We start from the raw sequence: 54,810 nt of genomic DNA, 5'->3' as shown, positions 1-54,810 counted from the left end.
GCGCCGAGGACTGCATGACGGGCACCACGAGCGACACCGTCTTCGCCGACCTCGCGGCGAAGGGCATCACCGGGTTCGACCTCGCCGAGGCGTACCGGAGCGCAGTGCGGAACGCGACCGTCCCGCCACGTGACGAGCGCGTCGGACGCAAGGGGAGCCTCCCGGGAGCCTTCCGCGGCCACGTCGACACCGCGACGTCCGAGGGGATGTCCTGGACCCTGGACGCTGCCATCAACGACTGGGGACTCGCTGTCATGGCGGGGCTGCTCGCGTCGCGGGCGGGCACGCCCGCCGACCTGTCCCGGTACGAGGCCGAGGCGGAGTGGTTCGCCCGTCGATCGCTGCAGTACCGGCACGTGTTCGACTCCGAGCGGGGCTTCTTCATCGGCCGCGACCCCGACGGCTCGTGGCGGGTCGGCACCGAGTTCGACCCGCGCGACTGGGGCGACGACTACACCGAGACGAACGCGTGGGGCACGGCCTTCACCGCTCCCCACGACGGCGCCGGCATCGTCGACCTGCACGGCGGCCCGGCGCGGTTCGATGCAGCACTCGACGCCTTCTTCGCGACGCCCGAGACCGGCGCGACCGTCCGCTCCGGCGCGTACGGCTTCCCCATCCACGAGATGACCGAGGCCCGCGATGTCCGGATGGGCATGCTCGGCCTGTCCAACCAGCCGGCGCACCACATCCCGTTCTTCCCGATGTTCACCGGTCGGCACGACGACGCGCACCGCATCGTGCGCGAATCGCTGGAGCGGCTGTTCGTCGGCTCCGACCTCGGCCAGGGCTACCCCGGCGACGAGGACAACGGCGAGATGAGCGCCTGGTACGTCTTCGCGACGATCGGCCTGTACCCGCTGGCGCCGTCCACGGGCACCTACGTGCTCGTGCCGCCGTCGGTCCGCAGGACGGTGCTGCAGCAGCCGGGAGGAGCGGAGACCGTCATCGAGGTCGCCGACGGTTCCGCAGGTGCCTACGTCGCGTCGGTGACGGTCGACGGCTCGCCCTGGACCTCGGTCAGCATCCCGCACCACGTGGTGGTGTCGGCGTCGCGCATCGTCTTCACGCTGTCGTCCGGACCGCAGGGCTGGGCATCGGACACCCGCCCGGTCTCGGCCTCCGAGGTGCACGGCTACCGGGACGCCCCGGTCGACCTGCTGCCCGTCGGGATGTCCTCGGAGGGCTCGTCGCCGCTGGTCGACGACACCGGACGGACCGTCACGGCGCTCGCCGCGGGGGAGTCGGTGTCGTTCGACGTGGACTGCCCCGCTGCGTCGCTGTACACCGTGACGGTGGCGACCCCGGGTTCGTACTCGTGGCAGGTGTCCCTCGGCGAGACGGTCACGGCGGTCGACGGTGCCGAGTTCACGTGGGCCGGGCAGACCCGGGTGTTCCGGATCATCGGCGGCGGTTCGTCGTTCGGCTTCACCGCTGACACCGACGTCGCCCTGACGCAGCTCGAGCTGATCGCGGCGGACGGACAGCGTTGACGCGCTGTTCACCAGGCCGGAGCATGCTCGGCCCATGTCGATGAGCACACCGTTCGATCCGGAACAGCAGGGCGCCGCCAACCCCGTGGACGGCTCCGACGAGGCGGAACTCGAGATCGAGGAGGACCGTGGCGCCGACGTCGGCGAGGACTCCGCCGACCCGACCGCCTCGCCCGTTCGTCACGACGCCGAGGACGAGGCTGGCGGCGGTCCGGTGTTCCGGCGCCCGCAGCCCGGCGACCGACTGCACCCGGGCGACCTCGACGGCTGATCGGAGCTTCTGCGGCGGTTCAGAGGCGCCGCTCAAGGTCGACCGGCATGCTCGTCGGCATGTCGATTGCGAACTCGTTCGATCCGTCCGGTGGCCGTGCGATCCCCGAGGACCAGGTCCGCGAGGACGGACTCGAACTCGACGAGGACCCGGCGATGCTCGGTATCTCCTTCGATGTCGTGGGTGGAGCCTCCGCCGACCCCGCCGCGGTGTCCCCGGTCGACGTTGACGTGCCGTCCCCGAGGTCCGCTGACTGACTCCCGAGCCCCCGAGCCGGTTGAGTGACATTCTGGGGTATCGCGGTGCGGCGGGCCTGTTGTACCATCGGGGGGCGCGTTGCAGTAGCGGCGCGAAGTGAGCTCGGCAGCCTTCCGGACGGTCGGTGAGCCGAGCTTTGCGCTTTCTACGGTCTGGTTGCTGCAGACACGATCATGGGCTGAGCGCGCCGGCGCCAATCGCCACCCTTGGCCTGGCTCCAAGCGATCGCGTCGGCCGCCCACAGAAGCGGCTCGTGGTGCGCGGTCTCGTGTGCGTACGTGAGCGCATCCCGCACCCCGTGTGCATGAACGGCGTCGTAGAGGATCTTCTTGTCAGCGCGCTCGATCGACACGTCTCGCTCGAGTACGATCCGCTCGTGTCCGGCGCTCGCCGCGAGCGCAACGAGCTCACGCAGGCATGCTTCACGGTCGCTCGGCTCGTGCTTGAGGTCGGAGCGGACGATGTGTGCGCGCACTCCGATCTGCTCCAGGGTCGACAGGACGTGACGCCGTCGAGAATCGCTCTCGCTGGTGAAGTGGAGTCGTCGCTGACCGGGCAGTACGAGGGCTCGTATCTTGCGCCGGAGCGTCGTCAGCTCACCTGGGGCAACGATGACGGCGACCATGAGGTAGCCCTTCGTCTTCGACTCGTCGACGAAGAGCGACGTCATCGGCTCGGGTCGGTGGACCGGCCACCGAGAGAACTGGCGGGCTCCGGCATGGGACGAGTCTGCCACTGATGTTTCAGTGGGTCGGGCCGCCTCGCCGCTGCTGGGGAGACGCGCGGTTCACGCTTGCCGGTCTGCGCCGACGCCAGGGACGCGGTACTTGAAGCCGACGTGCGATCCGGTGAACCCGAGGCGCTCGTAGAACCGGTGCGCGTCCGTGCGGGCGGCGTCCGATGTGAGCTGCACGAGCGGGGTTCCGAGCTCCGGTGCTGCGACGTCTGTCACCCACCGCATCATCGCGCTGCCGATGCCGCCGGAGCGGAGCGCGCTGCTCACGCGCACGGCCTCGACGAGCAGCCGGGTTGCTCCTCGACGAGCCATGCCCGGGATCCGGGTGAGCTGCAGCGTGCCGACGAGTCGACCGCCCTCGTCCTCGGCGACCAGCAGCGCGTTCGCCGGGTCGTCGGTGATCGCTCGGAGGGCCGCGGCGTACTGCGGACGGTCCTCCGGGGCGGCGACGTCCCCGCGGGCCGCACTGATCGGGTCGTCGGACAGCAACGCCATCAGTGCGTCGAGGTCGTCGTCGGCCGCGTTCCGCACCACCACCGATCCGGCGTGGGCAGACAAGCGGACGGGCAGGGTGAGGTCGGGGAGCACGACCCCACCCTGCCCGATGGACTCACGGAACGGTGTGCCCCGCGGCGGTGAAGATCCGGTACCACTCCTCGCGGGACAGCTCGACGTCCGAGCCGGCCGCCGAGTCGCGCACGCGCTGCGGGTTCGTCGTGCCGAGGACGACCTGGAAGTGTGCGGGGTGGCGGGTGATCCAGGCGACGGCGATGCCCGTCGGGGTGACTCCGTGCGCGGAGGCGATCTCCTCGAGCACGTCGTTCAGCTCGGCGTACTGCTCGCGGTCGCCGAGGAAGACGCCGTCGAAGAAGCCCTTCTGGAACGGCGACCAGGCCTGCAGCGTGATGTCGTTGATCCGCGAGTAGTTGAGGATGTCGTTGTCGCGGGAGATCGACTGGTCGAGGCCACCCATGTTCGCCGTGAGGCCCTGCGAGATGACGTTGGCGTGCGTGATGCTCAGCTGTACCTGGTTGAAGGCGAGCGGCTGCTGGACGTGCTTCTCGAGCAGGTCCACCTGACCGGGGGTGTGGTTCGAGACCCCGAAGTGGTGCACCTTGCCGGCGGCGTGCAGCTCGTCGAAGGCCTTCGCGACCTCTTCCGGCTCCACCAGGGCGTCGGGGCGGTGCAGGAGCAGGACGTCGACGTAGTCGGTCTGCAGCGCGGTGAGCGATTCCTCGACCGACTCGAGGATGTGCTCGTACGAGAAGTCGAAGTACGCGCCGTTCGGGGTCGGACGGATGCCGACCTTGGTCTGCAGCACGATCTCGGCACGCTCCGTCGGCGACAGCGTCACGGCGGAACCGAACCGCTCCTCGCAGCCGTGCCACTCGCCGTACACCGCGGCGTGGTCGAACATGTTCACGCTCGCGTCACGCGAGGCGCTGTAGAGCGCGCGGATGTCCTCGTCGCTCATGTCGTTGATCCGCATCAGTCCGACGACGACGTCGGATGCGGTGAGGTCCGTCTGTGGCAACTCCAGTGTCTTCACACCGTCGATCCTGCCAGCCGGACCCCGGCGCAGGCAGGCCCTGCCAGTACCCCGGGTCGGCGCACAGAACACCCGATCAGTGGACGGAGAACCCGCCGTCGACCGCGATCGACTGCCCCGTGACGTACGCCGAACCAGGGCCGGCGAGGAACACGGCAGCGGCAGCGAAGTCCGACGCGAGTCCGTTCCGGCCGACCAGCGTCCGCGCGGCGAGCGCTGACACCGCGGCCGGGTCGGAGCCGAGCCGCTCGTTGAGCGGGGTGCGCACGAAACCGGGGATCAGGACGTTGGAGGTGACCCCCTGCGCCGACCAGGCCTCCGCCTGGGACCGGGCCAGTGCCTCTCCCCACCGGCACGGCCGGCCCGCCGCTGGCGCGACGGTCCGGAACCGGCGGCGGGGCCCCGACCGGCCTTGGAGACCCCGTACGCGCCGCTCGCGGCGAACGGACGGTGCGCCTGCTGCGAGCTGATGCTGATGATCCGGCCGTGGCCGCGCGCGGTCATGCCGGGCGCGAGGCGCTGCCCGAGCACGAAGGGTGCGTCGAGGTTCACGGCCATCGTGGCGTCCCAGGTGTCCTCGTGGAGGTCGGCCATCGGCGGCCGGAGGTTGATGCCGGCGGAGTTCACGAGGACGTCGACGTCGCCAGCCGCGTCGGCGAGTGCGTGTGCTCCGGCGCGCGAGGACAGGTCGGCGACGATGCCGTCGGCCGAGCCACCCGCCTGCCGGATCGTGGCGACGGTGGCGTCGATGGTCGCAGCCGTCCGTGCCGCTACCAGCACGTGCGATCCGGCGTCCGCCAGGGCGACCGCGATGGCCTGTCCGATGCCGGAACTGCCTCCCGTCACCAGGGCGGTGCGTCCGTCGAGACCGAAGAGCTGCTGCAGCGACATCCGGCCAGGCTAGCGAGGCCCCGTACGCTGGGCCGGTGCGTGACAACCTGCTGCCGATGCTCGCCTGCCCCGTGTGCGCCGAGCCGCTCGGCCGGGTCGACGGCGGCCAGGTCGGTTGCGCGACCGGGCACCGGTTCGACGAGGCGAAGCAGGGCCACCTGACGCTCCTGCCTGCGAAGCGCCGTGCGCTCACCGCGGACACCCCGGAGATGGTGGACGCGCGGCTGCGGTTCCTGGGGCGCGGGCACTACGCGCCCGTCGAGCGGGCGCTCGCCGCGATCGTCGCGGACGCCACCGCGCCCGGCATCGTGCTCGACGTCGGATCCGGTCCGGGGACCTACCTGGCGCATGCGCTGCGCGCGGCGGACGGGAGGCTCGGGGTCGCGTTGGACCTGTCGGCCGTCGCGATCCGGCGTGCGGCACGCGCCCACGAGCGTGCGGGGGCCGTCGTCGGGGACGTGACCGAGCGCCTCCCGGTCGTCGACGGCGCTGCCGCCGTCCTCCTCGACGTCTTCGCACCCCGCAACCAGACCGAGTACGCCCGCGTCCTGCACCCCGACGGCGTGCTCGCGGTGGTGACCCCGCGGACCGGCCACCTGGCAGAGCTGGCCGAGGCGACGATCTCCGTCGACCCGGAGAAGGAGCGGCGGCTGCACGACTCGCTCACGCCGTCGTTCGTGCTGCGGTCCTCCGACGACCTGACCTGGACGATGGACCTCTCCGCCGAGGACGTCCACGACGTCGTGCACATGGGGCCGAGCCACCACCACGTCTCGGCGGAGCAGGTGTTCGCGCCGACGAGCGTGACCGCGACCGTGACGGTCAGCACGTGGAGCCGCTCGGGCTGATCCTCCGACCGGGTCAGCGCTCGCCCACGTCCCGCGGACTGTCCTGTTCGGCCCGCCGACGGGCGGTGTGGGCTCGCCCGCGCACACGGTCGACGGCCATCCCGATCCGGGCGAGCAGGAGGACGACGCCCAGGCTCCCGGCTCCGATCGGCGTCACGAACAGCCTGAGGTCGATGCCGGGCATCCGCCACCAGTCGATCGACCACGCGGCGACGAGCGCGAACCCGAGCAGGAGCGCGCCCGTCCACCACCACCGCCCGGGGACCCGGACGGTGCCGAGCCCGGCGAGCACGAGGAGCGCCCAGCACCCCTCCGGCGCGAAGGACCGCGGGTCGTTCGTGCCGCAGGTGGACACGGCGCACTCCCACTCGACCTGGTCGGCCACGCTCGCGTACCAGTGGAACAGCAGCGCGGCAGCGACGACGGCGACGAGTGCGACCGGCGGCCCGATCCAGCGCCACACGCTGCCGAACCGGGAGCGGCGTCGGCGAGCGGCCACCCATCCGTGGCCGAGTTCGTAACCGGGCATCGGGCGGAACTCGGGCATGCCAGCACGCTAGCGGCGGCCGGATTCCGTGGGGAAGTGGTTCACAAACGTCCGAGCGTCGGTGCGGCGCGGGACAATCCGGGCCGCACCGCCGCGTCACTCGGTCGGCGCCGCGACGTCGAGCTGCCAGACCACACCGAAGCGGTCGCGGAGCTGCCCCGCGAGTGGCGCCCAGGCCGAAGGGGCGAGCGGCTGCCGGATCTCGGCGCCCTCGGACAGCACGGCCCAGTACCGCTCGATCTCGGCGGTGTCGTCCCCGTGCACGAACACGTAGAAGGCGTTCGATCCCTGGTCGTAGGGCTGCCCGGGCCAGACGTCGAACGCCATGACCCGGAACCCGGCGTCGGTGGAGACCTGGCCGAAGACGACCCGGTCCGCCCAGGCGGGATCGTCGAGGGCGCCCATCTGCCCGTAGGTGGCGGCGGTGACCTCGCCGCCGAAGACCGATGCGTAGAAGTCGAGGGCCTCGCGGGCGTTGCCGTCGAAGTTGAGGTGGGTTGTCGTTTCGATGCTCATGGAACGAGGATGACCGGCAATGCGGTCAGATCATGTCCGCTTCTTCGACGAGGATGATCGACATGGCCGGACCCTCCTCGCGCATGCTCGCGCTGCTGTCGTTGTTGCAGGTGCATCGCGACTGGCCGGGCGACGAGCTCGCCGGGCGGCTCGAGGTCAGCCCCCGCACGGTCCGCCGCGACGTCGACCGGCTCCGAGCGCTCGGGTACCGGGTCGAGGCACTGCGCGGGCCCGCCGGTGGGTACCGGCTCGCAGCGGGTTCGGACCTGCCGCCCCTGCTGTTCGACGACGAGCAGGCCGTGGCGATCGCCCTGGCGCTCGCCGTCGCGCCCGCGTCGGGCGCGGACATCGCCGAGTCGGCTGCCCGAGCACTGGCGACGGTCCGGCAGGTCATGCCCGCGCGGCTCCGGTCGCGGGTCGACGCGGTGCAGGCGGTCACGACGTCCGGGCGGACCCGCACCGACCCGGACGTGCTCGTCGCGGTGAGCGAGGCCGTGCACCTGCACGAGGTCCTGCGGTTCACGTACGCGGGCGACGACGACCTCCGCCCACCCCGCCGCGTCGAACCCCACGCCGTCGTCGCCCGGAACGGCCGCTGGTACCTGCTCGACTGGGACCTCGACCGCGACGACTGGCGCACCCACCGCATCGACCGGATCACCCCGCGGATGCGCACGCGGGTGCCGTTCACGCCCCGGCCGGTGCCCGGTGGTGACCCGCTGGCCTTCGTGTCGGCGCGGTTCAAGGGATCGGCGCAGGCCGACGCCTGGCCGTGCGTCGGTTCGGTCACCATGACGACTGCCGACGCGCGGACGATCACGCCGTACCTGCCCGAGGGCGCCGTCGTCGAACCCCTGTCCGACGAGCGGAGTCGTGTCACGCTCGGTTCGTGGTCCTGGCCCGGTCTCGCCGGAGCGTTCGCGGGCTTCGCGGTCGACTTCGTCGTCGAGGGTCCCGAGAATCTCCGCGACGCCGTCGGTGCGTTGACCACGCGCCTCCGGGCGGCGAGCGCGCGTTAGCGGGGCGCATGCGTCCGCCAGGGCGGCGTGAGGAAACCGTTAGGAGCGGCCTGGAGGCCCGGTGCAGGATCCAGCATCGGTCTCGGCACCACACGTGGTGCCGTCCGCGTCGCCCGGCGCGGACACCGCAGACCTTCTGGAGTCCCTCGTGTTCGACGTGTTCGTCGTCGCCGGTGTCCTCGCCGTGTTCGGCGTGGTGGCACTGATCGCCAAGGGGGTGGAACGGCTGTGATCGGCATCACCATCGCGGCCGCCGTCCTCGGCATCGCCGCAGTCGTGTACCTCGTCTGGGCGCTCGTGCGTCCGGAGCGGTTCTAGTGGGCGCCGTGGGCGCGTCGGGCGCCGCGGACGTCTGGGCGGGAATCGTCCAGGTCGCCACGCTCGTCCTGCTGCTCGTCGTCGCCTACCGGCCGCTCGGCGACTGGATGGCGAAGGTGTTCACACCCGTCCGGCACAACCGGGTCGAGCGCGGGGTCTACCGGCTGATCGGGGTCGACCCGGACGCCGAACAGTCGTGGCCCGTGTACCTGCGCGGCGTCCTGCTCTTCAGCGTCGTCGGGCTGCTGCTCGTCTACCTGCTGCAGCGCGTCCAGGTCGTGCTGCCCGGCGACCTCGGCCTGCCGGCCGTGGGCCCGTCGCTCGCGTTCAACACCGCGGCGTCGTTCGTCGCGAACACGAACTGGCAGTCGTACTCACCCGAGGTGACCGTCGGCTACACCGTGCAGATGGCCGGCCTCGCGGTGCAGAACTTCCTGTCCGCCGCCGTCGGCCTCGCCGTCGCCGTCGCCCTGGTGCGCGGGTTCGCCCGCCGCAAGTCCGGCACCCTCGGCAACGTGTGGGTGGACGTCGTCCGCGGTGTCGGTCGCCTGCTGCTGCCCGGTGCGTTCGTGTTCGCGATCGTGCTCGTCGCCGGCGGGGTCATCCAGTCGTGGGGGAGCGGCACCGACGTCACCACGCTCATCGGTGGCACGCAGCACATCCCCGACGGGTTCGTCGCGTCGCAGGAGGCGATCAAGGAACTCGGCACGAACGGCGGTGGCTACTTCAACGCCAACTCGGCACACCCGTTCGAGAACCCGCAGGCGTGGACGAACCTGGTCGAGGTCTTCCTGATGCTCGTCATCCCGTTCTCGCTGCCCCGCACGTTCGGGCGGCTCGTCGGTGACGACCGCCAGGGCTACGCGATCCTCGCCGTGATGGGCGCGATCTTCCTCGTGTCCCTGTCGGTGATGTCGATCGCCGAGCTCGGCGGTGGGGGGCTCGCGACGCACGCAGCCGGAGCGGCGATGGAGGGCAAGGAGACCCGGTTCGGGATCCTCGGCACCACCCTGTTCGGCACGACGTCGACCGCGACCTCGACCGGTGCGGTGAACGGCATGTTCGACAGCTTCACCCCGATCGGCGGGATGATGGCGATGCTCAACATGATGCTCGGCGAGGTCACCCCGGGCGGTGTCGGTTCCGGCCTGTACGGCATGCTCGTGCTCGCCGTCATCACGGTGTTCATCGGCGGCCTGCTCGTCGGCCGGACGCCGGAGTACCTCGGCAAGAAGATCCGCGCGAAGGAGATGACCTTCGCGGCGCTGTACATCCTGGTCACGCCGACCCTCGTGCTCCTCGCCACCGGACTGTCCCTGGTCATCCCCGGCGTCCGCGAACAGGTACTCGGCACGTCGATCTTCAACCCCGGCAACCACGGGCTGTCCGAGCTGCTCTACGCCTTCACCTCGGGCGCGAACAACAACGGCTCGGCCTTCGGCGGGCTCACCGCGAACACCACGTGGATGAACTCCGCGCTCGGCGTCGTGATGCTGCTCGGCCGCTTCGTGCCGATGGTGTTCGTCCTGGCGCTCGCCGGGTCGCTCGCCGCCCAGGACCGCGTGCCCGAGACCGCCGGCACCCTGCCCACCCACCGCCCGCTGTTCATCGGGCTGCTCGGCGGCGTCGCCGTCATCGTCACCGCACTCACCTACTTCCCGGTGCTCGCACTGGGCCCGCTCGCAGAAGGACTGTCATGACCGTGACCACCGAGCCGGAACCGCGCACCGCAGTGGAGCCGGCCACCCGCTCGTCCGCATTCGGGCCCCGCCAACTGGTGGCGGGCCTCCCGGGAGCCCTGCGGAAACTCGATCCGCGACTCATGTGGCGGAACCCCGTCATGTTCATCGTCGAGGTCGGCGCAGCCCTGACGACGGCAGCCGCCGTCGTCGAGCCCTCGGCGTTCACCATCGCCATCGCGGTGTGGCTCTGGCTCACCGTCGTCTTCGCGAACCTGGCGGAGTCGGTCGCCGAGGGCCGCGGCAAGGCGCAGGCCGACACCCTGCGGAAGACCCGCTCGACCACGAGCGCCCGCCGGGTGCTCGGGTACGCGGCGACCGACGCGGCCGCGACCGGCAACGAGACCGAGGAGGTCGCGTCCGTCGACCTGGCCAAGGGCGACGTCGTGGTCGTGGTCGCCGGCGAGGTGATCCCGGGCGACGGCGATGTCATCGACGGCATCGCGTCCGTCGACGAGTCGGCCGTCACGGGTGAGTCCGCGCCCGTCATCCGCGAGTCCGGCGGCGACCGCAGTGCCGTCACCGGCGGCACCCGGGTGCTGTCCGACCGGATCATCGTGCGCATCACCTCGACCCCTGGTGAGACCTTCATCGACCGGATGATCCGCCTCGTCGAGGGTGCAGCCCGGCAGAAGACGCCGAACGAGATCGCGCTGAACATCCTGCTCGCCTCGCTGTCGATCGTCTTCGTGATCGTCTGCCTGACGATGCAGCCCATCGCGGGACTCGTCGGAGCGACGGTCAGCGTCCCCGTCCTGATCGCCCTGCTCGTCTGCCTCATCCCGACCACCATCGGGGCCCTGCTCTCCGCGATCGGCATCGCCGGCATGGACCGGCTCGTGCAGCACAACGTGCTCGCGATGTCGGGCCGCGCGGTCGAGGCCGCCGGCGACATCACCACCCTGCTGCTCGACAAGACCGGCACGATCACGTACGGCAACCGTCGGGCGTCGCGTGTGGTGCCGGTACCGGGCGTGCGCGAGGCCTCGCTGATGGAAGCAGCAGCCCTGTCGAGCGCTGCGGACTCGACGCCCGAAGGCCGCTCGATCGTGTCGCTCGCTGCCGACGCCGGGGTCACACCGGCCCTGCCGGACGGGGCGGTCGAGGTGCCGTTCACGGCGCAGACCCGCATGTCCGGTCTCGACCTGCCGGACGGGTCGCAGATCCGCAAGGGTGCCGCTGCCGCAGTGCTCGCCTGGGCAGACACCCCCGATGCCGGTCTGGTCGCCGCGATCGATGCCACCGTCGCCGAGATCTCCGACCAGGGCGGGACCCCGCTCGTCGTCGGCCGCCGCTCCGCGGACGGCGCGGTCACCCTGCTCGGCGTCGTGCACCTGAAGGACGTCGTCAAGGACGGCATGGCGGCCCGGTTCGCCGAGCTCCGGTCGATGGGCATCCGCACGGTGATGATCACCGGCGACAACCCCCGCACCGCCGCTGCGATCGCGCACGAAGCCGGCGTGGACGACTTCCTCGCCGAGGCCACCCCGGAGGACAAGCTCGCGTACATCAAGCGCGAGCAGGAGGGCGGCAACCTCGTCGCGATGACCGGGGACGGCACCAACGACGCCCCGGCCCTGGCCCAGGCGGACGTCGGCGTCGCGATGAACACCGGCACGACGGCGGCGAAGGAGGCGGGCAACATGGTCGACCTCGACTCCGACCCGACCAAGCTCATCGACGTCGTCCGCATCGGCAAGCAGTTGCTCATCACGCGCGGCGCCCTGACCACCTTCTCCATCGCCAACGACGTCGCGAAGTACTTCGCGATCATCCCGGCGATGTTCCAGGCGGCGTTCCCCGGGCTCGCAGCACTCAACGTCATGGGGCTGCACAGTCCGTCGTCAGCGATCCTGTCGGCGGTCATCTTCAACGCGCTCGTCATCGTGGCGCTCATCCCGCTGTCCCTGCGTGGCGTCAAGTACCGCGCGGCCGCAGCGTCGTCGATCCTCGGCCGGAACCTGCTCGTCTACGGGCTCGGCGGCGTGATCGTCCCCTTCATCGGCATCAAACTGATCGACCTCGTGGTCGGTCTCATCCCGGGGTTCTAGTCATGGCATCTGCACGTTCCACCGTCCGATCCGCTGGTGTGGCCATCCGTCTCACCCTGCTCGCCACCGTCGTGCTCGGCGTCGGCTACCCGCTCGCCGTCTGGGGGGTCGGCCAGGGGGTGTTCCACGACCAGGCCAACGGCTCGGAGGTCACCGACTCGTCGGGCGCCGTCGTGGGGTCCTCGCTCATCGGGCAGTCGTTCTCCGGCAAGCAGGCTGATCGCTGGTTCCAGTCGCGGCCGTCAGCAGCTGGCGGGGACGGCTACGACGCGAACGCGTCCAGTGGCTCGAACCTCGGCCCGAACAACCCCGACCTGCTCAAGGCCGTCAAGGAGCGGCAGCAGGCGGTCGCGAAGGCCGACGGCGTGTCCGTGTCCGAGGTGCCGGCCGACGCCGTGACGGCCTCGGGCTCGGGTCTCGACCCGGACATCAGCCCGGCGTACGCGTCGCAGCAGGTGGCGCGTGTGGCTGCGGCGCGGGGGCTGTCCGAGGACCGCGTGCGTGCACTGGTGGTGCAGCACACCGAGTCGCGCCAGCTCGGGTTCCTCGGCGAGCCCGTCGTGAACGTGCTGGCCCTGAACCTCGCGCTGGCGAAGGCGTCCTCGTGATCGATCGCGCCCCGCGGTGGTCACCGCGCCCCGACTCACCGGGGCGCGATGACCACACGGGGGCGCGATCCCGCCCTGCGCCCGGCTTCGCGCCCGCTGCGGAACTCGACGCGAGAGGATGAGCACGTGAAGCGCGGCAAGCTACGGGTCCTGCTCGGTGCCGCACCGGGCGTCGGCAAGACGTTCACCATGCTCGAGGAGGGCCGCCGGCTGCTCGACGAGGGCCGGGACGTCGTGGTGGCCGTCGTCGAGACGCACGAACGCGCCGCCACCGCCGCGCTCGTCGACGGCCTCGAGGTCATCCCACGCCGCACCGTGGACCACCGCGGCGTGGAGCTCGACGACCTGGACCTCGACGCGGTGCTCCGGCGAGCGCCCGAGGTCGCCCTCGTCGACGAACTCGCGCACACGAACGCTCCCGGCAGCGCGAACGAGAAGCGCTGGCAGGACGTCGAAGCGCTGCGGGCCGCCGGCATCGACGTCATCTCGACGGTCAACGTGCAGCACATGCAGTCCCTCGGCGACGTGGTCCGCGAGATCACGGGCACCGTGCAGCGGGAGACCGTCCCCGACACCGTGGTGCGCGCCGCCGACCAGATCGAGGTCGTCGACCTCGCGCCGGCTGCCCTGCGCGAGCGGCTCTCCGACGGACTCGTGTACCCGGCCGCCCGGATCGATGCGGCCCTGTCGAACTACTTCCGGCTCGGGAACCTGACGGCGCTGCGCGAGATCGCGCTGCTCTGGCTGGCGGACGAGGTCGACGACGCGCTCAAGGCCTACCGCGCCGAGCACGGCATCGAGCACCGGTGGGAGACCCGGGAGCGCGTGCTGGTCGCCCTGACCGGCGGCCCCGAGGGCGAGACCCTGCTGCGCCGTGGTGCCCGCATCGCCGCCCGCAGTGCCGGGGGCGAACTCGCGGCCGTGCACGTGACGACGAACGACGGCCTGCGCGAGCGGCACCCCGGGGCGCTCGGTGCCCAACGCACCCTGCTCGAACAGCTCGGCGGGACGTACCACCAGGTGGTCGGCGACGACGTGCCGTCGACCCTCGTGCGGTTCGCGCGGTCGATCGACGCGACCCAGATCGTCATCGGCGTCAGCCGTCGCAGTCGGCTCGCCGCGGCCCTGACCGGCCCGGGCATCGGCAACACGGTGATCCGTGAGTCGGGCGACATCGACGTGCACGTCGTCACGCACGAGCGCGCCGGTGGCGGCTTCGCCCTGCCGAAGCTCGGCGGCAGTCTGTCCCGCGGACGGGTACTCGCCGCGTTCGTGCTCTCGGTCCTGGTCGGGCCCCTGCTCACCTGGGTCCTGTCGATCGGCAGCGACCCCGACGCCATCACCGTGGACGTCCTGGCGTACCAGTTGCTGGTGCTCGTCGTGGCGCTCGTCGGCGGGATGTGGCCGGCGGTGTTCACCGCGGTGCTGTCCGGACTGAGCCTCGACTTCTTCTTCGTGCAACCCCTGCACATGGTCACGGTGCAGCAGCCGTGGCACCTCTTCGCCCTCGTCATGTACGTCATCAGTGCCGTGCTCGTCAGCTTCGTGGTCGACCGGTCCGCCAGACGTTCCCGGGCCGCCCGTCGCGCCGCGGCGGAGTCGGGTCTGCTGATGGGGATCGCCGGCAGCGTCCTCCGCGGCGACGACGCCCTACAGGCCCTGCTCGACCGCACCCGCGAGGCCTTCGGGTTCGCCGGTGTCCGGATCCGGCAGGGGAACGAGGAGCCGGCCACGTCGGGGACGTTCGGTGAATCGCCGGACGCGTCCACGAGCCTCCCGTCCGGTGCCGTGCTCGAGTTCGCGGGCGCTCCGGACGACCCGACCCAGCGCCGGTTGCTGCGCGTCGTCGAGCAGCAGCTCGACGCCGCGGTCGAACACCGCTCGTTGACGCGCACCGCCCTGGACGCGGAGCGGATCGCGGCGGCGGACCGCGTCCGCAGCGCGATCCTTGCGGCCGTCGGCCACGACGTGCGTCGGCCGATCGCGGCCGCCTCGGCCGCCGTCCAGTCGTTGCGTGCGTTGGACGTCGACCTGTCCAAGGCCGACCGGGAGGCGCTGCTCGCGACCGCCGACGAGAGCCTCGGTCAGCTGGCGGTGCTGTTGGCGGACCTGTTGGACGTCAGTCGTGTGCAGGCGGGTGTGCTCGCGGTCGCGTCCGGGCCGCTGGCCCTCGACACGGTGGTCGCACCGGCGCTCGACGAGCTCGAGCTCGGGCCCGACGACGTCGACCTCGACCTGCCGGCGGACCTGCCGCCGGTCCTCGCCGACCCGGTCCTGCTGCAGCGGGTCGTCGTGAACCTGCTCGCGAACGCCGTCCGCTACGCACCCGACGGCACCCGCGTGCGCGTCGCGGCGAGCGCCTTCGGTGGCGGGGTCGAGCTCCGGATCGCCGACCACGGTCCGGGTATCCCGTCGGACCGGGTCGACGAGGTCTTCCAGCCGTTCCAACGGCTCGGCGACACCGACAACGAGACGGGCCTCGGACTCGGTCTCGCACTCGCCCGGGGGTTCACCGAGGGCATGGGCGGCACGATCGAGGTCGACGACACCCCGGGTGGTGGGCTCACCGTCGTGGTGCGGCTGCCGATCGCCGGACACGTGGGAGTGGAGCTCCGGTGAAGGTCCTGATCGCGGACGACGACGCGCAACTCGTCCGAGCGCTCTCCGTCACGCTCGCCGCTCGCGGGTACGAGGTCGTGACGGCGAAGGACGGCCGTGCGGCGATCGACGCCGTCATCACCGAACGCCCCGACCTGGTGCTGCTCGACCTGGGCATGCCCCGGCTCGACGGCATCGGGGTGCTCGAGGGCATCCGGGGGTGGTCGCAGGTCCCGGTGCTCGTGCTGTCCGGACGGACCGACTCGTCCGACAAGGTCGACGCACTCGACGCCGGCGCGGACGACTACGTGACGAAGCCGTTCCAGATGGACGAGCTGCTGGCGCGGTTGCGGGCTCTCGGGCGACGCCGTGCCCCGGCCGGTGTCGACAGCGCGCCGACGATCCGGATCGGCGACCTCGTCGTGGACCTCGTCGCGAAGCAGGTCACCCCGGCCAGCGGTCCCGCGATCCGACTGACCCCGACCGAGTGGCGCCTGCTCGAGGTGCTCGTCACGAACCCCGATCGGCTGATGACCCGCGAGATGCTCCTGACCGAGGTGTGGGGGCCCTCGCACGGCAACGACTCCGGGTACCTGCGGCTGTACATGGCGCAGCTGCGGCGGAAGCTCGAGCCCGACTCGGCGACCCCGCGGTACCTGGTCACCGAGTCCGGCATGGGCTACCGCTTCGCTCCGGGAGGGCAGTGACGAAGGCGGTCGGAGCGCTGTCGGGTGACTGGCGGGTCGCTGTCGTGCAGGTGTCGGGTCCGTGTCGTGGTGCGTCGTTCCGGGGATCCCTAGTGTTCAGGGCATGAACGAGATGCGGATCGGGGAGCTGCGGCGACTGCGCGGGTGGACCCAGGAACGACTGGCCGAGGCGAGCGGCCTCGCGGTGCGGACGGTGCAGCGGATGGAGAGCGGCAGCGACGCGAGCCTGGAGTCACTGTCGTCGGTCGCCGCGGCACTCGAGGTGCCCGTGCGGGACTTGTTCGTCACCGACGAGCGGGAGTCCCTCGAGCCCGGGGTGCGCGGACTCGACGAGCGTGCAGAGCAGCAGCAGGTGCAGCGCGACTCGGTGACTCGGGGGTGGCAGTACCTGTACTCGGGCGTGGGCATCGTCGTGACGCTCGGCACCATCGCCCTCATCGGCGCGGGGATCTGGACTGGGTTCGCGATCTTCGTTGTCCCGGTCTACTGGGCCGGGGGCAAGTTGCTCTCGCAGTTCCTGATGGCGACCGTCGTCGAACCCTCACTCGACCGCCGGTACCCACTGTCGCGGTCGCGGCGGGTCACGCCCGGGAACTGAAGGCGGCGAGCTCGGCACGGGTGCGGGCGCCGTGCTTCCGGAGCAGGTTCGCCACGTGGTACTTCACGGTGTTGACGCTGATGCCCAGGCCCTCGGCGATCTCGCGGTTGCCGACGCCCGTCGCGAGCAGCCGCAGCACGTCGCGCTCCCGCGGGGTGAGGTCGTCGTCCGCGACCGAGTCCACCTCGGTCGGTGACGGGTCGAGGGGCAGCGAGATGTCGAGCACCGAGCCCCAGTCCGGTGTGCTCGACACCTGGACGCGGCCGTCGAGGGTGACGACCCGCTCCGCGATCGGCCGCATGGCGTCGTCGTGCACGTCGAGGGTGCCGGAGCCGTCGTCGCGGAGCTGCATGAGCAGGTTCCGGCCGTCGCAGTCCCACTGGATGCGGACCCGCTTGGCCGCACCACCGTCGACCAGGGCGAGCACGGCCGTCCGGACGATGGCCCGGGCCGCGTGGGCGACGTCGCCGGGCAGTGCGCGGCCGGTGGTCGGCGGCTCGACGAACTGCACGTCGAGGTCGCCGAACCGGACGAGTGGGCGCAGGTCGGCTCGGAGGCGCGAGAACGCCCCGGTGACCGGCTCGAGCAGGGTGCTGCGCTGGTGGTCGGTCTCGGTGCGCAGGTCGACGAGCGCGGCAGACGCGATCTCGACGGCCTCGGCCCGCGCGGCGGCGTCGGACACCCGAGGCGACCGGAGCACGGCGAGCACCGACTCGAGGGTGAGCGCCTGACGGTCCGCCTGCTCGGCGACGGTCCGGGCGTGCTCCGAGGCGGCGAGCCGACTGGCGGGCTCGCCACGGGCCTCCCGGTCGGGTGCGATGGCGTCCATGGGAGCCGAACCTACCTGTCCCACCCGTGCGGACGGGGCCACCCGATCGGATGGGATGCCTGCCGACGCGGGTAGCGGTGCGGCGGGCCGCGTGACGGCATGCTCGTGGACATGGCAGAACCCACCGTCCCCGCAGCGTTCGACGTGATCGTGCGCGAGGTCACCGACCTCGCCGCGAACATCGACGGTGCGTCGGCTGAGCGCGCCCTCGACCTGATCGACCGCTCGCACCGTGTCTTCGTGCACGGCGCCGGTCGTTCCGGACTCGCGCTGCGCATGACCGCGATGCGGCTCATGCACCTCGGTCGCGACGTCCACGTCGTCGGCGAGGTCACCACGCCGGCGATCCGGCCCGGGGACGTGCTCCTCGTCGCGAGCGGGTCCGGCACGACCACCGGCATCGTGCAGGCGGCCCGCACCGCGCACGACGTCGGCGCGTCCGTCGTCGCCCTGTCGACCACCGACGACTCCCCGTTGTCCGAGGTCGCGGACGTCACCCTCGTGCTGCCGGCAGCGACGAAGACCGACCGCTCCGGCACGGCCTCGGCGCAGTACGCCGGCAGCCTCTTCGAACAGGCCGTCGCCCTGGTCGGCGACGCCCTGTTCCACACGCTCTGGTCCCGCGGCGGGCAGTCCGCCGACGACCTCTGGCCCCGACACGCCAACCTCGAATGAAAGGCATCCACATGCAGCTCCAGTTCGCCATGGACACCCTGACCACCGAAGCCGCCCTCGAACTCGCCGCCGCGGCCGCGCCGCACGTCGACGTCCTCGAGCTCGGCACGCCCCTGATCAAGAGCGCCGGCCTGTCCGCCGTCACCGCGATCAAGGAAGCCCACCCGGACAAGATCGTCTTCGCCGACCTCAAGACCATGGACGCCGGCGAGCTCGAGGCCGACATCGCGTTCTCGGCCGGAGCCGACCTGGTCACCGTCCTCGGTGTCGCCGGTGACTCGACCATCGTCGGCGCCGTCAAGGCCGCGAAGAAGCACGGCAAGGGCATCGTCGTCGACCTGATCGGCGTCTCCGACAAGGCCGCCCGTGCCCGCGAGGTCGTCGCGCTCGGTGCCGAGTTCGTCGAGGTCCACGCCGGGCTCGACGAGCAGGCGGAAGAGGGCTTCACGTTCTCGACGCTGCTCGACGCCGGCAAGGAGTCGGGTGTGCCGTTCTCGATCGCCGGTGGCGTGAACGCCTCGTCCGTCGCCTCGGTGCAGGAGGCCGGTGCCCGCATCGCCGTCGCCGGCAGCGCGATCTACAGCGCGTCGGACGTCGGCGCAGCAGCAGCCGAGATCCGCGCCGCCATCACCGCGTAGGTTCCGCGGCGCCCGCGCCGCGATGGTGAGCAGAAATCGTCGAGTGCGCACCACGCACCCGACCATTTCTGCTCACCGAGGGACCTCCGCCAGTACCGTCGAGGCGTGACGATCGAGCTGCGCCGGGTGACCGCGGACGACTGGCAGACCTGGCGACCCGTCCGGCTGCGGGCGCTCGCCGACTCCCCGCACGCGTTCGGCTCGACGCTGCAGGACTGGGCGGACGCCCCCGAGCACCGCTGGCGGACACGCCTGTCGATCCCGGGCGCGCTCGACCTGCTGGCCGTCGCCGCCGAGGGCGACGTCGTCGGGATGGCGAGCGGCGTCCCGGGCACCGACGCCGGTGCGCCAGCCGAACTCATCTCCATGTGGGTAGACCCCGCCGCCCGGGGCCGAGGCGTCGCACGTGCCCTGATCGAAGCGATCGCGGAGTGGGCAGCGGCCGCCGGCGGCACGGCGCTCGAACTCTCCGTGATGCCCGACAACACCGCCGCCCGGCACACCTACGAGCGCGCCGGGTTCACCGCACTCGACGAACCGGGCGATCCCCTGCCCGACGGTCGGAACGAGGTCCTGATGCGCCGTACGGTGGTCGCATGACCCGAGTACTGCGGTGGACCGCGTGGATCGTCGCCGTGCTGCTGGTGGTCGTGGTGGTGTTCCTCGTCTGGGCGCACATCGTCATGCAGGGCACCCGGAGCACTGCGCTGCAGGTCTGGCGCGACGACCGTGTGTCGGTCCAGGACGCCGGTGACTCCGTGGTGATGACGCCGACGGGGCAGGCCGACGGCAAGGGCATCGTGTTCATCCCGGGTGCCAAGGTCGATCCGTACGCGTACATGGCGACCTTCCGGCAGGTGGTCGCGAACGGCACGACCGTCGTCATCACGAAGCCGACGCTCAACCTCGCGTTCTTCGACACCCGGCCGCTCTCGACCTTCGAGGCGCACGCGCCGGACGTCGCGACCTGGGCGGTCGGCGGGCACTCGCTGGGCGGGGTCCGCGCCTGCCAGCTCGCGCAGGACGCGGACGGCCTGCTGCTGCTCGGCAGCTACTGCGCGAACGACATCAGCAGCTCGTACATCGACGTGCTGAGCGTCTCGGGCTCGCGTGACGGGCTCTCGACGCCCGACAAGGTCGACGCAGCCCGGCACCTGCTGCCGTCGACCGCGACGATGACCGAGGTCCAGGGGTCGAACCACGCCGACTTCGGCGCCTACGGGGACCAGCCGGGGGACCGCACGGCGACCATCAGCCGCGAGGCTGCCCGCGAGCAGATCTCCTCGGCGATCGAGGACTGGGCGCGCGACCTGCCGCCGGCCCCTGGCCTGCGCTGACCGGGAGGCCCGTGGCGCGTCGCGTCAGCGGATGACGCCCGCCTCGTGGTCGCGTCCAGAGCGTCGCCCGGTGATCCGGGCAACGAAGTACAGCACCACGCCGACGGCGAGCAGGATCGCCGCGTAGAGCCAGACCCGCCCGCTCTGCTGCGTCAGCAGCAGCACGCACGACGCGACGCCGAGCACGGGGACGAACGTCCACACCCGGAAGTGGTCGTGGTCGACGCGGTCGCGGCGCAGCACCAGGACGGCGACGTTCGTGCTGATGAAGACGAAGAGCAGCAGGAGCACGACGGTCTCGGCCAGGACGCCCACGTCGCCGACCAGGGTGAGGAGCATCGCGACGACGGTGGTCGCCACGATGGCGGTCCACGGGGTCTTCCGGTTCGGCAGCACCTTGGCCAACAGCGCGGGCAACAGACGCTGCTCCGCCATGCCGTAGGTCACCCGGCTCGACATGATCATGGTGAGCAGGGCGCCGTTCGCGACGGCGACCAGGGCGATGAGGCTGAAGACCCAGTCCGGGATCGGGACCCCGCTCGCCGACACCACGGCGAGGAGCGGCCCGGTCGAGTCCGACAGTCCGGACGCCGGCAACGCGATCGAGCTGGCGAGGCCGACCAGGACGTAGACGACGCCCGCGGTGGCGAGGGCACCGAACAAGGCCTTCGGGTAGACCCGGCTCGGCTCGCGGACCTCCTCCGCGACGTTCGCCGAGGTCTCGAAGCCGACGAACGAGTAGTAGGCGACGATCGCCGCGCTCAGGGTCGCGAGCGCCGGGTTCGCCTCGGCGGGGAACTGGCCGATGCGGGAGACGTCGCCACCTCCGCCGCCGAGCATCACGGCGACGACCACGATGACGATGACGAGGCCGGAGACCTCGATGACGGTCATCACGACGTTGCTCCGCAGCGAGTCCGAGATGCCGCGGGCGTTCAGGCAGGCGATCAGCGTGAGGAACACGATCGCGGTCGGGACGGGTGGCAGGTCGACGAACGTGCCGAGGTAGTCGCCGGCGAACGCGAGCGACAGACCCGCGGCGCTCGTGACACCGGCCGCGAGCATGCTGAACCCGACCAGGAACGACACGATGGGCGTCTTGTAGGCGCGCTCGGCGAACACCGCGGCACCGCCGGCCTTCGGGTACTTCGTCACGAGCTCCGCGTACGAACCCGCGGTGAGGAGGGCCAGCAGCAGCGCGAGCAGGAGCGGTGCCCAGAGCGCACCGCCCACGTCCTCCGACAGGGTGCCCATCAGGGCGTAGATCCCGGCGCCGAGGACGTCGCCGAGGATGAAGAGGTACAGGAGCGGCCCGGTGATGGCCTGCTTGAGCTTGGATCCGGCGCCGTCGTGCTGGGACGCCGCGGTGTCGCTGGTCATGGTGGAGCCTTCCGTCCGGACCAGCGTGTCGACCGTCGGCTCAGGTAGTTCACAGGCCGCCGGGCGCGGTTGAACACCCGTGCTGGAGCGGTCCTAGACTCGACGAGAGCAACGTCCACGAACCCCGTTCCCTGAAGGGCTGCAGATGACGACGCCGACCCGGCGCACACCCGCGCGACTCGCGGACACGCGAGCGCTCCTGTTCGACCTGGACGGTGTCCTCACCCCCACCGCCGACGTGCACATGCGCGCCTGGAGCCGGCTCTTCACGCCGTACCTCGAGGCGCACGGGGTCGCGCCGTACACACAGGCCGACTACTTCGCGTACATCGACGGCAAGCCGCGGTACGACGGCGTGCGGTCGCTCCTCGAGTCGCGGGGCATCGACCTGCCGCAGGGCACCCCGGACGACGGCCCGGACGACGACACCGTGTGCGGTCTCGGCAACCGGAAGAACGCCGAGTTCACCGCCGAGCTGGACGAGCACGGCGTCGAGCCGTACCCCGGCTCGCTCCGGTTCCTCACCGCCGCGATCGACGCCGGCTTCCACGTCGCGGTCGTCTCGAGTTCCGCGAACGCCGTCTCGGTGCTGCGGACCGCCGGCATCCTCGACCGGTTCACCGTCGTGGTCGACGGGCTCGTCGCCCGTCAGGACGGCCTGGCCGGCAAGCCCGCCCCCGACACCTACCTGGACGCCGCCGGGCGCTTCGGACTGACGGCCGCCGAGTGCGTCGTGGTCGAGGACGCCACCAGTGGTGTCGAAGCAGGCCGGAACGGGGCCTTCGGGCTCGTCGTCGGGGTCGACCGCGGAGCGGGCGCCGACGCGCTGCGTGAACACGGTGCCGACGTCGTCGTGACGGACCTCGCCGACCTGGTCGCGGACCTTCCCCACGCGACCACCAGCACGACGTAGCCAGCGCGCCGGAGGCGAGCCGCGCCTCCCGGTCGAACCGACGTCCCCACGCCACCCTCCCTTCCCACGGAGCACCATGAACCCCATCACCTCGGACCCGCTCGACCGCGTCCGGTACCCGATCGACGAGTGGGCACTCGTCGAGACCGAGTACACCCCCGACCAGCAGGGCGTCGCCGAGACGAACTTCGCCGTCGGCAACGGGTACCTCGGCCTGCGCGGCAACCTCGACGAGGGCCGTGGCGGTGTGCAGTACGGCACGTACATCAACGGGTTCCACGAGACCTGGCCGATCCGGCACGCCGAAGACGCCTTCGGGTTCGCCAAGACCGGTCAGACGATCATCAACGCGCCCGACGCCAAGGTGATCCGGCTGTACGTCGACGACGAACCCCTGGTGCTGGCCGAGGCGGACATTCTCCACCACACGCGGCGCCTCGAGTTCCGCGGCGGCTACCTGTTCCGCGAGACCGAGTGGTCGACGCCGTCCGGCAAGCGCGTGCTGATCCGGTCCCGCCGCCTGGTGTCGTTCACCGATCGGCACCTCGCCGTCATCGACTACGAGGTCACCGTGCTCGACGCGGACGCCTCGATCCTGCTGTCCAGCCAGATCCTGAACCGCCAGGACGTGCAGGACGAGTACCACGCAGGGATGCGGGCAGCCGCGAACGCCTTCGACCCGCGCAAGGCCGAGGCCTTCACCGACCGGGTGCTCGAACCGAAGCTCAAGCGCAGCACCGGCGCCCGCTCCCTGCTCGGGTACCAGGCGTCGAGCTCCGGCATGACGATCTGCGTCGGTGTCGAGCACCACCTCGAGACGGAGAACAGCTGGGACGAGTCGTCGTCGATCGACGACGACCTGGCGAAGCACGTCTACCGCGTCCAGGCGCGCGCCGGGCAGCCGATCCGCCTCGTCAAGCACGTGGTGTACCACACCTCCCGCGGTGTCCCGGTGCGCGAACTCGCCGACCGCTGCGACCGCACGCTCGACCGGGCGCACGCCGAGAACATCGACGAGACGTTCGAGAAGCAGCGCGTCTGGCTCGACGACTACTGGGCACGCAGCGACGTCGAGATCGCCGGGCAGCCGGAGATCCAGCAGGCGGTCCGGTGGAACCTGTTCATGCTCGCGCAGGCCACGGCCCGCACCGACGGGCACGGCATCGCCGCCAAGGGCGTCACCGGCTCCGGCTACGGCGGGCACTACTTCTGGGACATGGAGATCTACGTCCTGCCGTTCCTGTCGTACACGGCGCCGATCGTCGCCCGGAACGCGCTGCGGTTCCGCTACAACATGCTCGACGCCGCACGCTCGCGGGCACGCGAGCTGAACCAGCGGGGTGCCCTGTTCCCCTGGCGCACGATCAACGGTGAGGAGTCGAGCGCGTACTACGCCGCCGGCACCGCGCAGTACCACATCGATGCCGACATCGCCCATGCCCTGATGCAGTACGTGCGGGCCTCCGGTGACACCGAGTTCCTGAAGCGCGGGGCGATCGACGTGCTCGTCGAGACCGCTCGGCTGTGGGCCGACCTCGGCTTCTGGCGCTCCAACGGCGACAAGAAGTTCCACATCGACGGCGTCACCGGGCCCGACGAGTACACGACCGTCGTCGACGACAACCTCTACACGAACGTCATGGCGCGGGCGAACCTGTGGTTCGCGGTGAACGCGTGCCGCGAGCTGGCGGCCGACGACGTCGAAGAGTACGACCGGATGATCCGGCGCACCGGTCTGCGCCCCGACGAGCTCGTCGAGTGGGAGCACGCCGCCGAGTCGATGGAGATCCCCTTCGACCCGCACCGTGGCATCCACCCGCAGGACGCCCAGTTCCTCGACAAGGAACTCTGGGACCTCGAGAACACCCCCGAGTCCAAGCGCCCGCTGCTGTTGCACTACCACCCGCTGGTCATCTACCGGTTCCAGGTGCTCAAGCAGGCCGACGTCGTGCTCGCGCTGTTCCTGCAGGGGCACGAGTTCACCGCGGCCGAGAAGCGCCGCGACTTCGACTACTACGACGCGCTCACCACGGGCGACTCGACGCTGTCGGCGGTCGTCCAGTCGATCATGGCGGCCGAGGTCGGGTACCACGACCTCGCCGATCAGTACTTCCAGACGGCGCTGTACGTCGACCTGGCCGACCTGCACGGCAACACCTCCGACGGCGTGCACATCGCGTCGACCGGTGGCATCTGGGGTGCGCTCGTCAACGGGTTCGGCGGCATGCGCGACCACGGCGGCCGGATGACGTTCAACCCGCGACTGCCGCGGCACTGGGACTCGCTGACCTACCGACTGACCGTGCGCGGGTCACGGGTCCGGGTCGACCTCGGGCAGGACGCCATGACCTTCACGGTCGAGACGGGTTCGGGCTTCACCGCCTGGGTGCACAACCAGCAGTGGGACATCGAGGCCGGCGAGCCGACGGTGGTGCCGTTGCCGCACCAGGGGCCGCGGATGTCCGGGCACGCACCGACCACGAGCGACATCCAGGGCACGCTCCGCGCGGACGGCTCCGTGATCACGGCGTCGATCCCGACGATCTCGCTCCAGCGCGACTTCGACGTCGACGAGACGACCGCGTAGGGCGTCACGTCGGCTGTCGGCTGTCGGCTGTCGGCAGGGGCCCGCTCGGCCCGGTCAGCTCGCGACGAGCTCGACCTTGAAGCGGTCGGCGTCCTCCAAGAAGGCAGCACGGTGGTCCGGTCCACCCGCGAACGGGTGCCGGTCCTCGTACAGGCGGGTCCACCCGTGCCTCGGTGCGTCCGTCCACAGTTGCTCGACCTGCTCGGCATCGCCGGCGTGGAACGCGAGGTGGCTCAGTCCGGGCCGTCGACGGTCGTGCGTGCCGTCGAGCGGTGCGGCCTCGAGCACGACGTAGACGTCTCCGAGTCGCCAGCTCCGGCCTGCTGGCCACTCCTGGAACGGCGTGTACCCGAGCTCGCCGAGCAGCCAGCCCCACGCCCTGCTCGCCGTGTCGAGGTGGGCGGTGCGGAGCTCGACGTGGTGCAGGGCTCCCCGGGTCACAGGAGCTTCCGGAGCGTGTTCGTGTTGCGCGTCGTGGTCGTGCGCTTGAAGCGTGCTGCTCCGGCCCGCTTCGCGAACACGGTGTCCGTGCTCGACCCCTTCGGGCAGGACCAGTACACGACCCCGTCACCCCGGGCGACCTGCTCGACCGTGGTGTCCAGCGCGAGGTCGGCGAGCAGCGCATCGAGGGCGTCGTCGTCGGAGCCGAACACCACGTAGTCGTGCCGATCGTCGGCCCGGTCGAACGGGAACCCCTCGACGATGCCTGCGAGGCGGTCGTGCCGGACGAGCACGATCCACGCGTCGTAGCCGAAGCGCTCGCGGAGCGCCTGCTCGATCGTGGCCTTCAGGGTCCGCGCGTCGGCGTCGGTGGCGAACACCACGTTGCCGGACGCGAGCACCGTGCGGACGTCGTCGAAGCCGAGCCCACGGAGCAGTTCCGCGAGGTCGGCGTTCTTGATCGTGATGCCGTTGACGTTCACTCCGCGCAGCAGCGCGATCCACTTCGCCATGCCGGAACCGTAGCGTGACGGTGGCCGACCCAGACGGTCAACTGCACAAGAAGCATTGCGCAAGAGATCTTGTGCATCTATCGTCAAAGCATGACCGTACGCAGACTCGACGACGCCGCCCACATGCGCGCTCTCGCCCACCCGACCCGACTGCGGATCGTCGGGCTCCTGCGCTCCGGAGGACCGCAGACCGCGGCGATGCTCGGTGACGAGATCGACGAGGCACCCGGCACGATCAGCTACCACTGCAAGCGTCTGGCCGACGCGGACTTCATCGAGCCTGCGCCGGAGCTCGGTTCGGACCGGCGGGAACGGTGGTGGCGTGCGACTGCGGACCACACGTCGTGGGACCTCGCCGATGCGCTCGACGACCCGGAACGGATGCTCGCCACGACGGCACTCGACCACACCGTCGCTGATGCGTACGCGGCCGAGTACGGGCGGTTCATCGACCAGGCGCCGGTGCTCGGTCGTGAGTGGGTCGCGGCGTCGACCAGTTCCGACGAGGTGCTGCGGCTGACCGCCGAGGAACTCACCGGCCTCGGCGCCGAACTGCGTGCCGTCGTCGAGCGATGGACGGCCGTGAGCGGCGCGCACACGCCGGGTGACGGGTCGGAGCGCGTCATCGCCGTCACGCAGAGCTACCGGATGGGGCGACCGTGAACGCCCGGGCACGGTTGCGAGCACTGCTCGCGGTCCAGGTCGTCTCGCGGACCGGCAACGTCGTCACGACCGTCGCAGTGCCCTTCGCCGTGCTGGCCCGGGGCGGCTCGGCGACGGACGTCGGGATCGCCGCCTTCGCCGCGACGGTGCCCATCGTCCTCGGCGGGGCGCTCGTCGAACGGGTCGGGTTCGTCCGTTCGAGTGTGGCGTCGGACCTCGTCAGCGGTGTGACCCTGCTGGCGATGCCGATCCTCGCCTGGACGGTGGGTCTGCCGTTCTGGGCGCTCCTGGCGCTCGTGTTCGCGAGCGGCCTGTTCGACCTGCCGGGGGAGTCCGCACGTCGGGTCCTGCTCCCGGGTCTCGCACGATCGGCCGGCGTTCCGCTGGAGCGCGCGGTCGGTCACTTCGAGGCGTCCCAGCGACTCTCGGTGCTCATCGGCGCGCCGCTCGGCGGGGTGCTCGTCGCGGCCGCCGGACCGATGGCCGCACTCGTCTGCACCGCGGTGGCGTTCGGCATCGCAGCGCTGCTCGCTGCGGTGCTGGTCCGGCCGGCGGACGGCGACGGAGCGACCGCGACCGCTGATGCGGCTCCGACCAACGGGTACTGGCGGGACATCGCCGAGGGCTTCCGGTTCTGCGTCCGCGACCCGTTCTTCCGGCTCGTGATCGCCCTCGTGCTGGTCACGAACCTGCTCGACGCGGCCCGGTCGACGACGTTGCTCCCGCTCTACGCCGCCGACACACTCGGTGGGGCGCAGGCGCTGGGCTTCGTGACGGGGACCTTCGGCGGTGCGGCCTTCCTCGGGTCGGTGGCCTTCGGGTACGTCGCACACCGCGTTCCCCGTCGGATCACGTTCGTCCTGTGCTTCGTGCTCGCCGGCGGGCCCTCGCTCCTGGTGCCGGCACTCGGCCTCGGGCTGCCGTGGATGCTCGCCGCGTCGGCGCTGTCGGGACTCGCCGCCGGGTCGCTCAACCCGATCCTCGGCGCCGTCGAGCTCGAGCGCATCCCGGAGCACATGCGCGCCCGGGTGTTCGGGCTGCTCGGAGCCGGCTCCTGGGCGGGGATCCCGCTCGGCGGACTGCTCGCCGGGTTCGCGGCCGAGGGCGTCGGTGTGCAGGCGACGTTCGGGGCGGTCGTCGTGCTCTACACCGTCGTGACGCTCGCGCCGCTGACGGGTGGCGCCTGGCGTCTCATGGAACGACCGGCTCCGGAGCGGGCGCCGGTCGACCGCGTGACGACGTAGTCGCACCCGGGGTGGCGCTCACGTCCACGTCCGAGCGACGCCCCAGCCGCTGCCCTCGGGCACGATGTCGACCACCAGCGTGTCCCCGTCGTCGGCCGTGGCCTGGAAGCGCCAGCCGACCGTGCGCTCGGGGGCGTGGGTGATGGCGGTCGGCAGCTCGGCCCGCGTCACGGTCAGACGGGTCGGGGTGTCGCTCACCCGCCAGCGGCGCCCGCCCCAGACCAGCCGGCTCGGTGCGCCCTCGGACCACCACACCGTGGCAGCCGTCTCCGTGATCATCATCGGGTCTCCTCGTTCGAACGTGTGTTCGAATGCTAGGTCGCAATCGAACGGCGAGCAACTGGGTTGTATTCAGAACGCGTTCTGAATACGCTGGATACATGACCTTGACCGCCCCTCCCCGCTCGCGTCGTGCCGTCCAGTCGTCCGACCTCTCGCGCCATTCGAGAGAAGTGTTCGCTGCAGCTGAAGAAGAGCCGCTCGAGGTCACGCGGCGTGATGGGAAAGCGCTCGTGCTCACCACGAAGGAACGCTCGGACGACGACGACGCGGTCCTCGAGATCGCTGCGCAGTTGATCGCTGCAGTGACCGTCAACGAAGGGCTGCCGCTCCACGATCGACTCGCCATCCCGTACCCGTGGATCAAGCTCCTGAGTCGAGACGACCAGCAGCGGTTCGCACGCGAGATCGTCGACGTGGCTCGTGGATCGTTCTCGCTCCGGCAGCCGCGGGCCTTGCTCGTCGAGATGCAGGCGTGGCGCAGCAGTGCCGAGGCGATCGCGGCGGGCTGGAGCACCGGCGAACCCGAACTCCTCGAGCAGCCGATCGTCCTCGACGCGCCGTGAAGCCGAGGTCAGTCGCGGCACTGGTGTCCCCCGACCGGTACGGACGACGGAGTTCACGGTCGTCCTGGGCACGCGCTCGGCAGAACACGGATGGCGAGACGTCCTGGCGACACAGCGGAACGCAGTCGTGTCGGCCTGGGAGCGGTTGACCAGCGATCCCTTGTCCGAAGACCTGGCCTGCCATGCGCTCCGCGGCGCACTCGGCGTCGTCCGGCACTCGGGTCGCGAATGGACGCGTCGGCAACTCGAACTGAAGCGGGGCGCGCGAATCTGGTTCACGGTGGACGAGGCCGAGCGCGTCGTCTGCATCACAGACGTCCACACGCGTCACCCGAACGAGACGAAGTGACTGCGCCTGACCTCGGACGCCTTCGTGTAGACGGGGAGCATGACGAACGACGATCAGGGCCCCGACGCACAGCACCAGGTCCCCGAGGGGGTCTCCGACGCCACGGTCGAGGCGCTCGGCACACTGTCGGCCGCGGTCGAGGTCATCGAGCACGCCCGCGGCCTGCTCTACGGCTTCCACCGCATGACGGGCACCGCCGACCTGAACCTCGGCGAGGCCGTCGAGCAGCTCCGGAAGGCGGGCCACACCGAACTGGCCGACCGCATCGACACGGAGCTGGTGGGCCGCAACGTCATCGCCGGCCGCTGGACGTTCCAGGTCGTCGAGGACTACGACGACGGGTACTACGCGCTCGCGAAGGAGCTGGAGCGCACTGCGCGGGACGAGCTCGTGCAGGGGCGCCGCCACCTGTTCGAGGCGGGCATGAAGGAGGACCGGCGGTCCGGCGGTCGACGCCACCACGAGGCGACGCCGAGCGACCTGCCGGACTGAGCACGGGCCTCCCGGCCGAACGTGTGCGGGAGGCAAGCGCACCGCAGAAACGGACCGCGCGGTCCGCCCCGGCCTCAGCCGACGCCGAGCAGCGCCTCGAGCGGCCCTCGTGCGAAGTACAGCAGGAAGCCCGCGGCGACGACGTAGAGCAGCCACGACACCTCGCGGCCCCGGCCGGACAGCAGCTTGATGAGGACCCAGCTGATGAAGCCCACGCCGATGCCGTTCGCGATCGAGTAGGTGAGCGGCATGACGACGATCGTCAGGAACGCGGGCAGGGCCGACCCGAAGTCCGTCCACGAGATGTCCGCCACCTGCGCCACCATCAGGGCACCGACGACGACGAGTCCGGCGGCGGCGACCTCGAGCGGCACGACCTGCGTGAGCGGGGTGAGGAACATCGACGCCAGGAACAGCAGGCCGGTGACGACCGACGCCATGCCGGTGCGTGCGCCCTCGCCGATGCCGGCGGCGGAGTCGATGAAGACGGTGTTCGACGACACCGAGGCGCCACCGCCGGCGATCGCGCCGACGCCCTCGACGACGAGCGCCGACTTCAGGCGGGGGAACGTACCGTCGGGCTTCGCGACGCCGGCGGCCTTCGCCAGGCCGGTCATGGTGCCCATCGCGTCGAAGAAGTTCGTGAACACGAGGGTGAAGACGAGCATCGACGCGGCCAACGGCCCGATGCGGCTGAACGCGCCGAACAGGTCGGCGTGGCCGACGAGCGACAGGTCGGGGAACGCGAAGAGCGCGCTCGGCAGGCCGGGGGCGTTGAGGTTCCAGCCGGTCTTCGAGTCGACCGAGGTCGGCACCTGGAAGATCGCCTGCAGGATGATCGCGATGATCGTCGTGGCGACGATCCCGATGAGCAGCGCGCCCTTGACCTTGCGGGCCATGAGCGTGCCGATGATGACGAGGCCGATCAGGAACACGATGGTCGGCAGGGCGCCGACGGAGCCGTCCTCACCGAGCTGCAGGGGCGGCGACGCGAGCCCGGACGAGCGCACGAAGCCCGAATCGACGAGGCCGATGAAGGCGATGAACAGGCCGATGCCGACGGTGATCGCAGCCTTCAGCTGCGCCGGGACGGCGGTGAAGATCATCGTCCGGATCCCCGTCAACGCCAGGACCACGATGATCACGCCGTTGATGACGACGAGTCCCATCGCCTCGGCCCAGGTGACCTGCTGCACGACGCTGACGGCCAGGAACGAGTTGATCCCGAGGCCCGCGGCGATGCCGAACGGCAGGTTCGCGATGACGCCCATGGCGATGGTCATCAGGCCGGCGACGAGGCCGGTCGCGGCGGCGACCTGCGCGTTCTCGAGCCAGCCGCCGGAGACGTCCTTGGCGGCCTGGTCGGCGCTGAACCCACCGAGGATCAGCGGGTTGAGGATGACGATGTACGCCATCGTCACGAACGAGACGAGTCCGCCTCGCACCTCGCGCGGGATCGTGGATCCGCGCTTCGTGATGGAGAAGTATCGATCGAGGCCGGTCGCGAAGCGGTTCCGGGTCGGGGTGTCGGTCTGCGGGGCGCTCACCGCGCAAGTTTAAAGCCTGCTGGGTTTCCGGCATGTCACAGGATCCTCACAGGGCGCGAAGGGTGCGCCGATGTCCGACCGGGAGGCCCGACCCGCGTGATCGGGGGACGTCACGCCGTGCGCCGGCTCGCGTTCTCCGGCCATGGCTGGTGTTGGATGGTCCGGTGACGTCACGCATGGACCGTGCCCGCGTCGAGGCCGCGGTGCGCGAACTCCTGCTCGGCATCGGCGAGGATCCCGACCGCCCCGAACTCGAACGCACACCCGCTCGGGTCGCCGACTCGTACGCCGAGTTCTTCGCGGGCATCGGCACGGATGCCGTTGCCATCGCCCGCGACGGCACCGTGCACGCCGAGGACGGCGAACGCGGCCGACTCGTCATCGTCCGCGACGTGAAGTTCCGGTCCGTCTGCGAGCACCACCTGCTGCCGTTCCTCGGGGTCGCGCACCTGGCCTACGCGCCGGGCGACCGGCTGATCGGGCTCGGCACCCTCTCGCGTGTGCTCGACGCCGTGGCCTCGCGCCCACAGCTGCAGGAACGACTGGGCGAGCAGGTCGCCGCGACGATCGCCGAGGGGCTCGGCGCCGAGGGGGTCCTCGTGGTCCTCGACGCGCAGCACCAGTGCGTGACGACCCGCGGGGAGCGCCAGACCGGGTCGACGACCGTCACGGTCGCGGCGAACGGCTCGCTGGCCGACGCCGCGGGCCGGGCCGAGGCGATCGCGCTCATCGGTGCGGGGCGTGTGACGGACACCGCGCACCCGGAGCGTGACGGGGCGGACGCGTGACGGGCCTCCCCGACGGCACAGTCGGCCCGCCGTTGGCGCGTCGCGCCGGAGCCGGCGTGGTGGGTCCACCGAGCGCGGCTGGACCCGGCTGGGTGGTGCCCGACCTGCGCCACCCGGTCCGCACGATCGGACGCCGCTCGTTCGACTTCGACCACCGCATCGCCGTGATGGCGATCGTGAACCGCACGCCCGACTCGTTCCACGACCGCGGTGCCACCTTCGAGCTCGACCGCGCCGTCGCCGCCGCCGTCCGGGCTGCCGAACAGGGTGCTGACTGGGTCGACATCGGCGGCGTGAAGTTCGCTCCGGGGCCGGAACTGCCCGCTGCGGACGAGGTCGACCGCGTCGTCCCCGTCGTCGAGCAGCTCGCCCAGGAGTCCGACGTCACCATCAGCGTCGACACGTTCCGCCCCGAGGTCGCCGCGGCGGCGATCGCGGCCGGGGCGAGCGTGGTCAACGACACCACCGGCCTGTCCGATCCGCGGATGGCGGCCGTCGTCGCGGACTCCGAGGCGACGATCGTCATCACGCACTCCCTCGCCGAACCCCGGCGGCCTCTCGCAGCGCCGCCGCAGTACGACGACGTCACGGCGTCCGTCGTCGGGTTCCTGCGGGAGCGCGTCGACCGGGCGCTCGCCGCGGGGATCCCGGAGTCGCGGATCGTCGTCGACCCGGGCCACGACCTCAACAAGAACACCGTGCACACGCTCGAGGTGACCCGGCGCCTGCCCGAGGTCGTGGCGCTCGGCTACCCGGTGCTCGCGGCGGTGTCGAACAAGGACTTCGTGGGGGAGTCGCTCGGACGCCCGCGCGGCGAGCGCCTGGCGGGGTCGCTCGCCGTCGCGACGGTGAGCGCGATGCTCGGGGCGCGGATCGTCCGGATGCACGACGTCGCCGAGAGCGTCGACGCCATGCGCATGGTCGAGGCGACGCTCGGCTGGCGAGCCCCGGTGGAAGCACGGCACAACACGTGAACGTCCTGCCCCCGTCGATCGCGGACCTGTCCGACGACGACCTGGTCGACCTGTACACCGCAGGTGCGTCGGCGCCGTGGCTGCGGGTGAACTTCGTGGCGACGCTCGACGGGTCCGCCTCGGCCGCCGGGGTCTCGGGGTCGCTCGGCGGCCCGGACGACCTGCGCGTGTTCGACCTGCTCCGCCGGGTGGCCGACGTGGTGCTCGTCGCCGCGGGCACCGTGCGCGACGAGGGCTACGGGCCGATGGTCCTGCACGACGCCGACGTGGCCTGGCGTCGGGCGCACGGCATGCCCGACCACCCGGTGTTCGCGATCGTCTCCAGGTCGCTGTCGCTCGATCCTGCTTCGCGGGTGTTCACCGAGGCCCCGGTCCGGCCCGTCGTCCTGACCTCCGCGGCTGCGACGGCGTCGGACGCCGGGGTCGCGCTGTCGTCCGTCGCCGACGTCGTGCCGTGCAGCTCCGCGGCCGATCCCGAGTCGGTCGACGTGTCGCTCGTCCGCGACGCACTGGTGGCGCGGGGGCTCGGCACGATCCACTGCGAGGGCGGCCCGTCGTTCCTCGGGTCGCTCATCGCCGCGGACGCCGTCGACGAGCTGACCCTGACGATCGATCCGTCGCTCGAGGGCGGCACCGGGCCCCGGATCGCCCGCGGCGGTTCCCCGGAGCTGCGGCGGATGCGCCCCGCGCACGTGCTCCGCGGTGCGGGTGACGTGCTGCTGACCCGGTACGTCCGGGCGGAGCCGCCCGCCCGAGTCTCGGCCTGAGCGACACTCCTCGCGCTCCGGAGGCCGAGAAGTGTCGCCGGAGACGAGACTCGGGGTCGACCGCCCGAGTCTCGGAGCCGCCCGCCCGAGTCTCGGTGCCGGTCGGCCGCGTCGGCTAGGGTCGGGCGCGTGATCGACATCGTGGCGTCCGGGGTCCTCTTCGACATGGACGGGACGCTCGTCGACTCGACCGCGGTGGTCGAGGCGACCTGGACCCGCTTCGGTCAGGACCGCGGCATCGACCCGGCCGACATCCTCGCCTTCTCGCACGGCCGTCAGGCGATCAGTACGATCGAGCACTTCCTGCCCGACCTGGACCGCGACGAGCAGCTCCGCATCGCCGCGGCACTGGTCGCCGAGGAGAGCGCGAGCAGCGAGGGCATCTTCGAGATCCCCGGTGCCGCCGCCTTCGTGGACCGGCTCCTCGACGCCGGGGTCCCGGTGGCGCTCGTGACGAGCGCACCGCGCGACCTGGCCGCCGGCCGGATGGCGGCAGCGGGCCTGACCATGCCGACGGCGTTCGTGCCGTCCGAGGACGTCGAGCACGGCAAGCCGCACCCCGACGGGTACCTGCGGGGTGCCGCGCTGCTCGGTGTCGCGGCCACCGACTGCGTCGCGTTCGAGGACGCCCCCGCCGGCCTCGAGTCGGCCATCGCCTCGGGAGCGACCACGGTCGTCGTCGGCCCGCACGAGTCGGACGTCACGGCCGGGCTCTACCGGGTGTCGGGGTACGACGGCATCACCGTCGAGGCCGAAGGGTCCGCTTTCCGCATCCGCGGCTGAGGACCCGCTGCGTCCTGCGGGCACGCCCAGCGCTCCCCGACGACCCTCGGGTGTGCGGCCGGAACCACCGGGCCGCACGTGCGGCCGGAACCACCGGGCCGCGGAAGGAGCGACCATGGCAACCCTGGACGGCAAGAAGGTCCTCGTCATCGCGACGAACTACGGCGTGGAGCAGGACGAGATCGTCGTGCCCGTCGACCAGCTCCGCGAGCGCGGCGCGACGGTGACCGTGGCGGCGCAGGACTCCGGTTCGATCGCGACCCTCGTCGGCGACAAGGACCCCGGCAAGTCCCTCGACCCCGACACCACCATCGCCGGTGTCAACGTGACCGGGTACGACGCGCTCGTGGTCCCCGGCGGCACCATCAACGCGGACACCCTGCGACAGGACAACTCGGCGGTCTCCCTGGTGACGGCGTTCGTCGAGGCGAACAAGCCCGTCGCGGCGATCTGCCACGGCCCGTGGACCCTCATCGAGGCCGGCGTGCTGCGCGGACGGACGATCACCTCGTTCCCGTCGCTGCAGACCGATGTCCGGAACGCCGGCGCCGAGTGGGTCGACCAGGAGGTCCAGGTCGACGGCGGCATCATCACCTCGCGGAACCCCGACGACCTGCCGGCCTTCGTCGACGCGATCGAGAGCGCGCTGACCGCGTGAGCACGGTGCGCTGCCGCTGACGGCGCCGCTGTCAGCCCAGCGCGACGGGGCGGGTCGTCCGGAGCACCGCGGGTCCGAGGGCGAGCACGCCGTCGGACTCGGGGTCGCACCGCACCCCGCCCCGTCCACGCATCGCCCGGAACGCCCCCGGAGCCACCTCGTGGTCCATCCAGGCGCACGGGTTCGCCGGCCGGTACCCGCGGAACAGCACGGCACCGCTGCCGGGGCTCTGCAGGGAGAACGGCTCGCCCCGCAGCGCTTCGACGTCGGCGCCCCGCAGGAACACGTTCCGCCGGGTCGCCACGGGATCGACCGGCACGCCGAGTGATCGTCCGACCTCCTCGAGGCCCTCGAGCCCGATGACCGTCACCGAGGCGTGCACGTGCGCCCGCGCCGCGAAGTAGCGGTCGCCGACGATGCCGAGGCCGGCGCGGAGTCCGATGCGGTCGCGCAGCTCGTCCGGGTCGTCCGACCGGACCGGCAGGGCACCGTCGGCCGGTCTGCCCTCGTAGCGGTGGCGGCGCGACACGAGCAGCAGTGCGATCTCGACGTCGGTCCGGAACGGCAGGTCGGCGGAGTCGGCGAGCACGTCGGAGCCGACCCGGTGGTCAGACCCGGCCACGTCGTCTCCGGAGGTCACCCGCCCAACGCTAGCCGGGCCTCCCGGTCGACCGTCGTCGGTGCCGCGGCGCCGAGGTTCCACAACACGCCGTCGGTGTGGCGCCGAGGTTCCACGGGTGGGCACACGGAGCGCCGACATGCCGAGATCTCGGAACGTCGGGCCCGCCCGGACCACGCGACGCGCCACGCAGGCGCGCCCGCACGCGACTGCCGCGCCGTCCGATTTCCGCCAGTCGCGGTCGGTGGTGCGTGTCAGGCTGGGACCGTGACCATCCCCGGAACCGACCAGCTGCACGCCGAGCGCTACCGCGTCGTCGCCTCGCGCGACGCACGCTTCGACGGCCAGTTCGTCACCGCCGTGCACTCCACCGGCATCTACTGCCGACCGAGCTGCCCGGCACGCACGCCCCGCGAGACCGGCGTCACCTTCTACCGCACGAGCGCGGCGGCGCACCTGGCGGGCTTCCGCGCCTGCAAGCGCTGCCTGCCCGAAGCGACCCCCGGCAGCCCCGAGTGGGACCTGCGTGAGGACGTCGCCGGTCGCGCCATGCGCCTCGTCCTCGACGGTGTCGTCGAACGCGACGGCGTCCCGGGGCTCGCCGCACGGGTCGGCTACTCCGAACGCCAGCTCAACCGCATCATGACGGCCGAGCTCGGCGCCGGACCGAAGGCGCTCAGTCGCGCGCACCGCGCCCAGACGGCACGCACGCTGCTGACGTCGTCGGACCTGCCCATCGCGGACGTCGCCTTCGCGGCCGGGTTCGCGAGCGTCCGCCAGTTCAACGAGACCGTCCGCGAGGTCTTCGCCGTCACCCCGTCCGAGCTGCGCGCCCGTCGGACGCTCCGTCCCGCGTCCGACGGCGCACTGCACGTGCACCTGCCCGCGCGGCCGCCGTTCGACGCGCAGGGGCTCCTCGACTGGCACGCACTGCACGCCCTGCCAGGGCTGGAGCAGGTGGACACCGACGGATCCGGTCGGGTCACCTCGTACGGGCGACTGCTCGACCTGCCGGGAGGCCCGGGCTGGTTCAGCGCATCGGCCGCGGTCGCGGGGGCGCACGGCTCCACCGCAGCCGGTCGCGGCACCGGGATCGACCTGCGGGTGCGCGTCACCGACCTGTCCGACCTGCCGACGCTCGTCGCCCGCGTCCGGTCGTACTTCGACCTCGACGCCGACCCGGTCGCCGTCGACGCGGTGCTCGGCTCCGTGCCCGAGCTCGCTGCGGCCGTGCAGCGGGTCCCCGGCCTGCGGCTGCCCGGCGCTGTCGACGCGCACGAGATCGTGTTCCGCACCCTCATCGGGCAGCAGGTCTCCGTCGCCGCGGCCCGGACGGCCCAGACGCGGCTCGTGGCGGCGCTCGGTCCCGCCGTGCCGTCGGCGATCCTGCCGGACGGCCTGCTGTTCCCGTCCGCCGAGGTCATCGCCGCCCGCGGCCACGAGGTACTGCGCGGTCCGGCCGCCCGCGTCGACACGATCCTGCGGGTCGCCGCGGCGCTCACCGATGGGTCGCTCGTCATCGACGGCGGACAGTCCCTCGACGAACTGCGCGAGCGGTTGCTGGCGGTGAAGGGCATCGGGCCGTGGACCGCCGACTACGTGGCGCTCCGGGTCCGGCACCACCCCGACGTGTTCCTCCACAGCGACCTCGCCGTGCGCAACGGTGCACAGGAACTCGGACTGCCCGGTTCGGCGCGCGAGCTCTCCCTATGGTCGGAGCAGGTGGCGCCCTGGCGGAGCTACCTGACGATGCACTGCTGGCGACCGATCATCGACCGCGCGATCACGACGGCCGCCGGTGCACGGGCGCACGGCACCGACCGTGCGCGGCACGCAGACAACGATCCTCGGAAGGACGAACGATGACCGACGCAACCATCCAGACCCTGGACACCCCGGACGGGGCCTTCACCGTGCTCGAGGACGCCGAGGGCCGTGTCCTCGCCTCGGGCTGGACCGACTCCGTCGACCGGATCCTCGGGCGGCTCGCCGACCGGTACCGACCCAGTCGCATCGTCGACGGCACGGTCGCCGCTGCCGACGCCGTGGACGCCTTCTACTCGGGCGAGGTCGAGCACGCCATGCAGGTGCCGGTGCGGCAGTTCGGCACCGACCTGTTCACCGAGGGGTGGCGGCAGCTCCGCCGCATCCCCGCCGGCGGCACCCTGACCTACACCGAGTTCGCCGGGGCGATGGGTCGTCCGGACGCCGTGCGGGCCGCCGCCAGCGTGTGCGCACGGAACGCTCCCGCACTGTTCGTGCCGTGCCACCGGGTGCTGCGATCCGACGGCACACTCGGGGGCTTCGCATGGGGGCTCGACGTCAAGCGATCGTTGCTCGAGCGGGAATCAGTCGGCACCACGGCGCTCGTCTGACCCGCGTCGCGCCGGACCGGTCAGCTCCGCGGGGCGCCGAGTCCGTCGAGGTGGAGCTCGACGAGCGACAGGACCCGCGCGGGCGTCCTGGCCGCCGGATCCCACGTGTGTTCGACCGCGAGTCCGTCGACCAGGGCGTGGAGTCGGTCCGTCTCGTCGATCCGGTCACGTTCGGGGTCGAGCGCATCGACGGCTCCCAGCGCGTCGAGTGCTCGCGCGCAGACCCTCCCGACGCCGTCGTTCAGGCGTCGAGCGCTCTCGGTCAGGTGCTCGTCCGTCCGTGAGAGCACCCCGAGTTGGACCTGGGCGAGGATCTCGGTGGTGCGTTCGGCGTCCAGCGGGAGCACCTGCGCCAAGATGTCGACGGCGAGCGCTCGGCCGGTCGACCGCAGCGCCGACAGTCGTGCGGTGACCCGTTCCTCGATGATCGTCAGGCAGTGCTCACGGAGTGCGTCCTGCGTCGGGAACAGCCGTCGGAGCGACGCGGCGGCGATGCCTGCCTCATCGGCGACGTTGCGGACCGACAACGCGACCAGTCCGTCGCGTTCCAGGATGCGCAGGCAGGCCGCCGTGACGATCGCGACCCGTTCCTCGACGTCGACGCGGACTGGCACCCGGTCAGCCTACGGCCGGGCCGCGGGTTCTGCCGGCCCCGCGCGGGGTGGTGCGGGCTTGCGCGGCCAGAGCGTGTAGCTGATCGCCCAGAGCACCTCGATGGCGAACACCAGGCCGAGCAGTGCGAACGTGCCCTGCAGTTCGGCGGTGCGTTCCGGATCGGCGACGAGGGCGATGAGCGCTCCGAGGATCCCGCCGGCGATCAGGACGGCGAGCCCGGTCCGCGCGACGTCCCCCCAGCACCGGGCCGTGTAGCGCCGTCCCGACAGACGCTCCGGGGCGGCCCCGCCGGCGAACCGGTGGGTGAAGCGGACGTCGGCCCAGGCGATCATCCGGTGGCCGTAGGTGACCGAGACCCCGATGTAGATCGCCGCCAGGCCGTGGTGCCACGAGGCGGTGCCGCCGCCGAGCAGGTCGACGGCGACCAGTGCGAGCAGCACCAGGTCGACGAGCGGCGCGGCCGCGAGCAAGCACGCGCCGGCGCGCGGGAGTCGCAGGACGTACCGAGCGGTCAGCCCACCGAGGATCGCGATCCAGAACGCGACCTCGCAGACGATGATGGCGATGAAGGTCACGACGGTCCGCCCTTGATTGAGTACGGGTGTGCTCAATCAGCATTCCACAGGTCGACGGCTCCGTCGAGGGTGGACTCGGAGCCGTTCTCCCCCTGGTTGCGGGTGGTGACGTGGGAGCGCTCCGATGCCATGCTTCGAGGACCGACCCGCCCGGTCCGTCCCGAGGACCCGACGCAGCGCCGTCGTACTCGCTCGGAAGGCCTCAATGGACCAGCACGTCGACCGCACGGTCGTCTCCGCCGACGGCACGGTGATCGCCGTGTCCGACGCGGGGACCGGTCCGGCGCTCGTCGTGGTCGGTGGCGCCTTCGACCACCACGGCACCCCCACCGTCGAGCACCTGACCGGCGCGCTGCAGGACCGCTACCGGGTCATCACGTACGACCGGCGGGGCCGTGGTGTGAGCGGCGACACCACCCCGTGGACGATCGAACGCGAGGTCGAGGACCTCGCGGCCGTCGTCGCGAGCGTGGACGGACCCGTCGCCGCGCTCGGGCTCTGCGTGGGCGCGGGGGTGGTCCTCCGGGGCCTCGCCGCCGGTGTCCCGCTCGGGGGTGCCGTGCTGTGGGAGCCGCCGTACCGCGCGACGGTCGACCCGCACGCCGACGACGTCGTCTTCGCCGACCTGCTCGACGAGCACGTCGCCGCAGGCCGTCGTGCCCAGGCCGTCCGGGCGTTCCTCGCGCACGTCCTGGGGGTGCCGATGGGGCAGATCTCTGCGCTGCGGCTGAGGGGTGCGCTCTGGCGGTCCCTCGTCGTCGACGCCCATGTGCTCAGCCGCGACGTGCGGGTGCTCAACGGCCTGGCGATCCCGGAGCGGGTCGCAGCAGCGGTCGGCGTCCCGGTGCTCGTCGCCGCGGGCAGCGACGGCCACGAGTGGATGCGGCAGGCGTCCCGAGCGGTCGTCGAGGCCGTGCCGGGTTCGGACTACGTCGAGGTCCCCGGGCAGGGCCACGTGCCCGACCCGGCTGCGATCGGCGCCGTGCTCGACCAGTTCACCGCGAGGGCGGTCACGCGGGGCTGAGAGGATGGTGCCGTGAACCAACCTCGTCTCGGTCTCCTGCTCGACGTCGACGGGCCCATCGCCAGCCCGGTCTCCCGCACCATCGCGATCCCGAGCATCATCGAGGACCTCGTCGCCCTCGCCGCCGAGGGCATCCCCGTCGTCTTCAACACCGGCCGGAGCGACGCCTTCATCCGGAGCGAGGTGGTCGGTCCGCTGCTGGCGGGTGGTCTCGCCGAGGGTGGCCGCGTGCACGCCGTCTGCGAGAAGGGCGCCGTCTGGTGCTCGATCGGTCCGCAGTACGAGGGCGGCATGAGCGAGCTCACCGTCGCCGACGACTTGGCGCTCCCGCGCGACTACGCCGACGAGATGCGCGAGCTCGTCCGCACCGAGTACGCCGACCTGGTGTTCTTCGACGAGACGAAGCGCGCGATGGTGTCCATCGAGCAGCGGGTGGAGGTGCCGAACGCCACGTACCTGGCCCGGCAGCCCGAGTTCGACGCGAAGGCGATGGCGGCCCTCGAGCGTCGCGGCCTGGGCGTGCGCCGTCTCGACGACGTCCGACCCGACGCCGACGGCGCGGTGCAGTGGCGGATCGACCCGACGATCATCTCGACCGACGTCGAGTCCGACCGCAGCGGCAAGGACATGGGCGCCGAGCGGTCGCTCGAGCTCCTGGCGCAGGACGGCGAGCTGCCCACGGCCTGGCGCACGATGGGCGACTCGCGCAGCGACTACGCGATGGCGGACTGGCTGCACGCGAACGGTCACGAGGTCGCGCACGTCGACGTCCGTCCCTCGGACGGCGTGCCGGCGACGCCGTACCCGGTGCTCACCGCACCCGACGGGGTGATCCACGACGAGGCCGGAGCGCGGTTCCTGGCGGACTGGCGCCGATCCGCCTGAGCCGAGCCGGGCCTCCCGGTCGACCCGCCCTGCCCACGGAACCTGGTTCCCGCGCGCCGAGCGGCTCCGCTGTTTGCGTGTCGGGGTGGTACACCAGTACTGTCACGGGGTCCGCCGCCCAGCCGATGACGGGATCCACCCCATGGCAACGAAGCTCCGCATCAAGTCGATCGAGGCCTCACTGGCCGACTCCGAGGAGCAGGGCCGGTCCCTGAAACGCTCCCTGAAGACGTTCGACATCGCCGCGATGGGCATCGCGGTCGCCGTCGGCGCCGGCATCTTCTCGGTCGGCGCGAACGCCGCCGCGAACTTCGCCGGGCCCGGCGTCATCATCTCGTTCCTGCTCGCCGCCGTCACGTGTGGTCTGGCGATCATGTGCTACGCCGAGTTCGCCTCGACGATCCCCGTCGCCGGCTCGGCCTACACGTTCACCTACGCCACGATGGGCGAGCTGCTCGCCTGGATCGTCGGCTGGGACCTGATCCTCGAGACCCTCACGGCGAGTGCCGTCATCGCGAAGTACTGGGGCATCTACCTCAGCACCGCGTTCGACGTCTTCGGCGTGAGTCTGCCGAGCACGATCCAGCTCGGCCCGATCCCGTTCACCTGGGGACCGGTCCTCATCGTCGGCATCTTCACGGTGCTGCTCGCATTCGGCACGCGCCTGTCGTCGCGGGTCTCGGCGGTCATCACGATCATCAAGGTCGCCATCGTGGTGTTCGTCATCGTCGCCGGTGCGTTCTTCGTCAAGGCCGCGAACTTCACCCCGTTCATCCCGCCGTCGGAGCCCGCCAAGGGTGCCGAGGGCAGCGTCTGGACCCAGTCGCTCGTGTCCTGGTTCACCGGTTCCGAGCCCGCGCAGTACGGCGTCTTCGGGCTGCTCGCCGCGGCGTCGCTCGTGTTCTTCGCGTTCATCGGCTTCGACGTCGTCGCGACCAGCGCGGAGGAGACCGAGAACCCGCAGAAGACGCTGCCCCGCGGGATCTTCATCGGCCTGGGCATCGTGACGCTGCTCTACGTCGGCGTCAGCATCGTCATCACCGGCATGGTCTCCTACCAGCGCCTGGCGCAGGAGGACGCACCGTCCCTGGCCTCGGCCTTCGACATCGTCGGGTTGCCGTGGGCGGCGGGCATCATCGCCATCGGCTCCCTGATCGGCCTGACGACCGTCGTCATGGTGCTGTTGCTCGGGCTGTCGCGCATCGTCTTCGCGATGAGCCGTGACGGTCTGCTGCCGCGCTGGTTCTCGAAGACGAACCCGAAGACGCAGACGCCGGTGCGCGTCCAGGTCGTCGCGGGCGTCGTCGTCGCGCTGCTCGCCGGCTTCACGGCGGTGGACAAGCTCGAGGGCATGATCAACATCGGCACGCTGTCGGCCTTCGTGCTGGTGTCGATCGGCATCATCGTGCTCCGCAAGTCGCGCCCGGACGCCCCGCGCTCGTTCCGGGTGCCGTGGTCGCCGGTGATCCCGATCCTGTCGGCCGTGCTGTGCTTCTGGTTGATGCTGAACCTCGAGGTCGAGACCTGGCTGCGGTTCGTCGTCTGGCTCGTCATCGGCTTCGCCATCTACTTCGGTTACAGCCGCCGCAACAGTCGGGTCGGCAAGGGCCAGCAGTAGCGATCGCCTGCCTCTTAGGCGCCGACGACCAACAGGACGCCGAAGGTCAGCATCACGACGGCGACCAGGCCGTCGAACACCCGCCACGTCAGCGGCTTCGCGAACAGCGGCCGGAGCAGTCGCCCGCCGAACCCGAGCGCACCGAACCACAGGCAGCTCGCCGCGACGGCACCGACCGTCCAGAGCCAGCGGTCGTCCGGGCCCTGCTGGTTCGCGACGGACCCGAGGAACACCAGCGTGTCCAGGTACACGTGCGGGTTCGCCCACGTGAAGACGAGCATGGTCACCACCGCCGTGCGCATGGTCACTGCTTGGCCGGGAGGCACGGTGCGCGTCCGCCCCGCCACCACCGTCGCGGTGCGGTCGGGTCCACTGCCCGCGGCCGACTCCGGCACGCCGTCGTCCGCCGCCTCGACGGTCACGCGCATGGCGTCGCGCGACGGCCGCAGTGCCCGTCGGGCGGCGAGCACGCCGTAGGTCACCAGGAAGGCCGCCCCGACGAACCGGACCACCACGAGCGCCACCGGGAACCGCTCGACCACGGCCCCGACGCCGAGGACCCCGGCGACGATGAGCACGGCGTCCGACACCGCGCACACGACGACCGCCGCCGTCACCACCCGCAGGCCCGAGCTGACCGCCAACCGGAGCAGGTAGGTGTTCTGCACACCGATCGCGACGATCAGGGCGAGTCCGGTGCCGAGGCCGGCGAGCAGGGGGAGGAGTGCGGTCACGTCCACGACGGTAGATGCGCCATCGCCTGTAGACCAGCTCACGTTCCTTCAGCACCGTAAGCTGCACTGCATGATCCGGTTCCAGCGCGAGCACCTCGAGACCCTGTTGGCCGCCGTCGACCACGGCAGCCTCGACGCGGCCGCCCGGGCCCTGGCGATCACCCCGTCAGCGGTCTCACAGCGCATCAAGTCGATGGAGCAGCAGGTCGGCCGGGTCCTGCTGCAACGGACGACACCGGTCACCCCGACAGCCGACGGCTCGGTCGTGCTCCGGCACGCACGTCAGGTGCGGTTGCTCGACGACGAGACCGCCCGCGCACTCGGCGAGACCAATGCCGACGGTGTGGGGTCCGCGGTGCCGTCGATCCCGCTCGCCGTCAACGCCGACTCGCTCGGCACGTGGTTCCTCGACGCGCTCGCACTCGTCCGTGTCGACACCGAGGTCGTCTTCGACCTGCACCGCGAGGACCAGGACCGCACCGCCGAACTACTGCGAGCCGGCACGGTGATGGGTGCCGTGACGGCCGAGGCGGACCCCGTGCAGGGCTGCTCGTCGGTGCCGCTCGGCATCGACCGGTACCGGGCGGTGGCGTCGCCGGCGTTCGTCGACCGCTACCTGTCCGACGCCGACACCGAGCGGCGGATGCTGAGCCGCCTCGACCGGGTGCCGCTCGTCGACTACGACCGTGATGACGACCTGCAGCAGGGCTACCTCCGCCGGGTGCTCGGCCACGCGCCCTCCGGTCCACGCCACTTCGTCCCGACGTCGGCCGACTTCGCACGGGCGGTCTCGCTCGGCTTCGGGTGGGGGATGCTGCCCGAGGCGCAGTGCCTCGATGCCCTGGCACGGGGCGAGCTCCTCGAGCTCACCCCGACGCGCCGGGCCGACGTCGCCCTGTGGTGGCAGCGGTGGAACCTGGCGTCGCCGCTGCTCGAGCGGGTGACGGAGGCCGTGCGATCGACCGCCGCCGAGCGGCTGCACCCCGTCACCCGGTGAGCACGCCGGTGCTCCTCCCTGCGCCCGCGGCTCAGGTCTGGCAGCGCGGGCACCAGTAGGTGTCCCGCAGGGTGAGCTCCGAGTCACCGAGGTCTCCTCGCCGGATCCGGGTGCCGCACCGCAGACACGGCTTGCCCGCGCGTCCGTAGACCCAGAACCGACGCCCCGGGCGGTCGATCCCCGTCGTCACCCGGTGGCTGCGGTCCCGGTTCGCCAGGATGAGTCGGCTCGCCAGGGCGATCGTCCGGCTGGCGTCGTGCACCTCGGCCACCGGGCGGGTCGGCAGGACCCCGCGCAGGAAGCAGAGCTCGTTGCGGTAGACGTTGCCGAGGCCGGCGAGCACCCGCTGGTCGAGCAAGGCAAGCCCGACCGGACGTGCAGGATCCCGCGTCAGGTTCTCGAGTGCCAGGTCGGCGTCCCAGTCGGGCCCGAGCAGGTCCGGGCCGAGGTGTCCGACGACCTCGGACTCCTGGTCGCGGGGGATGACCTCGAGCACCCCGAGCGTGAACCCGACGGTCGAGACGTCCTCGGCGTCGAGGATCGCCCGTGCCTGGTGCGCCGGACGTCGCCAGCGCTCACCGGGGGCGTAGACGTCCCACCGCCCCTCCATCTTCAGGTGGGAGTGCACGGTCAGGTCCCCGATCCGGTGCAGCAGGTGCTTGCCACGGGGTACGACCTCGTCGACGGTGCGACCGACCAGGTCGACGGTCGCGAACGCGGGCACCCGGAAGTCGCTCCGGGTCAGGACCTTGCCCGCGAGCGCCGTGTGCAGCCGGTGCGCCGCCCGGTAGACGGTGTCGCCCTCAGGCACGGAGCCGGAGTCCCTGCGGTGTGGCGGTGAACCCGGCGTCGCCCAGCGCGGTGCCGAGCGGGGTACCGAGCACGAACTCGCCGTCGACGCGCTCGACCGCGAGCTTCCGCAGCCCGGTGCGCACGATGCCCGCGATCGACGCCGCTGCGACGGCCAGGTCGGCGGGGTCGTCGGTGAAGGTCAGCACCGACTTGCCGCCCCGCTCGACGTACACCGCGAGCCGGCCGTCGACGGTGGTGACGAGCGCTCCGGCCTTGCGCCCGGGCCGGTGGCCGCGGGAGCCGGTGGTGGCTGCGGCCGAGGTCGCCGGCGCTGCCGGTGCTGCGGCGTCGGCACCCGTGTCGTCCGTGTCGGCCGCCGCGCGGTCGTCGGACGGCCAGGGCAGCGATGCTCCGTACGGGTTCGCGGGGTCGGTCGCGGCCAGGGTCAGTGCCTCACGCTTCCGGTCCGGGTCGACGCGTTCGTCGTCGTCGAGGTCACGGGCGTAGGTCCGCAGCCGGTCGATGGTCGGGCCCGTGGCGAACTGTGCTGCCCCGAGTCCCTCGATGAAGTAGCCGCGCCGCGCCCGCCCGGACTCCTCGAACCGCGAGAGCACCCGGTACACGCCCGCGAACCCACCCCGGACCCCCTCGACCTGGACGGCCCCGCGGGTGACGACCCCGTAGCGCTCGAGCAGCTGCTCGGCGGTCGCCGCGGCCCGCACGGTCGAGTCGGACTCGGCCAGGGGGAGCAGGGACCAGCGACCGCCGACGGATGGCGGGCCGGACTGCGTCGGCATCGTCGGACGTCGGCGCCCGCGGTACGCACGAGCCCGCGGGGCGCTGCTGCTCTTCGCCTTGCCGCCGAGCATCGAGCGGAGCGGAGCGAACGTGTCGTTCGTGATCTGTCCGGCCCAGACGAGGTCCCACAGCGCCGTCGTCAGGGCCGGGTCGTCGGTGCTGCCGACGGCCTGCCCGAGCTGGCGGAAGAAGTACGCGCCGCCGCCGGCCAGGGCACCGAGCACGTCGCGCTGCAGCTCGGTGGTCTCGTCGCCGGAGGGCTCGGCGAGCGTCGTCGATGCCGTCTCGGCGAGGTGCAGGCGCACCCACCCGTCGTTGCCGGGCAGGGTCCCGCCGCCGGACCACAGGACCTCGCCGGTGGCGGTGAGCTCGTCGAGCATGTTCGTGGAGTAGTCGGTCACCCGCGCGGGCAGCACCAGGGTCTCCCAGGCGCTGGCGGGCAGGGCGACGCCGGCGAGCTGGTCGATCACCTGCAGGACCCCGTCGACCCCGCGCAGGCCGCCGCGGGCGCCGGGGGTCTGCACGTGCTGCCAGGCGGGCAGGAAGCGCGCGAGCGTGTCCGGCGACACCGGCTCGACCTCGTGGCGGAGCGCGGCGAGGGACTTCGTGCGGATCCGGCGCAGGACCTCGGCGTCGCACCACTCGGCGCCCTGCCGATCCGGGCGGAACTCGCCCTCGACCACACGCCGGTCGGCGACCAGACGGCGCAGGGTGTCCTGCACGACGGCGACCCCGAGGCCGAGGCGCCCCGCGGCCTCCTGCGCCGAGAACGGCCCGTGCGACCGGGCGTAGCGGCCGACCAGGTCACCGAGCGGGTCGGCGACGGGTTCGACGAACGCGGTCGGCACGCCGATCGGCAGCGGGACCCCGAGGGCGTCACGCAGGCGCGAGGCGTCCTCGATGACGGCCCAGCGGGTGGACCCGGCGTGCGAGAACGACAGGACGCGGCGGTCGCGCTCGAGCGCGGTGAGCACGGTCTGTACCTCGGTCGCAGCGGCGGAGCGGTCGTCCGACGCCGCCAGCCAGCTCCGGTCGACGGCTTCGTCGAGGTCGAGCGCGCCGACGAGCCGCAGCACGTCGACCAGCCCCTCGGCGTCGCGCGCCCGGCGGTCCGGCGACAGCCGCTGCAGATCCTGTTCCACCGAGGCGATGACCGCCGGGTCGAGCAGCTCCCGCAGTTCGGCGCGGCCGAGCAGTTCGCCGAGCAGGGTCGAGTCGAGCGACAGTGCCGCGGCTCGGCGCTCGGCGAGCGGGGAATCGCCCTCGTACATGAACGCGGCGACGTACCCGAACAGGATCGACCGGGCGAACGGGGACGGCGTCTCGGTCTCGGTCTCGACCAGGCGGATCCGGCGGCCGGCGATCTCGTCGGCGATGCCGAGCAGGGCGGGGACGTCGTAGACGTCCTGCAGCACTTCGCGCACGGTCTCGAGCACGATCGGGAACGACGGGTACTTCCGGGCCACCTCGAGCAGCTGCGAGGCCCGCTGTCGCTGCTGCCACAGGGGCGATCGCTGCCCGGGGTTCCGACGGGGCAGCAGCAGGGCGCGCGCCGCACACTCGCGGAACCGCGCGGCGAACAGCGCCGAGCCACCGACCTCGTCCGTGACGAGTGCCTCGAGGTCGTCGCGCTCGAACACGAACAGGTCGGCACCCGGCGGTTCGGCGTCGGTCTCGGGGATGCGCACCACGATGCCGTCGTCGGCGGCCATCGCGTCGCCGTCGATGCCGTGGCGTTCACGCAGCCGTGCCGCGACCGCCAGGGCCCACGGCGCGTGCACCTGCATGCCGTACGGCGAGTGCAGGATGAGCCGCCAGTCGCCGAGTTCGTCGCGGAAGCGCTCGACCACGAGCGTGGTGTCGTTGGGGACGTGACCGGTGGCCGCGCGCTGGTCGCGCAGGAAGGTCAGCAGGTTCGTGACGGCACGCTCGTCGAGACCGCCGGCGGCGACCCGGGCTCGGGCGTCGTCGTCCGAGGCGCCCTCGACCTCGCGCACGAACGCCCCCGTCGCGCGACCGAGTTCGGCGGGGCGGCCGATGCCGTCACCCTTCCAGAACGGCACCCGACCGGGCTGTCCGAAGGCCGGGCTCACGATGACCCGGTCGTGGGTGATCTCCTCGATCCGCCAGCTCGTCGCGCCGAGGGCGAAGACGTCGCCGACGCGCGACTCGTAGACCATCTCCTCGTCCAGCTCGCCGACGCGCGACGCCTTCTCGCCGACCATGAACACGCCGAACATCCCGCGGTCCGGGATCGTGCCGCCGCTCGTCACCGCGAGCCGCTGGGCGCCGGGGCGTCCGGTCAGGGTGCCGTGCACGCGGTCCCACACCAGCCGCGGGCGGAGTTCGGCGAACTCGTCGCTCGGGTACCGTCCGGTCACCAGGTCGAGCGTGGCGTCGAACGCCGAGCGGGGCAGGCCGCTGAACGGGGCGCTGCGTCGGACCAGGTCGAACCAGTGCTCGACGTCGACGGTGTCGATCGCCCCGGCCGCGACCGTGTGCTGCGCCAGGACGTCGAGGGGGTTCGCCGGCACCGAGATCGACTCGATCTGCCCCGTGACCATCCGTTCCACCGTGACCGCACTGTTCACGAGGTCGGCGCGGTGCTTCGGGAAGAGCACCCCGCGGGAGATCTCGCCCACCTGGTGCCCGGCACGGCCGACGCGCTGCAGGCCGCTCGCGACCGAGGGCGGTGCCTCGACCTGGACGACGAGGTCCACCTCGCCCATGTCGATCCCGAGCTCGAGCGAGCTCGTCGCGACCACGCACCGCAGCCGACCGGACTTCAGGTCGTCCTCGATGATGGCGCGCTGGTCCTTCGACACCGAGCCGTGGTGGGCGCGGGCGAGCACGGGCACCGCGGTGTCGGAGCCGCCGCCACCGGTCTGCCCGGATGCGCCGATCACCTGCGCGGGCGGCCGCTTCGTGCCCTGGGGCGCGACCGCGTGCGCCGAGGTCCGCGCGGGCGACTGCGGGCGACCCCGCGCCACCGGCAGCCCGTCGTCGGCCGGCGAGACACCCGCCGGCACCAGCGCATCGCCCATCGCGGCCGAAGCCGGAGCCGCCGAAGCGAGGACGCGCTCTTCGTGGATCTCGTTCAGCCGCGCGGTGAGTCGCTCGGCCAGGCGCCGCGAGTTCGCGAACACGATCGTCGACCGGTGCTCCTCGATGAGGTCGACCACGCGCTCTTCGACGTGCGGCCAGATCGAGCCGTTCGAGGGCGCGTCGGACGCGTCCGCACCGACCGGCGGAGCACCGAGCTCGGCCATGTCGTCGACCGGCACGACGACCCGCAGGTCGAAGGTCTTCTGCGCCGGCGGGGCGATGATCGTCACCGGCGCCCGACCCCCGAGGAACCGCGCGACCTCTTCCGGCGGCCGGACCGTCGCGGACAACCCGATGCGCTGCACCGGCTTGTCGAGCAGGTCGTCGAGCCGTTCGAGCGAAACGGCCAGGTGTGCCCCGCGCTTGGTCGACGCGACGGCGTGCACCTCGTCCACGATGACGGTGTCGACGTTCACCAGGGTCTCGCGCGCCTGCGAGGTGAGCATGAGGTACAGCGACTCCGGCGTCGTGATGAGGATGTCCGGCGGCTGGCGGAGCAGCTTCTGCCGGTCCGACGACGGGGTGTCGCCACTGCGCACCCCGACGGTGACCTCGGGTGGTTCGGTGCCGAGCCGCCGGGCCGTCTGCGTGATGCCGACGAGCGGGCTGCGCAGGTTCCGCTCGACGTCGACGCCGAGGGCCTTGAGCGGCGAGACGTACAGGACCCGCGTGCGCTGCTTGGCCGGGGGCCGGTCGGTCGCGCTGATGAGCCGGTCGATGGACCACAGGAACGAGGCGAGGGTCTTGCCGGAGCCGGTCGGCGCGATGACGAGTGCGTGCTGCCCCGTCGAGATGGCGTCCCACGCGCCCGCCTGTGCCGGGGTGGGGGCGTCGAACGCACCACGGAACCACTCCGCGGTCGCGGGGGAGAAGCGCTCGAAGACGTCCGTCATGGTCCGTCCCATCCTGCCCGTCACCACCGACAGCAGGCCGAGCGGGGAGTACCCCTTGACAAGACGACAGTTAGCGATCTATCGTAAACACATCGCGATACGACGAAGACGAAACCAGTCAGACCGATCGCGAGCCGACTCAGCAACAAGGAAGGACGCACCATGCGCCCCATGCACAACGACAACGACAGCAACCACCACCCGCGCGGCCCCCGTTTCGGCGGCGCGCGGCAGCACCACGGCGCCGGCTTCCCCGGCCGCGACCGCGGTGACCACGAGCACGGCGGCCGCGGCGGCCGTGGCTTCGGCCCGGGCTTCGGGCCGGGCATGGGCTTCGGCCCCGGCTTCGGTGGCTTCGGCGGACCCGGCTTCGGCCGCGAACGCCGCCGCCGCGGTGACGTCCGCCTCGCGATCCTCGGCCTGCTGGCCGAGGGGCCGCAGAACGGCTACGCCGTGATCAAGACCATCGCCGAGCGCACCGGCGGCGCCTGGAAGCCGAGCCCCGGCTCGGTCTACCCGACGCTCCAGCAGCTCGTCGACGAAGACCTCGTGGTCTCGTCGGGCGACGGCCGCAAGACGCTCTTCGAGCTCACCGACGCCGGCAAGGCCGAGGCCGAGGCGAAGGCCGACGAGATCGCAGCGGCACTCGACGCGGCCCCCGGGATCCCGGACGCGCAGCGCGAGTTCTTCGAGGCGCTCCGGAAGACCATGGGCGTCCTGCAGATGTACCGGACGACCGCGACGGAGGACCAGGCCAAGGCCGCCACCGCCAAGGTCGACCAGCTCCGCAAGGACCTGCTGCAGATCCTCGCCGACTGACGTCGGAACCCACGAACGGGAGGCACGGTGCCAGCTGGCACCGTGCCTCCCGTCGATCGTCTGGTCCCGCCCACCGCGAGACTCGGCCTGAGCGGCATCACTCGCGCTCGCGAGCGCGAGTGATGTCGCCGAGCCCGAGTCTCGGGGCTCCTACGCGCCGTCCATGAACGCCGCGACGTCCGACAGCTCCGCTGCCGACACCGCGTGCGGCAGGCCCTGGTACGTCCGGTCCGTCACGGTGGTGTTCGCCGCCGCCCACGCCTGCGTCCGCGCGGTGGCCTCGGCCGGGATCACCGGGTCGAGGTCGCCGTGTCCGAGGAACACCCGCGGGCGGACGGCGGCGACGGCCACGTCACGCGAGTCCGTCACCCCCGGCACCACGAACCCGGACAGCGACACCGCGAACGCGAACGCTGCGGGCCGTGCACGCAGCAGCTGCAGCGCCATCGACCCGCCCTGCGAGAACCCGAGCAACCCGATCCGCGGGTGGTCGGCGGCGACGGAGTCGACCCACGCGAGCACCTCGGCGACCGCGGCGTCGACGGGCTCGAGTGCGGGGGAGCCCGGCGTCCCGAGCGGGTACCAGCTGAACCCCTGGCCCCACGGCATCGGTGCCCGCAGTGACGCCATCGTCCAGGCCGCCGGCAGCGCGGGGGCGAGTCCGAGCAGGTCGCGTTCGTTCGACCCCACCCCGTGCATGGTCACGAGCAGCGGTGTCCCTGCGCGTTCTTCCGCGGGACGGGTCCACTGCACCAGGTCTGCATCGATCATGTGGACAACGCTAACCATCCCCAAGTCCCGCGCCTTCCGCCGAACTCGACGCCGTCCCTGGTAGACACGGTGCATGGCCTCGTTGCAAACCCCCGACCCCGACTCCGGCTGGCTGTCCGACGAGGAACTCGCCAACGCGCGTCGTCGACTCCCCATCTGCTACGTCGAGGCGATCCCCGTCCGCACCGACGGGCTCGGCGTCGTGACCGAGGTCGGGGTGCTCCTGCGCGTGGCCCCGAGTGGCTCGATCGTCCGCACCCTGGTGTCCGGTCGCGTGATGTTCGGCGAGTCCATCCGCACGGCGCTCTTCCGTCACCTCGAGAAGGACCTCGGCCCGATGGCGTTCCCGCAGCTGCCCTCGAGCCCGACGCCGTTCACGGTCGCCGAGTACTTCCCGCTGCCCGGCGCCTCGGTGTACACCGACGAGCGGCAGCACGCGATCTCCCTGGCCTACGTCGTCCCGGTGACGGGCACGTGCGAGCCCCGGCAGGACGCCCTCGAGCTCACCTGGATGACCCCGATGGAAGCCGCGTCGGACGGCGTCGCCGACGACATGGAGGGTGGCCGCGGCGCCCTGCTGCGCGCGGGCCTCGCGTCGGTCGGCGCGCTCATGTAGCGACCGGCCCGGAGCCCGGACACAAAGCACCCGGACACGAAGCACCCGGACACGAAGCACCTGAACACGACGAAGCCCCCGGATCCGATCGGATCCGGGGGCTTCGCAGCGCGGTGCTTGACCGGCTTGTTACTTCGTGTCGCGGTCGCTCTTGAGGCTGTCGGCGACGCCGGAAGCGGCGTCCTTGACGTTCGTACCCGCCTGCTTGGTGTCGGCCTTGACCTGATCGGTCTTGCCCTCAGCCTTGAGGTGGTCGTTGTCCGTCGCGTTCCCGACGGCCTCCTTGACCTTGCCTGCCGCCTTCTCAGCGGCGTTCTTGATGTCTTCGATCCCAGCCATAGGCACTCCTTCCAACAGCGGACGTTTCCCCGTCAGCCGCTTGCGCGGCATCCGGTGAAGGAGAACCTACGCCCCGGGGGCGCCCGCTTCGCAGGCGCCGCCAAGGTTGTCCCCCGCTGGTCAGCGCGGGCCGGGTCGACAGGTCAGTGGCGGTCGGCAGCGCCGGCCGGACGGGAGGCACGGCGCGACGAGCCACGACGGCCCCCGCCCGACTCCTGGCCGGCTCCACGGCCCGCGGCGTAGCCACCGTCCGAGGACCATACGGCAGAGGACCCACCGCGCACGGTGTCGCTGCCGGCGCGACGGCTGCCGCCGCTGCGGCGACCACCCGTCGAGCCCGCGCTCGCGGCGGCGGAGCGCCCGGTGCCCTCGGAACGTGCGCCGCGAGCCGGACGGCCCTGACGGCCCCCGGCCGAACCGACGGACTCGGAAGCCGAGCCGGCACGCGCGGGCTGACCCGAGCCTCCCGGACGGCCGCCGCGACCACGACGACCACGGTCACCGGCGGAATCGGCGGAGCGCTGCTTCGGCTGACGCTGCTGCTGCGCGGGCTGGTCCTCGGCGACGTGGCGGATCGGGGCGACCTCGCCGACGAGCGTGGTGACCGCCGGCGAGGTCGCGGTGACCTGCTGCGGGGTGACCTTGATCGCTGCGGCACGCATCATCTGCGCGACGTCGCGACGCTCGGCGGGCATCGTCACCGTGACGACGTCACCGGACGAACCGGCACGGGCGGTGCGGCCCGAGCGGTGCAGGTACGCCTTGTGCTCGGTGGGCGGGTCGACGTGCACGACGAGCTCGACGTTGTCGACGTGCACACCACGGGCGGCGACGTCGGTGGCGACGAGGACGAGGGCCTCGCCGGACGAGAACTTCGCCAGGTTCCGCTCACGGGCGCCCTGCGACAGGTTGCCCTGCAGGTCGACGGCCGGGATCCCCTGGCTGCTGAGCTGCTTGGCGAGGCGCTTGGCGTGGTGCTTGGTGCGCATGAAGAGGATGCGGCGACCGTTGCCCGAGGCGAGGGTGCTCACGAGGTGCTTCTTCGCGTCGGCGTCGGCGACCTCGAACAGGTGGTGGGTCATCGCCTCGACGGGGCTGTTCGCCTCGTCGACGGAGTGCATCACCGGGTTGTGCAGGAACTTCTTGACGAGTTTGTCCACGCCGTTGTCGAGCGTGGCGGAGAACAGCAGACGCTGCCCCTGCTCGGGCGTCGCCTGCATGATCTTGGTCACGCCGGGCAGGAAGCCCATGTCGGCCATGTGGTCGGCCTCGTCGAGGACCGTCACCTCGATGTCACCGAGGTTGACGTGGCCCTGCTGCATGAGGTCGGCGAGACGGCCAGGGCACGCCACGACGACGTCCACGCCGCCGCGCAGGGCGTCGACCTGACGGCCCTGTCCGACGCCACCGAAGATGGTCGTGGTGTTGAGGCCCATGGCCTTCGCGAGCGGGGCGAGGGCGACGTCGATCTGGGTCGCGAGCTCACGGGTGGGGGCGAGCACCAGGGCGCGCGGGCGGCCGGCGCGGCGCTTGCGGCCACTGGCGGCGAGGCGGGCGACGAGCGGGATCGCGAACGCGATCGTCTTGCCGGAGCCGGTGCGGCCGCGGCCGAGGACGTCCTTGCCCTGCAGGGAGTCGGGGAGCGTGTCCTCCTGGATCGGGAACGCGGTCTCCTTGCCCTGGTCGGCGAGGACGGCGACCATCGGCGCGGGGACGCCGAGGTCGGAGAAACGGAGGTCATTGGTGGTCATGGTGACCTTTCGAGCCGGATGAGACCGGCTGTGGGCGCGCTCTGAGGCAGCGCGCGGGCGGGATGCGCGCCAACAGAGGTGGCTGGCGCAGTCGCCGCAGCAGAGAAGCCTGGGCACCTTCGGGAGGTGCTCGATCATCGACCAGAGGATCAGTGGAACGTGGTCGGGAGTTCGGGGCGTCCGTACGACGCACGAGACGATCGGCGTCTCGAGTACCACCAGCATAGCGTGTGGACCCCGCAGAACCCAGGACCGGTCCGTTCGCCGTGCGCATGCGAGGATTCCCGGGTGCGTACGCGAACCGTCCTGATCACC

General features: G+C 71.7%; 60 protein-coding genes (2 of these 60 only partly in view). 38 read left to right on the top strand and 22 right to left on the bottom strand.

What is annotated here, in order from left to right; genetic code table 11:
- The 3 genes in view from DEJ14_RS17925 to DEJ14_RS17915 are tightly spaced (at most 59 nt apart) and all read left to right on the top strand, a layout consistent with a single transcriptional unit that may run on beyond the window.
- A protein-coding gene (locus tag DEJ14_RS17925; protein ID WP_258373131.1) for a GH92 family glycosyl hydrolase crosses the window boundary here: on the top strand, positions 1-1,493 show its 3' portion. It extends 1,678 nt beyond the left edge of the window; 1,493 of the gene's 3,171 nt are visible here — the last part of the coding sequence; the start codon falls outside the window, past its left edge; it ends in the stop codon at positions 1,491-1,493.
- Between the two features lie 34 nt (positions 1,494-1,527).
- Positions 1,528-1,764, top strand: coding sequence for a hypothetical protein (locus tag DEJ14_RS17920; RefSeq protein WP_111083551.1), 237 nt, complete (start codon positions 1,528-1,530; stop codon positions 1,762-1,764).
- Between the two features lie 59 nt (positions 1,765-1,823).
- Positions 1,824-2,021 (top strand): hypothetical protein, encoded by a 198-nt coding sequence (locus DEJ14_RS17915; protein ID WP_146249649.1) that lies wholly within the window; start codon positions 1,824-1,826, stop codon positions 2,019-2,021.
- A gap of 146 nt (positions 2,022-2,167) precedes the next feature.
- Here DEJ14_RS17915 and DEJ14_RS17910 read toward each other — a convergent pair whose 3' ends face one another.
- The 5 genes from DEJ14_RS17910 to DEJ14_RS17890 form a co-directional block, all read right to left on the bottom strand.
- Positions 2,168-2,692 (bottom strand): hypothetical protein, encoded by a 525-nt coding sequence (locus tag DEJ14_RS17910; RefSeq protein ID WP_111083549.1) that lies wholly within the window; start codon positions 2,690-2,692, stop codon positions 2,168-2,170.
- A gap of 117 nt (positions 2,693-2,809) precedes the next feature.
- Entirely contained in the window at positions 2,810-3,346 is a 537-nt protein-coding gene (locus tag DEJ14_RS17905) for a GNAT family N-acetyltransferase (protein ID WP_111083548.1), read from the bottom strand.
- Positions 3,347-3,368: 22 nt separating this feature from the next.
- Positions 3,369-4,307 (bottom strand): aldo/keto reductase, encoded by a 939-nt coding sequence (locus DEJ14_RS17900; protein WP_111083547.1) that lies wholly within the window; start codon positions 4,305-4,307, stop codon positions 3,369-3,371.
- 76 nt (positions 4,308-4,383) lie between these two features.
- Entirely contained in the window at positions 4,384-4,590 is a 207-nt protein-coding gene (locus tag DEJ14_RS17895; RefSeq protein ID WP_258373152.1) for an SDR family oxidoreductase, read from the bottom strand.
- Positions 4,587-5,198 carry an SDR family NAD(P)-dependent oxidoreductase gene (locus DEJ14_RS17890; protein WP_258373130.1) on the bottom strand — a complete coding sequence of 204 codons (612 nt, stop codon included), beginning with the start codon at positions 5,196-5,198 and terminating at the stop codon, positions 4,587-4,589. Before DEJ14_RS17890 ends, DEJ14_RS17895 begins: the two co-directional genes overlap by 4 nt.
- 35 nt (positions 5,199-5,233) lie before the next feature.
- Between DEJ14_RS17890 and DEJ14_RS17885 the strand changes: the two genes are divergently transcribed.
- Positions 5,234-6,046 (top strand): putative RNA methyltransferase, encoded by an 813-nt coding sequence (locus DEJ14_RS17885; RefSeq protein ID WP_111083546.1) that lies wholly within the window; start codon positions 5,234-5,236, stop codon positions 6,044-6,046.
- Positions 6,047-6,059: 13 nt separating this feature from the next.
- Here the strand turns inward: DEJ14_RS17885 and DEJ14_RS17880 are convergent, their stop codons facing one another.
- Both DEJ14_RS17880 and DEJ14_RS17875 read right to left on the bottom strand, forming a co-directional pair.
- Positions 6,060-6,593, bottom strand: coding sequence for a hypothetical protein (locus DEJ14_RS17880; RefSeq protein WP_111083545.1), 534 nt, complete (start codon positions 6,591-6,593; stop codon positions 6,060-6,062).
- Positions 6,594-6,689: 96 nt separating this feature from the next.
- Positions 6,690-7,109, bottom strand: a complete 420-nt coding sequence (locus DEJ14_RS17875; protein ID WP_111083544.1) for a VOC family protein — start codon at positions 7,107-7,109, stop codon at positions 6,690-6,692.
- Positions 7,110-7,171: 62 nt separating this feature from the next.
- Between DEJ14_RS17875 and DEJ14_RS17870 the strand changes: the two genes are divergently transcribed.
- From DEJ14_RS17870 to DEJ14_RS17830, 9 genes are all read left to right on the top strand, one after another.
- Entirely contained in the window at positions 7,172-8,128 is a 957-nt protein-coding gene (locus DEJ14_RS17870) for a helix-turn-helix transcriptional regulator (protein ID WP_111083826.1), read from the top strand.
- A 61-nt stretch (positions 8,129-8,189) separates the two neighbouring features.
- Positions 8,190-8,360 (top strand): hypothetical protein, encoded by a 171-nt coding sequence (locus DEJ14_RS17865; RefSeq protein WP_181437361.1) that lies wholly within the window; start codon positions 8,190-8,192, stop codon positions 8,358-8,360.
- A complete protein-coding gene (locus DEJ14_RS17860; RefSeq protein WP_017887940.1) occupies positions 8,357-8,446 on the top strand; it encodes a potassium-transporting ATPase subunit F in 90 nt (29 codons plus the stop codon). Before DEJ14_RS17865 ends, DEJ14_RS17860 begins: the two co-directional genes overlap by 4 nt.
- 8 nt (positions 8,447-8,454) lie before the next feature.
- Complete coding sequence (gene kdpA, locus DEJ14_RS17855) at positions 8,455-10,146, top strand: potassium-transporting ATPase subunit KdpA (protein ID WP_111083825.1); 1,692 nt, start codon at positions 8,455-8,457, stop codon at positions 10,144-10,146.
- Entirely contained in the window at positions 10,143-12,236 is a 2,094-nt protein-coding gene (kdpB, locus tag DEJ14_RS17850; protein ID WP_111083543.1) for a potassium-transporting ATPase subunit KdpB, read from the top strand. The genes kdpA and kdpB overlap by 4 nt, the downstream gene beginning before the upstream one ends.
- Before the next feature lie 2 nt (positions 12,237-12,238).
- The gene (gene kdpC, locus DEJ14_RS17845; RefSeq protein ID WP_111083542.1) at positions 12,239-12,844 is read left to right on the top strand and encodes a potassium-transporting ATPase subunit KdpC; all 606 of its coding nucleotides are present in this window, start codon (positions 12,239-12,241) and stop codon (positions 12,842-12,844) included.
- Positions 12,845-12,970: 126 nt separating this feature from the next.
- Positions 12,971-15,463 carry an ATP-binding protein gene (locus DEJ14_RS17840; RefSeq protein WP_111083541.1) on the top strand — a complete coding sequence of 831 codons (2,493 nt, stop codon included), beginning with the start codon at positions 12,971-12,973 and terminating at the stop codon, positions 15,461-15,463.
- The gene (locus DEJ14_RS17835) at positions 15,460-16,149 is read left to right on the top strand and encodes a response regulator (protein WP_111083540.1); all 690 of its coding nucleotides are present in this window, start codon (positions 15,460-15,462) and stop codon (positions 16,147-16,149) included. The genes DEJ14_RS17840 and DEJ14_RS17835 overlap by 4 nt, the downstream gene beginning before the upstream one ends.
- A gap of 103 nt (positions 16,150-16,252) precedes the next feature.
- Positions 16,253-16,747 (top strand): helix-turn-helix domain-containing protein, encoded by a 495-nt coding sequence (locus tag DEJ14_RS17830; protein ID WP_111083539.1) that lies wholly within the window; start codon positions 16,253-16,255, stop codon positions 16,745-16,747.
- On the opposite strand, the gene DEJ14_RS17825 is transcribed toward DEJ14_RS17830, so the two are convergent.
- On the bottom strand, positions 16,731-17,576 hold the full coding sequence (locus DEJ14_RS17825) for a helix-turn-helix transcriptional regulator (protein ID WP_111083538.1): 846 nt from the start codon (positions 17,574-17,576) through the stop codon (positions 16,731-16,733). The two genes, DEJ14_RS17830 and DEJ14_RS17825, sit on opposite strands and share 17 nt — an antisense overlap.
- A gap of 111 nt (positions 17,577-17,687) precedes the next feature.
- On the opposite strand from DEJ14_RS17825, the gene hxlB reads away from it, so the two are divergent.
- The 4 genes from hxlB (at position 17,688) to DEJ14_RS17805 (ending at position 20,226) form a co-directional block, all read left to right on the top strand.
- Positions 17,688-18,251: a 6-phospho-3-hexuloisomerase gene (gene hxlB / locus DEJ14_RS17820; RefSeq protein WP_111083824.1), complete on the top strand. Its 564-nt coding sequence runs from the start codon at positions 17,688-17,690 to the stop codon at positions 18,249-18,251.
- Between the two features lie 11 nt (positions 18,252-18,262).
- Positions 18,263-18,889 carry a 3-hexulose-6-phosphate synthase gene (gene hxlA / locus DEJ14_RS17815; protein WP_111083537.1) on the top strand — a complete coding sequence of 209 codons (627 nt, stop codon included), beginning with the start codon at positions 18,263-18,265 and terminating at the stop codon, positions 18,887-18,889.
- 105 nt (positions 18,890-18,994) lie between these two features.
- Positions 18,995-19,489 (top strand): GNAT family N-acetyltransferase, encoded by a 495-nt coding sequence (locus tag DEJ14_RS17810; protein WP_111083536.1) that lies wholly within the window; start codon positions 18,995-18,997, stop codon positions 19,487-19,489.
- The gene (locus DEJ14_RS17805) at positions 19,486-20,226 is read left to right on the top strand and encodes an alpha/beta hydrolase (protein WP_111083535.1); all 741 of its coding nucleotides are present in this window, start codon (positions 19,486-19,488) and stop codon (positions 20,224-20,226) included. Before DEJ14_RS17810 ends, DEJ14_RS17805 begins: the two co-directional genes overlap by 4 nt.
- Before the next feature lie 24 nt (positions 20,227-20,250).
- Here DEJ14_RS17805 and DEJ14_RS17800 read toward each other — a convergent pair whose 3' ends face one another.
- Positions 20,251-21,606 carry an APC family permease gene (locus DEJ14_RS17800; protein ID WP_111083534.1) on the bottom strand — a complete coding sequence of 452 codons (1,356 nt, stop codon included), beginning with the start codon at positions 21,604-21,606 and terminating at the stop codon, positions 20,251-20,253.
- 145 nt (positions 21,607-21,751) lie between these two features.
- Here DEJ14_RS17800 and DEJ14_RS17795 point away from each other — a divergent pair, with 145 nt between their 5' ends.
- Positions 21,752-22,519, top strand: a complete 768-nt coding sequence (locus DEJ14_RS17795; RefSeq protein ID WP_111083533.1) for an HAD family hydrolase — start codon at positions 21,752-21,754, stop codon at positions 22,517-22,519.
- A gap of 76 nt (positions 22,520-22,595) precedes the next feature.
- Positions 22,596-25,106: a glycoside hydrolase family 65 protein gene (locus DEJ14_RS17790; protein ID WP_111083532.1), complete on the top strand. Its 2,511-nt coding sequence runs from the start codon at positions 22,596-22,598 to the stop codon at positions 25,104-25,106.
- 54 nt (positions 25,107-25,160) lie between these two features.
- Here the strand turns inward: DEJ14_RS17790 and DEJ14_RS17785 are convergent, their stop codons facing one another.
- Together DEJ14_RS17785 and DEJ14_RS17780 are read right to left on the bottom strand one after the other, a co-directional pair.
- Complete coding sequence (locus DEJ14_RS17785) at positions 25,161-25,547, bottom strand: VOC family protein (RefSeq protein WP_111083531.1); 387 nt, start codon at positions 25,545-25,547, stop codon at positions 25,161-25,163.
- On the bottom strand, positions 25,544-26,059 hold the full coding sequence (locus DEJ14_RS17780) for a DUF1697 domain-containing protein (protein ID WP_111083530.1): 516 nt from the start codon (positions 26,057-26,059) through the stop codon (positions 25,544-25,546). Before DEJ14_RS17780 ends, DEJ14_RS17785 begins: the two co-directional genes overlap by 4 nt.
- A 90-nt stretch (positions 26,060-26,149) precedes the next feature.
- Between DEJ14_RS17780 and DEJ14_RS17775 the strand changes: the two genes are divergently transcribed.
- A complete protein-coding gene (locus DEJ14_RS17775; RefSeq protein ID WP_111083529.1) occupies positions 26,150-26,722 on the top strand; it encodes an ArsR/SmtB family transcription factor in 573 nt (190 codons plus the stop codon).
- Positions 26,719-27,966 (top strand): MFS transporter, encoded by a 1,248-nt coding sequence (locus DEJ14_RS17770; RefSeq protein WP_111083528.1) that lies wholly within the window; start codon positions 26,719-26,721, stop codon positions 27,964-27,966. The genes DEJ14_RS17775 and DEJ14_RS17770 overlap by 4 nt, the downstream gene beginning before the upstream one ends.
- Positions 27,967-27,984: 18 nt before the next feature.
- On the opposite strand, the gene DEJ14_RS17765 is transcribed toward DEJ14_RS17770, so the two are convergent.
- Positions 27,985-28,248 (bottom strand): hypothetical protein, encoded by a 264-nt coding sequence (locus DEJ14_RS17765; protein ID WP_111083527.1) that lies wholly within the window; start codon positions 28,246-28,248, stop codon positions 27,985-27,987.
- 98 nt (positions 28,249-28,346) lie between these two features.
- On the opposite strand from DEJ14_RS17765, the gene DEJ14_RS17760 reads away from it, so the two are divergent.
- From DEJ14_RS17760 to DEJ14_RS17750, 3 genes are all read left to right on the top strand, one after another.
- Entirely contained in the window at positions 28,347-28,811 is a 465-nt protein-coding gene (locus DEJ14_RS17760) for a prevent-host-death protein (protein WP_146249647.1), read from the top strand.
- A 127-nt stretch (positions 28,812-28,938) separates the two neighbouring features.
- The gene (locus DEJ14_RS17755) at positions 28,939-29,160 is read left to right on the top strand and encodes a hypothetical protein (protein ID WP_258373129.1); all 222 of its coding nucleotides are present in this window, start codon (positions 28,939-28,941) and stop codon (positions 29,158-29,160) included.
- 39 nt (positions 29,161-29,199) lie between these two features.
- On the top strand, positions 29,200-29,652 hold the full coding sequence (locus tag DEJ14_RS17750) for a hypothetical protein (RefSeq protein ID WP_111083525.1): 453 nt from the start codon (positions 29,200-29,202) through the stop codon (positions 29,650-29,652).
- Positions 29,653-29,726: 74 nt separating this feature from the next.
- Here DEJ14_RS17750 and DEJ14_RS17745 read toward each other — a convergent pair whose 3' ends face one another.
- Positions 29,727-31,199: an NCS2 family permease gene (locus DEJ14_RS17745; protein WP_111083524.1), complete on the bottom strand. Its 1,473-nt coding sequence runs from the start codon at positions 31,197-31,199 to the stop codon at positions 29,727-29,729.
- Positions 31,200-31,375: 176 nt separating this feature from the next.
- Between DEJ14_RS17745 and folE the strand changes: the two genes are divergently transcribed.
- From folE to DEJ14_RS17720, 5 genes are all read left to right on the top strand, one after another.
- Positions 31,376-31,987 carry a GTP cyclohydrolase I gene (gene folE, locus DEJ14_RS17740; protein WP_111083523.1) on the top strand — a complete coding sequence of 204 codons (612 nt, stop codon included), beginning with the start codon at positions 31,376-31,378 and terminating at the stop codon, positions 31,985-31,987.
- Positions 31,984-32,961: a dihydropteroate synthase gene (folP, locus tag DEJ14_RS17735; RefSeq protein ID WP_502868780.1), complete on the top strand. Its 978-nt coding sequence runs from the start codon at positions 31,984-31,986 to the stop codon at positions 32,959-32,961. Before folE ends, folP begins: the two co-directional genes overlap by 4 nt.
- Positions 32,958-33,728: a pyrimidine reductase family protein gene (locus tag DEJ14_RS17730; protein ID WP_111083522.1), complete on the top strand. Its 771-nt coding sequence runs from the start codon at positions 32,958-32,960 to the stop codon at positions 33,726-33,728. Before folP ends, DEJ14_RS17730 begins: the two co-directional genes overlap by 4 nt.
- A 129-nt stretch (positions 33,729-33,857) precedes the next feature.
- Positions 33,858-34,511 carry an HAD-IA family hydrolase gene (locus DEJ14_RS17725; RefSeq protein ID WP_111083521.1) on the top strand — a complete coding sequence of 218 codons (654 nt, stop codon included), beginning with the start codon at positions 33,858-33,860 and terminating at the stop codon, positions 34,509-34,511.
- Positions 34,512-34,626: 115 nt separating this feature from the next.
- The gene (locus DEJ14_RS17720) at positions 34,627-35,169 is read left to right on the top strand and encodes a type 1 glutamine amidotransferase domain-containing protein (protein WP_111083520.1); all 543 of its coding nucleotides are present in this window, start codon (positions 34,627-34,629) and stop codon (positions 35,167-35,169) included.
- A 31-nt stretch (positions 35,170-35,200) separates the two neighbouring features.
- On the opposite strand, the gene DEJ14_RS17715 is transcribed toward DEJ14_RS17720, so the two are convergent.
- Complete coding sequence (locus DEJ14_RS17715; RefSeq protein ID WP_111083821.1) at positions 35,201-35,758, bottom strand: molybdenum cofactor biosysynthesis protein; 558 nt, start codon at positions 35,756-35,758, stop codon at positions 35,201-35,203.
- Between the two features lie 303 nt (positions 35,759-36,061).
- On the opposite strand from DEJ14_RS17715, the gene DEJ14_RS17710 reads away from it, so the two are divergent.
- Positions 36,062-37,654, top strand: coding sequence for an AlkA N-terminal domain-containing protein (locus tag DEJ14_RS17710; RefSeq protein WP_181437380.1), 1,593 nt, complete (start codon positions 36,062-36,064; stop codon positions 37,652-37,654).
- A complete protein-coding gene (locus DEJ14_RS17705) occupies positions 37,651-38,163 on the top strand; it encodes a methylated-DNA--[protein]-cysteine S-methyltransferase (protein ID WP_111083519.1) in 513 nt (170 codons plus the stop codon). The genes DEJ14_RS17710 and DEJ14_RS17705 overlap by 4 nt, the downstream gene beginning before the upstream one ends.
- Positions 38,164-38,183: 20 nt before the next feature.
- Here the strand turns inward: DEJ14_RS17705 and DEJ14_RS17700 are convergent, their stop codons facing one another.
- Complete coding sequence (locus tag DEJ14_RS17700) at positions 38,184-38,777, bottom strand: TetR/AcrR family transcriptional regulator (RefSeq protein ID WP_111083518.1); 594 nt, start codon at positions 38,775-38,777, stop codon at positions 38,184-38,186.
- Between the two features lie 9 nt (positions 38,778-38,786).
- Positions 38,787-39,353 carry a hypothetical protein gene (locus DEJ14_RS17695; protein WP_111083517.1) on the bottom strand — a complete coding sequence of 189 codons (567 nt, stop codon included), beginning with the start codon at positions 39,351-39,353 and terminating at the stop codon, positions 38,787-38,789.
- A 205-nt stretch (positions 39,354-39,558) separates the two neighbouring features.
- Here DEJ14_RS17695 and DEJ14_RS17690 point away from each other — a divergent pair, with 205 nt between their 5' ends.
- From DEJ14_RS17690 to DEJ14_RS17680, 3 genes are all read left to right on the top strand, one after another.
- Positions 39,559-40,377: an alpha/beta fold hydrolase gene (locus tag DEJ14_RS17690; protein WP_181437360.1), complete on the top strand. Its 819-nt coding sequence runs from the start codon at positions 39,559-39,561 to the stop codon at positions 40,375-40,377.
- A 12-nt stretch (positions 40,378-40,389) separates the two neighbouring features.
- Entirely contained in the window at positions 40,390-41,262 is an 873-nt protein-coding gene (locus DEJ14_RS17685; RefSeq protein WP_111083515.1) for an HAD family hydrolase, read from the top strand.
- A gap of 142 nt (positions 41,263-41,404) precedes the next feature.
- On the top strand, positions 41,405-42,880 hold the full coding sequence (locus tag DEJ14_RS17680; RefSeq protein WP_111083514.1) for an APC family permease: 1,476 nt from the start codon (positions 41,405-41,407) through the stop codon (positions 42,878-42,880).
- A 14-nt stretch (positions 42,881-42,894) separates the two neighbouring features.
- Here DEJ14_RS17680 and DEJ14_RS17675 read toward each other — a convergent pair whose 3' ends face one another.
- A complete protein-coding gene (locus DEJ14_RS17675; RefSeq protein ID WP_181437359.1) occupies positions 42,895-43,614 on the bottom strand; it encodes a LysE/ArgO family amino acid transporter in 720 nt (239 codons plus the stop codon).
- A 70-nt stretch (positions 43,615-43,684) separates the two neighbouring features.
- On the opposite strand from DEJ14_RS17675, the gene DEJ14_RS17670 reads away from it, so the two are divergent.
- Positions 43,685-44,611, top strand: coding sequence for a LysR family transcriptional regulator ArgP (locus DEJ14_RS17670; RefSeq protein WP_220036370.1), 927 nt, complete (start codon positions 43,685-43,687; stop codon positions 44,609-44,611).
- A 31-nt stretch (positions 44,612-44,642) separates the two neighbouring features.
- Here DEJ14_RS17670 and DEJ14_RS17665 read toward each other — a convergent pair whose 3' ends face one another.
- Positions 44,643-45,422, bottom strand: coding sequence for an Fpg/Nei family DNA glycosylase (locus DEJ14_RS17665; RefSeq protein WP_111083512.1), 780 nt, complete (start codon positions 45,420-45,422; stop codon positions 44,643-44,645).
- Entirely contained in the window at positions 45,415-50,199 is a 4,785-nt protein-coding gene (locus DEJ14_RS17660) for an Lhr family ATP-dependent helicase (RefSeq protein ID WP_111083511.1), read from the bottom strand. The genes DEJ14_RS17665 and DEJ14_RS17660 overlap by 8 nt, the downstream gene beginning before the upstream one ends.
- Positions 50,200-50,370: 171 nt before the next feature.
- On the opposite strand from DEJ14_RS17660, the gene DEJ14_RS17655 reads away from it, so the two are divergent.
- Positions 50,371-51,018: a PadR family transcriptional regulator gene (locus DEJ14_RS17655; protein ID WP_235035855.1), complete on the top strand. Its 648-nt coding sequence runs from the start codon at positions 50,371-50,373 to the stop codon at positions 51,016-51,018.
- Positions 51,019-51,168: 150 nt separating this feature from the next.
- Here the strand turns inward: DEJ14_RS17655 and DEJ14_RS17650 are convergent, their stop codons facing one another.
- Entirely contained in the window at positions 51,169-51,789 is a 621-nt protein-coding gene (locus DEJ14_RS17650; protein WP_181437358.1) for an alpha/beta hydrolase, read from the bottom strand.
- A gap of 73 nt (positions 51,790-51,862) precedes the next feature.
- On the opposite strand from DEJ14_RS17650, the gene DEJ14_RS17645 reads away from it, so the two are divergent.
- Entirely contained in the window at positions 51,863-52,405 is a 543-nt protein-coding gene (locus DEJ14_RS17645) for an NUDIX hydrolase family protein (RefSeq protein WP_111083509.1), read from the top strand.
- A gap of 129 nt (positions 52,406-52,534) precedes the next feature.
- Here the strand turns inward: DEJ14_RS17645 and DEJ14_RS17640 are convergent, their stop codons facing one another.
- Together DEJ14_RS17640 and DEJ14_RS17635 are read right to left on the bottom strand one after the other, a co-directional pair.
- On the bottom strand, positions 52,535-52,744 hold the full coding sequence (locus DEJ14_RS17640) for a CsbD family protein (RefSeq protein WP_111083508.1): 210 nt from the start codon (positions 52,742-52,744) through the stop codon (positions 52,535-52,537).
- Between the two features lie 143 nt (positions 52,745-52,887).
- Positions 52,888-54,495 (bottom strand): DEAD/DEAH box helicase, encoded by a 1,608-nt coding sequence (locus DEJ14_RS17635; protein ID WP_111083507.1) that lies wholly within the window; start codon positions 54,493-54,495, stop codon positions 52,888-52,890.
- Between the two features lie 288 nt (positions 54,496-54,783).
- Here DEJ14_RS17635 and DEJ14_RS17630 point away from each other — a divergent pair, with 288 nt between their 5' ends.
- Positions 54,784-54,810 carry the start of an endo alpha-1,4 polygalactosaminidase gene (locus tag DEJ14_RS17630; protein ID WP_111083506.1) on the top strand. The gene runs 807 nt beyond the window's last position, so 27 of the gene's 834 nt are visible here — the first part of the coding sequence; its start codon is at positions 54,784-54,786; the stop codon falls past the right edge of the window.

This window comes from Curtobacterium sp. MCJR17_020, assembly GCF_003234365.2.
Lineage (GTDB): Bacteria > Actinomycetota > Actinomycetes > Actinomycetales > Microbacteriaceae > Curtobacterium.
Note: the sequence above shows the minus strand (reverse complement) of the source record. Positions and strands in the feature narration are given on the sequence as shown.

What these genes read in the sequence shown, in the direction of transcription:
- DEJ14_RS17920 (WP_111083551.1), top strand. Translation starts at nt 1,528, where the DNA reads ATGTCGATGAGCACACCGTTCGATCCGGAACAGCAGGGCGCCGCCAAC.
- DEJ14_RS17915 (WP_146249649.1), top strand. Translation starts at nt 1,824, where the DNA reads ATGTCGATTGCGAACTCGTTCGATCCGTCCGGTGGCCGTGCGATCCCC.
- DEJ14_RS17910 (WP_111083549.1), bottom strand. Translation starts at nt 2,692, where the DNA reads ATGACGTCGCTCTTCGTCGACGAGTCGAAGACGAAGGGCTACCTCATG.
- DEJ14_RS17890 (WP_258373130.1), bottom strand. Translation starts at nt 5,198, where the DNA reads ATGTCGCTGCAGCAGCTCTTCGGTCTCGACGGACGCACCGCCCTGGTG.
- DEJ14_RS17880 (WP_111083545.1), bottom strand. Translation starts at nt 6,593, where the DNA reads ATGCCCGAGTTCCGCCCGATGCCCGGTTACGAACTCGGCCACGGATGG.
- DEJ14_RS17875 (WP_111083544.1), bottom strand. Translation starts at nt 7,109, where the DNA reads ATGAGCATCGAAACGACAACCCACCTCAACTTCGACGGCAACGCCCGC.
- DEJ14_RS17870 (WP_111083826.1), top strand. Translation starts at nt 7,172, where the DNA reads ATGGCCGGACCCTCCTCGCGCATGCTCGCGCTGCTGTCGTTGTTGCAG.
- kdpB (WP_111083543.1), top strand. Translation starts at nt 10,143, where the DNA reads ATGACCGTGACCACCGAGCCGGAACCGCGCACCGCAGTGGAGCCGGCC.
- kdpC (WP_111083542.1), top strand. Translation starts at nt 12,239, where the DNA reads ATGGCATCTGCACGTTCCACCGTCCGATCCGCTGGTGTGGCCATCCGT.
- DEJ14_RS17830 (WP_111083539.1), top strand. Translation starts at nt 16,253, where the DNA reads ATGAACGAGATGCGGATCGGGGAGCTGCGGCGACTGCGCGGGTGGACC.
- DEJ14_RS17825 (WP_111083538.1), bottom strand. Translation starts at nt 17,576, where the DNA reads ATGGACGCCATCGCACCCGACCGGGAGGCCCGTGGCGAGCCCGCCAGT.
- hxlB (WP_111083824.1), top strand. Translation starts at nt 17,688, where the DNA reads ATGGCAGAACCCACCGTCCCCGCAGCGTTCGACGTGATCGTGCGCGAG.
- hxlA (WP_111083537.1), top strand. Translation starts at nt 18,263, where the DNA reads ATGCAGCTCCAGTTCGCCATGGACACCCTGACCACCGAAGCCGCCCTC.
- DEJ14_RS17805 (WP_111083535.1), top strand. Translation starts at nt 19,486, where the DNA reads ATGACCCGAGTACTGCGGTGGACCGCGTGGATCGTCGCCGTGCTGCTG.
- DEJ14_RS17800 (WP_111083534.1), bottom strand. Translation starts at nt 21,606, where the DNA reads ATGACCAGCGACACCGCGGCGTCCCAGCACGACGGCGCCGGATCCAAG.
- DEJ14_RS17795 (WP_111083533.1), top strand. Translation starts at nt 21,752, where the DNA reads ATGACGACGCCGACCCGGCGCACACCCGCGCGACTCGCGGACACGCGA.
- DEJ14_RS17790 (WP_111083532.1), top strand. Translation starts at nt 22,596, where the DNA reads ATGAACCCCATCACCTCGGACCCGCTCGACCGCGTCCGGTACCCGATC.
- DEJ14_RS17780 (WP_111083530.1), bottom strand. Translation starts at nt 26,059, where the DNA reads ATGGCGAAGTGGATCGCGCTGCTGCGCGGAGTGAACGTCAACGGCATC.
- DEJ14_RS17775 (WP_111083529.1), top strand. Translation starts at nt 26,150, where the DNA reads ATGACCGTACGCAGACTCGACGACGCCGCCCACATGCGCGCTCTCGCC.
- DEJ14_RS17765 (WP_111083527.1), bottom strand. Translation starts at nt 28,248, where the DNA reads ATGATGATCACGGAGACGGCTGCCACGGTGTGGTGGTCCGAGGGCGCA.
- DEJ14_RS17760 (WP_146249647.1), top strand. Translation starts at nt 28,347, where the DNA reads ATGACCTTGACCGCCCCTCCCCGCTCGCGTCGTGCCGTCCAGTCGTCC.
- DEJ14_RS17750 (WP_111083525.1), top strand. Translation starts at nt 29,200, where the DNA reads ATGACGAACGACGATCAGGGCCCCGACGCACAGCACCAGGTCCCCGAG.
- folE (WP_111083523.1), top strand. Translation starts at nt 31,376, where the DNA reads ATGGACCGTGCCCGCGTCGAGGCCGCGGTGCGCGAACTCCTGCTCGGC.
- DEJ14_RS17720 (WP_111083520.1), top strand. Translation starts at nt 34,627, where the DNA reads ATGGCAACCCTGGACGGCAAGAAGGTCCTCGTCATCGCGACGAACTAC.
- DEJ14_RS17705 (WP_111083519.1), top strand. Translation starts at nt 37,651, where the DNA reads ATGACCGACGCAACCATCCAGACCCTGGACACCCCGGACGGGGCCTTC.
- DEJ14_RS17690 (WP_181437360.1), top strand. Translation starts at nt 39,559, where the DNA reads ATGGACCAGCACGTCGACCGCACGGTCGTCTCCGCCGACGGCACGGTG.
- DEJ14_RS17680 (WP_111083514.1), top strand. Translation starts at nt 41,405, where the DNA reads ATGGCAACGAAGCTCCGCATCAAGTCGATCGAGGCCTCACTGGCCGAC.
- DEJ14_RS17670 (WP_220036370.1), top strand. Translation starts at nt 43,685, where the DNA reads ATGATCCGGTTCCAGCGCGAGCACCTCGAGACCCTGTTGGCCGCCGTC.
- DEJ14_RS17660 (WP_111083511.1), bottom strand. Translation starts at nt 50,199, where the DNA reads ATGACGGACGTCTTCGAGCGCTTCTCCCCCGCGACCGCGGAGTGGTTC.
- DEJ14_RS17655 (WP_235035855.1), top strand. Translation starts at nt 50,371, where the DNA reads ATGCACAACGACAACGACAGCAACCACCACCCGCGCGGCCCCCGTTTC.
- DEJ14_RS17650 (WP_181437358.1), bottom strand. Translation starts at nt 51,789, where the DNA reads ATGATCGATGCAGACCTGGTGCAGTGGACCCGTCCCGCGGAAGAACGC.
- DEJ14_RS17645 (WP_111083509.1), top strand. Translation starts at nt 51,863, where the DNA reads ATGGCCTCGTTGCAAACCCCCGACCCCGACTCCGGCTGGCTGTCCGAC.
- DEJ14_RS17640 (WP_111083508.1), bottom strand. Translation starts at nt 52,744, where the DNA reads ATGGCTGGGATCGAAGACATCAAGAACGCCGCTGAGAAGGCGGCAGGC.
- DEJ14_RS17635 (WP_111083507.1), bottom strand. Translation starts at nt 54,495, where the DNA reads ATGACCACCAATGACCTCCGTTTCTCCGACCTCGGCGTCCCCGCGCCG.